Source organism: Pseudomonas cremoris, from assembly GCF_014230465.1.
Window position 1 is genome coordinate 56,280 of the sequence record NZ_JAAXCY010000014.1, and the last position, 54,837, is coordinate 111,116.

Here is a 54,837-nt window from a genome sequence, read left to right on the forward strand (position 1 = left end):
CAGCCAAGTGGGGAGGTGGGCGATGCCCAGCCCGGCGAGGGCTCCAGACAGCAAGGCTTCGGCATTGTTGGCGCTCATGCGGATGCGTTGCGGACGGTAGGTGGCGCGGCGCCCGTCCAACTCGAAGCGCCAGGCGAACATCGGGGCCAGGCCGTCCCAGTCGAGGCCGTCATGCTCACTGAGTTCGCGCGGGTGAGTCGGAGTACCCCGGCTTTTCAGGTAGGCCGGGCTGGCACACGCGATGCGTACGATGCTGGCCAGAGGGGTGGCGATCAGCCGAGTGTCGACGATATGCCCGGCGCGCAGTACCAAGTCGACTTTGCCCAGATGCGCGCCCTGCATGTCCACAAAGCTGTCGATCAAGTGCAGGTGCACATCCAGGCCCGGATACACGTTGAGGAAATCCGCAATCACCGGCGCCAAGTGGCGCCGACCAAATGCTGCCGGCGCGTCCACCCGAATCAAGCCTTCCGGCGCATGGCTCAAGGACACGGCTTCTGCACGTGCCAGTTGCAGCTCGCTGACAATCCGTCGTGCGCGCTCGGCAAACGCTAGGCCGGCCGGGGTTGGTACCACTGCGTGGGTACTGCGTTGGAACAGCCGGCTGCCCACCGAACTTTCCAGGCTGTCGATCCGCCGTGCTACCGCCGAAGGGGTCAACGGATGGCGGCGCGCGGCGGCGGAAAAGCTGCCCGTTTCGAGTACATCAAGAAACAGGCTCAGTTGATCGGTCAGGGTATTGGGGTTCATGGCGCACGCTTATGCGAGGTTGGCACAGCCATTGTGCGTTGCTGTGCGTTTCCACGCTATAGCCGACTGCGTAGCATGCAGGTCTTGGGTGAGTGGAGCAGTGAAAAGTGTTGGATTTAGCGTTGTACCTGGTATTGGGTGTGGCCTTGGGCACCGTGGGTGGCCTATTCGGGATTGGCGGCGGGCTGATAGCGATCCCGGTGCTGGGGGTATTTTTCGGCCTGGACCAGCAGATCGCCCAGGGCACCGCGTTGGTGATGGTGGTGCCCAACGTGATGCTGGCGCTGTGGCGTTATCATCAGCGTAATCACATTTACCTGCGTCACGCGCTGCCGTTGGGCGTCATGGGTTTCAGCTTCGCGTGGTTGGGCTCGATCTGGGCGGTAGGCCTGGATGCGGGCTTGATGCGCATCGGTTTTATCGCCTTCTTGATGGCGCTGTCGGCCTACAACCTGTTGCGCATGTTCACGCGTAACGCGCCGCCCACCGCCGAGATGCGCTACTCCTGGCCGTGGCTCGGTGTGCTCGGCGCGGCGTCCGGGTCCATGGGCGGCTTGTTTGGCGTGGGCGGCGCGGTGATCGCCACGCCAGTGCTGACCAGTCTGTTCGGAACCACCCAGGTGGTGGCCCAAGGCTTGTCCCTGGCGCTGGCGCTGCCAAGTACTGGCGTGACGCTGGTGACCTATGCCTGGCACCACGAGGTGGACTGGTTGATCGGCGCGCCCCTGGCGGTAGGCGGCCTGCTCAGTATCAGTTGGGGCGTGAAGGTTGCTCACGCTTTGCCGGAGCGGACCTTGCGCGGCCTGTTCTGCGGGTTCCTGATGGTGTGTGCGGTGATGCTGACGTTTAAAGTTTGAAGCCTTCGACGATGTACTCCGCCAGGCAATCGGTGATGGGCGAAGCAATCCCAAGGTTGCGCAGCAAGCGCAGATTCATCGACGGCAGTGGCGGGAAGCCCTCATCGCGACCGAGTACCCGCAGGTCTGGGGTCACCAGGCTTTCCATGCTGACCATCACTGCCAGGCCCGCGCTCACTACCGCCTGGATCGCCGCCCCGTTGGAGCTGTGATAGGCCAGGCGATAATCCCGCCCAGCCATCTCCAGTGCGGTACGTGCCCACTGGGTGTAGAGGCAGTCGGCGCCGGAAATCGCCAGGGGCAGTGCATCGTGTTCGTCCACGCAGAAGCTCGGCGCGGCGGCCCACACCATGCGCTCGGTGCGCAATAGTTCGCCGATATCATTGCCGGGCTCGCGGCTGATTACCGTCAACGCCAGGTCGCGTCGCTGCATCAACACGGTGGAGGCCTCGCAGTGCATTTCGATCTGGATCAGCGGATACGCCTTGGAAAACTGCTTGAGAATCCCCGGCAGGAAACGCATCACGTAGTCGTCCGGCGTGCCGATGCGCACCAGGCCCACCATATGCGGCTCGCGCAGGGTGTTAAACACTTCGCTGTGCAATTTCAGGATGCGTCGCGCATAGCCCAACAACACTTGGCCTTCGGGTGTCAGTCGCACCTGGCGGCCATCACGTTCGAACAGTTTGCGCTGCAGTACGTCTTCCTCCAGGCGTTTCATCTGCATGCTCACCGCCGATTGGGTGCGGTTCACCAGTTCGCCAGCGCGGGTGAAACCGCCCTGATCGGCGATGGCGACGAAGGTACGCAGCACTTCAGTGTCGATGCTCGGGAAGCTGGTCAATTGATCAATCTCTGAGATGTATTGCATAAGAAACATTCGTTGGATTGATCTTAAGCGCCGGCACACACTTGCGCCATCCCCACGGGAGGGCGAGAAGATGAAAGGTCAACGCGGTTTTGTATTAGTGGCCAAGCGGCCGTTTTCCAGGGTGCTCAATGCACTGTGCCGCTGGCATGAGCGCCAATTGCTGGCGAATTTGAGCGACGACGCGCTCAAGGATATTGGGCTCAATCGAGTCGATGTGGAGCACGAGCGTCGCCTGCCTGTGTGGCAAGACCCCCTGCGAAAGTGACTCGGATGCAGTAGGGTAGACGGCGAGCCCACCCGGAGAATTCCATGCCCGCCGATCTGTCTTTCTCACTCAAACAAGCTCGACGCATGGCGCTGGCGGCCCAGGGATTTTCCGGGCGCCAGGCGCCGGCACAGATAAAAGCCGCGCACCTTAACCGCTTGATCGAACGCCTCGGTGTGTTGCAGATCGACTCAGTCAATGCGGTGGTGCGCTCCCACTATTTGCCACTGTTTTCCCGCTTGGGCAATTACTCTCCCTTGATGCTTGAACAGGCCGCCTGGAGCCAGGGCCGACGGCGCTCGTTGTTCGAATACTGGGGGCATGAGGCCTCGCTGTTGCCGATGGCGCTGTACCCGCTGATGCGCTGGCGCATGGAGCGAGCCAAGCAAGGGCAGGGGATTTATTCGCAGATGGCGCGCTTTGGGCGTGAGCAGCAGGCCGTGATCGGGCGCGTATTGAAGACGGTCGAGCAGCAAGGCGCTTTGGGGGCGGGAAGCTTGTCTACCCGCGAAGAACGCGCCGGTCCGTGGTGGGACTGGAGCGATGAAAAGCACGCGTTGGAATGGTTGTTTGCCGCAGGCCTGGTGACCGTGGCCGGTCGGCGTGGGTTTGAGCGCCTATATGATTTGCCGGAGCGAGTAATCCCCGGCGAGTTCCTGCAGGCCTCTCTAGGTGAGGCGCAGGCACAGCGCGGTTTATTGCTGCACAGTGCCACTGCATTGGGTGTGGCCGTTGAAAAAGACTTGCGTGATTACTTCCGCCTGGACCCCGCGGACAGCCGCAATCGCTTGGCTGAGCTGGTGGAAGACGGTGAGCTGCTGACCTGTCAGGTCCAGGGCTGGAAGCAACTGGCGTATTGCCTGCCTGAGCCGAAAGTGCCACGCAAGGTGCCGGCCAGCGCGTTGCTGTCGCCGTTCGATTCGCTGGTCTGGGAGCGCAGCCGCACCGAGCGTCTGTTCGATTTTCGGTACCGGTTGGAGATCTACACCCCGCAAGACAAGCGGGTCTATGGCTACTACGTGCTGCCGTTTTTGCACAACGAACGAATCGCCGCCCGCGTCGACTTGCGCGCCGAACGTGCCAATGGGTGTTTGGCGGTGCATGCGGTGCATGAAGAAGAGCCGGGACTGGATGAGGAGGGGATGGTGGCGTTGGCGTTGAATTTGCGGCAGATGGCGGCTTGGCTGGGGTTGGAGCGGGTGCAGCTTAATTGCCAGAGGGTGAGTGCAGATCGGTTGAGAGGGGCAATGCTTAATTTGGATGTTGATCTCTAGGGCCTCTTCGCGAGCAAGTCGAATCGTCGCACCGCCGCTCCCACCTTTGAACGTATTCACAAATCAAAATGTGGGAGCGGCGGTGCGACGATTCGACTTGCTCGCGAAGGCGTCAGTACAGGCGACTCAAATGTCAGCGTTTAACCTGCTTCAACGTCTCGGCAATCAAAAACGCCAACTCCAGCGACTGGTCAGCATTCATCCGCGGGTCACAGTGCGTGTGATACCGGTCCGACAAGCCATCTTCAGTGATCGGTCGCGCGCCACCGATGCATTCGGTGACATTCTGCCCGGTCATCTCGATATGAATCCCGCCGGCATAGCTGCCCTCGGCGTGGTGCACCTGGAAGAACTCCTTCACTTCGCCAAGAATCTGCGCAAAGTCGCGGGTCTTGTAGCCGCTGCTGGCCTTGATGGTGTTGCCGTGCATCGGGTCGGAGCTCCATAGCACCTGCTTGCCCTCGCGCTGAACAGCACGAATCAGGCCCGGCAGGTGGTCGCCAACCTTGCCTGCGCCCATGCGCGCGATCAGGTTGAGGCGGCCGGGATCGTTGTCCGGGTTGAGGATGTCGATCAGGCGGATCAGGTCCTCGGGGTTCATGCTTGGGCCAACCTTGACGCCGATCGGGTTGTTCACCCCGCGCAGGAACTCGACGTGAGCACCGTCCAACTGGCGGGTACGGTCGCCTATCCACAGCATGTGGGCGGAGCAGTCGTAGTAGTCGTTGGTCAGGCTGTCACGGCGTACAAACGCTTGCTCATAGTTGAGCAGCAGCGCTTCGTGGGCCGTGAAGAAACTGGTTTCGCGCAATTGCGGCGAGCTGTCCATGCCACAGGCGCGCATGAACGCCAGGGTTTCGTCGATACGGTCGGCCAGTTGGGCGTATTTCTCGGCCAGGGCGGAGTTGGCGATGAAGTCCAGGTTCCATTTGTGCACCTGGTGCAGGTCGGCGAAACCGCCTTGGGCAAAGGCGCGCAACAGGTTCAGGGTAGCGGTGGACTGGTGGTAGGACTGCAGCAGGCGGTCCGGGTCCGGCACACGGCTTTTTTCATCGAAGCCAATGCCATTGACGATATCGCCACGGTAGGCGGGCAGGGTGATGCCGTCGATGGTTTCGTCGTTGGCCGAGCGCGGCTTGGCGAACTGACCGGCCATGCGCCCGACTTTCACCACCGGACAGCCGGCGGCAAACGTCATCACGATGGCCATCTGCAGCAGCACCTTGAAGGTGTCGCGGATTTTGGCGGCGGAGAACTCGGCAAAACTCTCGGCGCAGTCACCGCCCTGCAACAGGAAGGCGCGACCCTGGGTCACTTCAGCGAACTGACGGCGCAACTCACGCGCTTCCCCGGCAAACACCAGCGGCGGGTAGCTGGCGAGGCTTTGCTCCACGTGCAGCAAATGCGCAGCGTCCGGGTACTGGGGTTGTTGCTGGATCGGCAGGGCGCGCCAGCTGTCGGGGCTCCAGGGTTGGCTCATCATGAACTCGATAGGGTAATGGACGGTAGGAGGCCAATGTTATCAGCAATTAGTGCGTGACCTGTTGCTGCCGGTTGGCCGACAATCGCGGCTTTGCCATACAGCAACCCCGTTAGGAGCAGTGATGACAGAGGAGCGTGTCGAGCGCCTGCTGGCCGAGGTCCATGACGACTTCGGCATGATCCGTGTGCTCGAAGTGGCCGATTACCGGTTTCTCGAATTCGGCGACGCCATTGAGCAAAGCTGTGTGTTTACCGCGGACCCGAGCTGGTTGGAATACGACTACACCCGCGCCATGTTGATTGGTGCGCTGTGCCACGATCAGCCGGAAAGTGCGCTGTTTCTCGGCCTGGGTGCGGGTACGTTGACCCAGGCGTGCCTCAAGTTTCTGCCGCTGGACGATGTGGAAGCCATTGAGCTGCGCCCGGATGTGCCGCGCCTGGCCATCGAATACCTGGGGTTGGATGACGATCCTCGGCTGTACATCCGCATTGGCGACGCCCTCCAGTTGCTGGACACCGCTGAGTCGGCCGACCTGATTTTCGTCGACCTGTATACGGACGTCGGCCCGGGCGTCGGGCACTTGGCCTGGACCTTCCTGGAAAACTGCCAGAAGAAACTCAACCCCGGTGGCTGGCTGGTGATCAACCAGTGGGCTACGGATGACGGCAAGCCGCTGGGGGCAGCACTGTTGCGCGGTTTGTACCACCGGCATTACTGGGAGTTGCCGGTGAAGGAGGGCAATGTGATTTTGTTGGTGCCTTCGGAGCTGGATCAGGGACTGGACTTGAAGGGGCTTTCGGAGCGTGCCGAGGCCTTGGCGCCGCGGTTGGGGTATTCGTTGCAGTCGTTGATCAAGGCGATTCGGCCGGCGACCTAGGCTGTCTGTGCCGACGCTTTCGCGAGCAAGTCGAAGAGGCCCTGACAGCCAACTCATATACCCTTGAACACCCCCGGCCGCTTCTCAATCATCGCCCGCACCCCTTCCTTGGCATCCTCGCTGTTCAGCAGTTTATCCACCATCGGCGGCAATGCCGCAGCCGCCACAGTTTCGCCCTCCATCCGCGCCAGCCGTGCCGACATCAATGTGGCCTGCACTCCCAGCGGTGCCTGACGCGCCATACGGTTGGCCAACTCTACAGCGCGGGGCAGCAGGTCTTCGCTGGCCATCACTTCCTGCACCAGGCCCAGGCGCAACGCCTCGTGTGCATCGAACTCGTCACCGGTCAGCAACCAGCGCATCGCATTGCCCCAGCCGGCGATCTGATGAAAGCGCAATGTCGCACCGCCAAACGGAAAGATCCCACGCTGTACTTCCATCTGTGCGAAACGCGTGTTGCTCGCGCAGAGGTTGATGTCCGCTGCCAGCATCAGCCCGATACCAATGGTCAGGCAGTAACCCTGGGCGGCGATGATCACCGGCTTGCTCACCCGAGGGCCGGCAAACACGCCCCATGGATCGCACCCGCCCAAGGGAGGTTGCCAGCCGCTGGCCATCAAGGCGCTGACGTTGGCCAGGTCCAAGCCGGCGGTAAAGTGCTCTCCGTGGGCAAATACCACGGCAACACGCGCCTCGTCAGTTCGATCAAATTCGCCATAGGCCAGGCTTAGCTCGTTGAGCAAATCCAGGTCGAAAGCATTGCGCTTGGCCACCCGATCCAAGCCCAACAGCAGGACATGGCCCTGTAACTCACGGCTGACGCGACTGCTGGTGGCTTCATTCATCGGGTGTGCCCTCGGGCGCGGGGAAGGATTTCGGACCAAAGGTCTCAAGGGTTAGGTGAATCGTTTAAGCGTTATGACCAACAGGGCCGGGCCTTTGAAAAATAGACCTTGCCACTGTTATCTGCAAAGACTGTGATGCAGCGCGGTTTATCGGTGCTTTCCGATAAAAAAAGCTCCCTTTTTCAGGTATTTCCGGTATAGTGCGCGCCGGCCTTTAACCGGGCCGCGTTTAGGTAGCGCAATTCCCCGAAGTCAGCTTCGGCTGCACGTCCGCACAGCGGACTCTCCCTTGACGAATCTTTTTCATTCATTCGTTTTCGCAAATCCCCGCCGACAAAGCAGCCAGGGCGACTCTTGAGTCTCAACACGGCATGCGCAGCTTTGGAGCATGGGTCTTTGCGGATGCACTTAGAGGCAGACCCATGACCCAGGAAACCGGCGGCTTCGCCGCTTTTAATCTTAACCCGAACATTCTTGCAGCCGTCGCAGCGACTGGCTACGAAGAACCTTCGGCGATTCAGCAGCAATCGATCCCGATCATCATGGCCGGCAAGGACATGATTGGCCAGGCGCAAACCGGTACCGGTAAAACCGCCGCGTTCGCCCTGCCTATCCTGCACTGCATCGATCCTGCCAAGCGCGAACCGCAAGCCCTGATCCTGGCGCCAACCCGTGAGTTGGCGCTGCAAGTAGCAACCGCTTTCGAAACCTACGCCAAGCAAATGCCGGGCGTAACCGTTGTGGCCGTTTACGGCGGCGCGCCTATGGGCCCACAACTGAAAGCAATCCGTAATGGCGCACAAATTGTTGTCGCCACTCCGGGTCGTCTGTGCGACCACCTGCGCCGTGACGAAAAAGTCCTGTCGACCGTGAACCACCTGGTTCTGGACGAAGCTGACGAAATGTTGAAGCTGGGCTTCATGGATGACCTGGAAGTCATCTTCAAGGCACTGCCTCCAACCCGTCAGACCGTACTGTTCTCGGCCACCCTGCCACAGTCGATCCGTGCCATTGCCGAACGCCACCTGCGTGACCCAGAGCACGTCAAGATCCAGACCAAGACTCAGACCGTTACCGCGATCGAACAGGCTCACCTGTTGGTTCACGCTGACCAGAAGACCTCGGCTGTATTGAGCCTGCTGGAAGTCGAAGACTTCGACGCCCTGATCATGTTCGTGCGCACCAAGCAAGCGACCCTGGACCTGGCCAGTGCCCTGGAAGCCAAAGGCTACAAAGCCGCTGCGCTGAACGGTGACATCGCCCAGAACCAACGTGAGCGCGTGATCGACTCCCTCAAGGATGGCCGTCTGGACATCGTTGTAGCGACCGACGTTGCTGCTCGTGGCCTTGACGTTCCACGTATCACCCACGTGTTCAACGTTGACATGCCTTACGATCCAGAGTCCTACGTTCACCGTATCGGCCGTACCGGCCGTGCCGGTCGCGAAGGTCGTGCACTGCTGCTGGTGACTCCACGTGAGCGCCGCATGCTGCAAGTGATCGAGCGTGTGACCGGTCAGAAAGTTGCTGAAGTCCGCCTGCCGGATGCCCAGGCTGTTCTGGATGCTCGCATCAAGAAACTGACCAACAGCCTGTCGCCACTGGTGGCTGACGCTGAATCGACCCACGGCGACCTGCTGGACCGCCTGACCGCCGATATCGGCTGCACCCCACGTGCCCTGGCTGCCGCCCTGCTGCGCAAGGCAACCAACGGTCAGGCCCTGACCCTGGCAGCCATCGAGAAAGAACGTCCACTGGTTCCGAACAGCGCGCCACGCGGTGATCGTCCAGAGCGTTCCGGTGACCGTCCAGACCGTGGTGATCGTGAGCGTCGTGCTCCGGTTCCATTGGCTGAAGGCCGTGCTCGTTGCCGTACCGCGCTGGGCGCGCGTGATGGTATCGCTGCCAAGAACCTGCTGGGCGCTATCCTCAATGAGGGTGGCCTGGCACGTGAAGCCATCGGTCGCATCCAGGTTCGTGACAGCTTCTCCCTGGTGGAGCTGCCGGAAGACGGTCTGGAAAAACTGCTGGCCAAGCTGAAAGACACTCGCGTTGCCGGTAAGCAGTTGAAGCTGCGTCGCTACCGCGAGGATTGATCCGCCCTTGGGCTGATTGATCGCACATAAAAAATCCCCGACTGGTTCGGGGATTTTTTTTGCCTGGGTTTCAGGGGGAATGTGTGTCAGCCGAAGCGGTAGATGTCCATCCCAAGGGCGCCCATTGTGAAACCTTGGTGCGCCACGCTGAACGCGCCGCCGGCACCCCGTGCAAAGTACAACGGCAACAAGTGTTCATCACTAGGATGACTACGCACGGCATGGGGCGCCTGGCGACGATAGTCATGCAAGGCTGCTTCATCATCAGTCGCCAGTTTATCCACCACCCAATCGCGAAAATCCCGGGCCCAAGGCTCGATGCTCTCGGGGCCTGCGTGCCAGTCCAGCTCACCCAGGTTATGAGTAATGCTGCCGGAACCGATCAGCAACACGCCTTGTTCACGCAAGCTGGCAAGCGCATGCCCGACGCGCGTCTGCAGGGCAGGGCCCATGCGGCTGGGCAACGACACCTGCACCACTGGAATATCCGCCGCCGGGTACATCAGCGACAGCGGCACCCAGGTGCCGTGGTCGAAGGGGCGACGTTCGTCGATGCGGGCATCAAGACCGTCTGCGTGCAGCAACTCGACAATGTCGGCGGCCAGTTGCGGATCGCCAGGTGCCGGGTATTGCACTGCAAACAATTCGCGGGGGAAGCCGCCGAAGTCATGCCAGGTTTCCGGGGCGGCGTTGCCACTGACCAGCAATTCATGGCTTTCCCAGTGCGCCGACACCACCACGATCGCTTTGGGTCTTGGCATTTCGGCCGCCAGGCGTAGCAGCGCCGGGCCGCTGGCGCCGGGTTGCAGGGCAAGCATGGGCGAGCCGTGGGAGATAAACAGGCTAGGGAGCATAAGTAGGGTCCTGAGCGTTAACATGGACCCATCTTCAATCAGATCATTGATCTAAATCTAATATAAGTTTTAGCACCATTTGATCGAATTTCCGGGGGTGTTTCATGGAACCCAAGTTTTGGCAGGAGCGCTGGGCGCGTAATCAGATTGGCTTTCACTTGCCTGAGGTCAACCCATATCTGCAGCGGCACTGGCCGCGGTTGACGCTGGCTGAAGGCGCAAAGGTATTGGTGCCGTTGTGTGGCAAGAGCCTGGACCTGATGTGGCTGGCCAGCCAGGGGTACCGGGTGATGGGCGTGGAGCTGTCGGAGCATGCTGTCGAGTCGTTTTTCAGTGAGCAGAACCTGACGCCGCGTAGGAGCCAGCATGGCGTGTTCAAGGTGTACCGGTCGGACTTGATTGAAGTGTGGTGCGGCGATTTCTTCGCCTTGGACGCCGAAGCACTGGCCGATTGCACGGCACTTTATGACCGTGCTGCATTGATAGCGTTACCGCCGTTGATGCGTGCACAGTACGCCGAGCATTTGAACCGCTTCCTGCGTCCAGGCTGCCAGGGGCTCTTGATCGCCCTTGACTACGACCAGACGCAGAAAGCCGGCCCGCCGTTTGCGGTGACCGATGAGGAAGTTCGCGTGCTGCTGGGTGAGCAGTGGGCCCTGGAGGCGCTGGAAGAGCAGGATATCCTGGGCGAGAGCTGGAAGTTTGTGCAGGACGGCGTCACGCGGCTTGAGGAGCGTGTGTATCGGTTGATCAAGCGCTGACAAGGCCATCGCCATCGCGGGCAAGCCCACAGTCATTGGTGGTGTATTCGATTCCTCGGGCTAGCACAGTTCAACATGTGGTGGCTTGCCTGCGATGACGACCGAAGCCTTTACACAAAAACCACGGGCACCAAAAAGGGCGACCGAAGTCGCCCTTTTTTTGCTTCTGGCGGGCTATCAGCCCCGACGACGCAGTGCGTCAATACGCTCTTCCAGCGGCGGGTGGCTCATGAACAGGCGAGCCAAGCCCTGTTTGATCCCGCCGTTGATCCCGAAGGCGGTCAGGCTGTCCGGCATGTGCACCGGCAGGCCTTGCTCCGAGCGCAGGCGTTGCAGTGCGCCGATCATTGCGCTGGTACCCGCCAGGCGTGCGCCGGCTTCGTCTGCACGGAACTCGCGTTTGCGCGAGAACCACATCACGATCGCGCTGGCCAGGAAGCCCAGGATCACTTCGGCAAAAATGGTCGCCACGAAGTAGGCGATGCCACGGCCTTCTTCGTTCTTGAAGATCACCTTGTCGACAAAGTTGCCGATGATCCGGGCGAAGAACATCACGAAGGTGTTCACCACGCCCTGTACCAGTGCCAGGGTGACCATGTCGCCATTGGCCACGTGGCCGATCTCGTGCGCCAGTACTGCCTTGACTTCATCGGGCGAAAAACGCTCCAGGAGACCCTGGCTGACGGCAACGAGTGCGTCGTTCTTGTTCCAGCCCGTGGCGAAGGCGTTAGCCTCGTAGGCAGGGAAAATCCCCACTTCGGGCATCTTGATACCGGCTTCCCGAGACAATTGCTCCACGGTTTGCATCAGCCATTGTTCGTGGCGGGTGCGTGGTTGGGTAATGATCTGGGTGCTGGTACTCATCTTCGCCATCCACTTGGAGATGAACAGCGAAAACAGCGAGCCGGCAAAACCAAAGACCGCACAGAAAATCAGCAGCTGATTGAGGTTGAGATCAACCCCGTTGGCCGCCATGAACCCGTTGAAGCCGAAAAGGCTCAGGGTGATGCTGGCAATCAGCACGACCGCCAGGTTAGTGGCCAAGAACAGCAGGATGCGCATCATGGTTGTAGAGTTCTCCTCATGCTTAATATGTCGCGTACTGCGGGGTATATAAGGTGCGGCATGGGGTGATTCAACCGAGCGACTATTTCAAACTGTGTCCTACAGCGAGAATGTAGAGCCTTGAAAGGTTTTTCCGACACGCAAAGGACTGGTTGATCAGCACGCGGTTGCGTCGTAGCCCTGTAATTATAGGGGGTAGGTGGGTACGCGGGAGCCAGCAAGGTGAAAGAGTTGGGGGAGGGCAGAGAAGTGTTGCCAGATACTCGCTGTACGACCGATTGTCGGTCGTACAGCGGCACATCCGTTACTGGCGATAGGACTTGAGGAAATTGCCGATGCGACCAATGGCCATGTCCAAGTCATCCACACGCGGCAAAGTCACCACGCGGAAGTGATCCGGCCACGGCCAGTTGAACGCAGTGCCCTGGACCACCAGCAGCTTTTCCGACAGCAGTAGGTCGAGCACAAATTTTTCGTCGTTGAAGATCGGGCAGACTTTTGGGTCGATACGTGGGAAGGCGTACAGCGCGCCCATGGGTTTCACGCAGCTGACGCCCGGAATGGCGTTAAGCAGCTCCCATGTACGGTTGCGTTGTTCCAGCAGGCGGCCCTGGGGCAAGACCAGGTCGTTGATGCTCTGGTAGCCGCCGAGGGCGGTCTGGATCGCGTGTTGGCTCGGCACGTTGGCGCACAGGCGCATGTTGGCCAGCATGTCGATGCCTTCGATGTAGCTCTGGGCGTTGTGCTTGGGGCCGGAAATGGCGATCCAGCCGGAGCGGAAGCCCGCCACGCGGTAGGACTTGGACAGGCCGTTGAACGTCAGGCACAGCAGGTCCGGTGCGAGGGATGCGGTGCACACATGCACGGCGTCATCGTAGAGGATCTTGTCGTAGATCTCGTCGGAGAACACCACCAGGTTGTGCTGGCGCGCCAGTTCGAGCATGCCCAGCAGCACTTCCTTGGAATAGACCGCGCCAGTGGGGTTGTTCGGGTTGATGATCACCAGCGCCTTTGTGTTCGGGGTGATCTTGGCCTTGATGTCGGCCAGGTCCGGGAACCAGTCGGCGCCTTCGTCACACAGGTAATGCACCGGGTGGCCTCCGGCCAGGGTCACGGCGGCAGTCCACAGCGGGTAGTCCGGTGCCGGTACCAGTACTTCGTCACCGTTGTTGAGCAGGGCTTGCATCGACATCACGATCAGTTCGGAGACGCCGTTGCCCAGGTAGATGTCTTCGATGCCGACACCTTCGACCTGCTTCTGCTGGTAGTACTGCATCACCGCCTTGCGGGCGCTGAACAAACCCTTGGAGTCACTGTAGCCTTGTGCGGTCGGCAGGTTGCGGATCACGTCCTGGAGAATTTCGTCCGGCGCTTCGAAACCAAAGGGCGCCGGATTGCCGATGTTCAGCTTGAGGATGCGATGGCCTTCCTCTTCCAGGCGCTTGGCGTGCTTGAGCACTGGGCCGCGAATGTCATAGCAGACGTTGGCGAGCTTGTTCGATTTGCTGACCTGCATGGCGATGTGATCCTGAAAATGAACGATCCAGACGGTAGGGACACTACCGTACTGTGAATCCTGCGCGGCCCGCACCCATAAATACGTTTGAATGCCGGTAGCGCGGGTGCCAGACTGGCGTTTTGAAGAGGCGCAATCATACGTGCCACCTGATCTACGGAAAAGATACAGATCAGGGTTTTTCAGTTGCCGAGGTGTACCGATGGAAAAGTTGCAGAAAACCCTTCAGGAATGGCAGGACATGCTCGACCCGGCGCAGTACCAGGTGTGCCGTCTCAAAGGCACCGAGCGCCCGTTCTCCGGCAAGTACAACGCCACCACTGCCGACGGCGTCTACCACTGTATTTGCTGCAACGAGCCGCTGTTCGACTCCAAGACCAAATTCGATGCTGGCTGCGGCTGGCCCAGCTTCTACGAACCCATTGCCGACAGTGCGATGATCGAAATCCGTGACGTCAGCCACGGCATGATCCGAACCGAAGTCACTTGCGCCAAGTGCGACGCGCACTTGGGCCATGTGTTCCCGGACGGCCCGCCGCCGACCGGCTTGCGGTACTGCATCAACTCGGTATGCCTGGACTTCGTACCACGCTAGTTGTAGTGAGCGGGCTTGTCCCGCGCTGGGGGGCGAAGCCGCCCCAACAAGGCCACCGCAGTGTTTCATAAAATACCGAGGTGCCTGGATTTAGGGCGGCTTCGCCCCCCAGCGCGGGACAAGCCCGCTCACTACAAGAACGCATTATTAAATTGCGTACAATTGAATTGATCGCTATGTTTATCCTCTTTCCCCCTTGTTACCGAGGCACTGCCATGAGCGACAACCTGCTGAGCATCCCTTGTACCACCATCAAAGGTGAGCAAAAGACCTTGGCCGACTTTTCCGGCAAAGCCATTCTGGTGGTCAACACGGCCAGCAAATGCGGCTTCACCCCGCAGTACAAGGGGCTGGAAGAGCTCTGGCAGCAGTACAAGGACCAAGGCCTGGTGGTGCTGGGTTTTCCCTGCAACCAGTTCGGCAAGCAGGAGCCGGGTAACGAAGGCGCGATTTCCGAATTCTGCGAGCTGAACTTCGGCGTCAGCTTCCCGCTGTTCAAGAAGATCGACGTAAATGGCAGCGATGCCCACCCACTGTTTGTGCAGTTGAAAAAACAGGCGCCGGGCCTGCTGGGCTCCAAGGGCATCAAGTGGAATTTCACCAAGTTCCTGATCGGTCGCGACGGCCAAGTGGTCAAGCGCTTCGCCCCGACCACCAAGCCCCAGGACCTGACCCAAGAGATCGAAGCCCTGCTCAAATGACCAACCAGCCCAACATCTCCCTGGCCCTCGACGACCAGCTGTGTTTCAAGCTCTACGCCGCGTCCCGGGCGGTGACCCGTGCCTACAAGCCGATGCTGGACCAATTGGGCCTGACCTACCCGCAATACGTGGTGATGCTGGTGCTCTGGGAGTGGCATGACACGCGCCCGTCGCAACCCACCGTCAAGGCGTTGGGCGAACGCCTGATGCTCGACTCGGGCACATTGACGCCATTGCTTAAACGCCTGGAGCAGCTCGAATGGGTGCGCCGCCGCCGCAGTGCCAAGGATGAGCGGGAAGTGCACCTGAGCCTGAGTGAAACCGGTGTGCAACTGCGCGACGAGACCCACCGCCTCAAGACCCGTTTGTTGTGCGACAGCGGTATCGACCTGAACCAGGCCGATGCCTTGCGCGCGGGCCTGGATCAGTTGCTCCGGCAGATCAAAGATTTGTCGCCTTCGGTACCCACAGATCCAGCAGCCCGTTAAGTTCTTCGCGACGGAACGGTTTGGCCAGATAGTCATTCATTCCCGCCGCCCGGCAACGCTCGCGTTCTTCGGACAGAGCGTTGGCGGTCAGGGCGACGATCGGCAGGTCCGGCCAGCGTCCACTGCGGCGAATCTGCCGACTGGCTTCGTAGCCATCCATCACGGGCATGTTGCAGTCCATCAACACCATATCGAAAGGTTGTTCCTCAAGTCGTTTGAGCGCTTCGCCACCATGCGCCGCCACAATCACTTCACACCCCAGCTTGCTGAGCATGCCCTTGGCCACCAGTTGGTTGACTGGATTGTCTTCCACCAACAGGATCCGCGCGCGGTGTGCCAGCGGGGCGGCTTCCATTTGGATCGGGTCGAGGATCAATTGGGCTTCGCTACGCAAATTGCGTTGCAGGATCTGGTACAGCGCATTGCGGCTCAACGGTCGTGCCTGTTGCTGCAACGGGGCCAGTGCCGCCACTTCTTCGCTGGGCATAAAGTTGCCATACGCCGTCACCAGCAGGATCGGTGCGGTGATGCTGGGGCGCAGGCTAAACAGGCATTGCGGGCAGTCAGTGATCAATAAGTCTGGCGTTTGCCCACTGACATCTTCGTCGCGCGGGAAACAGCGGGGCGTCAGTCCCCAATGGGGGAGCAGGGTGGTGAGCAGCTCCGTCAGGCCGCTGTCTGCACTGGTAATGGCGATCACTTCGCCCTGAAGTGGCGTAACCCGCACGGCGGGCAAGTGAGTCGGTAGCGGCAGTTCGGCGCAGAACTGGCTGCCAAAGCCCACCTCAGAACTGATGCTCAAGCGGCCGTTCATTGCCTCGCACAGGTTATGCGTCAGCGCCAGGCCCAGTCCTGTGCCACCGAACTGGCGGGTGATACCGGCACCGGCCTGTGTGAACGGCTGGAAGATTTTCACCTGGGCTTCCTGCGCGATGCCGATGCCGGTATCGCACACTTCAATGCGGACCCGGCCGTCCGCGCTGCTGAGGCGAACATCCACCCGACCGAAACGCGTGAACTTCAGGGCGTTGGACAGCAGGTTGCTGACGATCTGCCGCACCCGGGTCGGGTCACCCAGCACCTGGGCTGGAAATTGCGGATCGATCAGGCAGGTCAGCTCGACACTCGGCGCGGCGTTCTGCGATAGCAGGTTGGCGGTGTCTTCCACTTGTGCGCCCAAGTCGAACGGGATGCGCTCCAGCTCCAGTTGACCAGCATCGAACTTGGACAGATCGAGGATATCGTTGAGCAACTCCACCAGCACCTTGCCCGAATCATGGGCAATGGACAGTTGCTGGCGTTGCTCGGCGTTGAGCGGGCTGTCCAGCGACAGGGCGATCATGCCCAACAGGCCGTTGAGCGGCGTGCGGATTTCATGGCTCATGTTCGCCAGGAACGCCGCCCGCGCCTGAGCCATGCCCAATGCATTTATCTTCGCCGCTTCCAGCTCATCGTTGGACTGGCTCAGGCGCTGGTTACTGGCTTTAAGTTCGAGCGTACGGGCAGAGACGATGTCTTCCAACTGTCCCAGGTACTCGGTCAGCCGGTCTTCGGCGTGACGCCGTTGCTGGATTTCTGTCTCCATGTTTTCGAACTGCTGGTTAGCGACGTTGACCAGTACGCCGATTTCGTCATGCTCGTGCCCTGGTGGGCAGTCCAGGCGCGCCTGTTTACGATTGCTCAGTTCACGGATCACGCGCACCAAAGGTTGGGTGAGCATGACGTAGAACAGCGCTAGCAGGATGCCCGTCAGCAGCAGGCTGCGGGCGAATCCGTTGAGCAAGGTTATTTCGGCGCGGTGCAGGAAGCGGCTGCCAAAGGCGTAGGTGTCCACGTCGAGGCGCAGTACGCCCAGGGATTCATTGGGCATATGGCTCAGGAACAGACGGTCTTCGAACTGCCGGTTGGCACCAAACAGGAAATCACTGATGGGGCGGTAGGCACTTTCCTTGCGAGGCCGGTCGACATCCGCCAGTACCACGCCATTGTTGTCGATCAACCGTGCGTGAATGATCGCAGGGGAGCGCAACAGGCCAAGGGTCAACTCCTGGGCTAGTTCGGCATCGATGTTGTAGGCGATGCGTGACGCCGGGTTGTGGCTGATTTCCAGCAGCGAAGCAATTTCACGGTTGATGGATGCGTCTTCGCTGGCATAATCAATGCCGATTTGGATCAGGCTGAGCAAGGTTCCCAAGACGAAACCGACCAGCACAGTCAATCTGGCTTGTTTATAAGACAAGCGGTGGGCGAACTTGATATCCATCGAGTGTTGAGCCACTTCACGTTTCCCTTCGCCCGGCAAGCATAGCTGAACATCCACAGGCTCTGGCTTACCCGGCATGAATCGTTTTTTTTATGCAGCCTTGTGCGGTCTGCCGCAGGGCTGCCAATACGCCATCTTTTGCAAAAACTTGCCAGAGGAATCATCGTGGATAGTCGATTGAATGCCTTTCTTGAACGGGCCGACGCCGTACTCGCACGCCTGGAACCCTTGTTGCCCGCGCCTCGTCAAACCATCGACTGGGACCACTGCCTGGCTGCCCGTTGGCAGCGAGAAGGCCGTGCAGGCTTCCTGTTGCCGCTTGAAGTGAGCCTGGACATGCGCCTGTCCGACCTGATCGGCGTGGACAAGCAACGTGAGCAACTGGCTCGTAACACGCAGCAATTCCTTGATGGCCTGCCCGCCAACCATGCGTTGCTGTGGGGGTCGCGTGGCACCGGTAAGTCGTCGATGGTACGTGCCCTGCTGGCCCAGCACGCCAAGGCCGGTTTGCGCCTGATCGAAATCGAGCGTGATCACCTGGCCGACCTGCCGCGTGTGGTCGAGCAACTGCTCAAGCTGCCGCAACGTTTTATCTTGTTCTGCGATGACTTGTCGTTTGAAGCGGGCGAAGGCGACTACCGCGTGCTCAAAAGTGTGCTGGATGGCTCGCTGGAGCAGGCCCCGGAAAACGTCTTGCTGTATGCCACCTCCAACCGCCGCCACCTGGTGCCGGAAAACCAAAGCGACAACGACAACTGGAAACGCGTGGATGGTGAGTTGCACCCCAGCGAAGCGGTGGAAGACAAGATTGCCTTGTCCGACCGCTTTGGCCTGTGGCTGTCGTTCTATCCGTTCACCCAGGAGCACTTCCTGGACGTGGTGGAACACTGGATCGGTGAACTGGCGAACAAGGCCGGTTTGCAATGGCAGCGCGATGAAACCCTCGACATTCTTGCCGTGCGCTGGGCGACCGGGCGTGGCAACCGCAACGGTCGTTGCGCGTATCAATTCGCCCGTTACTGGGTGGGCCTCAAATTGCTGGAGCGTCAACCATGATCGACCTACAACACGCCGGCACCGGCCTGGATGGCTATGCCATGCTCTGCGCGCAGCTGGAATCGCTGCTGGCCGACGAGCGCGACTTTATCGCCAACAGCGCGCAGTTCTCTGCGTTTCTGTTCAATCAGTTGGACGATCTGAACTGGGCCGGTTTCTATCTCAATCGCAATGAAGAACTGGTACTGGGGCCATTTCAGGGTCAGATTGCCTGCGTGCGTATTCCGTTCGGGCGTGGTGTGTGCGGCGCGGCCGCTGCGTCCCGACAGACCCAGCGGGTGGAAGATGTGCATGCGTTTGCCGGGCATATTGCCTGTGACAGCGCATCGAACAGCGAGCTGGTGGTGCCGCTGGTCAAGGACGGTAAGTTGGTTGGCGTCCTTGACCTCGATAGCCCATCGCTGGCCCGCTTTACCGCACAGGATCAGGCGGGTATCGAACAGCTGGCGGCGATTTTCCTGCGCTTGACCGACTGCTGATCCCATTAAGGGGGGCCAGGCGCCCCTTTTTCGTTATCCAGGTCCTGGAGCTGTGCCTGCAGTACCCTTTCCAGCTCGAGCATGTATTTTTCCAGGGCCTTCACACCGGACTCGATCAGAGACCGGTCTTCGCCACGGGCACAGTTCTGTTCGAGGGTCTCGCACTGCCCGGCCAATAAGGTCGCCTGAACGATACGGGCGGCGCCTTTGATCTTGTGGGCCTGTTCGATGATGTCCTGGGGCGATGCCTGCCTGGCCATTAGTCCGAGCAGTTCCAGTCGATCATGACGACTGCTGCTCAAGAGTTCCTCCAGCAGGCGTCGGCTCATCTGTGGATCGCCGCCGGTAAGGGCCTCGAAATCGCTGAGGTCTAGAGCCAGGCTGGTAGGTTGCGGGGCTATTTGTCCCAGGTGCCGTTCCAGTGCAGTGAGGCTGATGGGCTTGAACAGGCAATCGTTCATGCCGGCTTGTGCGCAGCGGAGTTTTTCTTCGGGCTGAGCGTTGGCGGTAAAGCCCAGCACTACGCACGGCGTAAGTTGTTCACGCTGTTCATACTCGCGAATCGAGCGGCTCAGTTCGTAGCCATTCATGATGGGCATGTTGCAGTCGGCTATGACCAGGTCGAAGTGCTCGTGACGCCAGGCCAAAAAACCAGCCGCACCGTGGTTGGCGGCGGTGAACTGGTGTCCCAGGTAAGCCAGTTGCTGGCACATCAACAGGCGGTTCGCCGGATGATCGTCTACGACCAGCACATTCAGCACTGGCGCGGTAACTTGTGTCACGGGCATGATTTCCTCTACCACGTGCATGGGCTGCAGCTGGGTCATTTTCAGGCTGATATGCACCTGTGTGCCTACCATTGGCACGCTGCTCAAGCTCAATTGCCCGCCCATCATTGCGCACAGGCTGCGGCAGATCACCAATCCCAGTCCTGCACCGCTCCTGGCCAAATGCCCTGAGTTGTCAGCTTGGGCGAAGGGTTCGAACAGGCGCAACTGGTCATCCCGGCTGATGCCGATGCCGGTGTCTTCCACTACCAGTTTCATTTCGATTTGCTGCGCCAGATCGGTGGGCAATACCTCCACTTTGATTTTTACTTGGCCGCGCTCGGTGAACTTGATCGCGTTGCTGATCAGGTTGGACAACACCTGCTTGAAACGCAGCGGGTCGATCAGCACATCGGTATTGTCCAGCTCGGGATTGAACTCCAGCAACAAACTGAGGGTTTTCTGGCGGGCCAGGCCGTCGAACACGCGTACCACCGACTCGATCACCTCCCGCAGGTTGACGCGCTCAGGCGCCAGGCTCAGGCGGCCGGACTCGATGCGTGCGATGTCGAGAATATCGCCGATCAGTTCCAGCAGATCTTTAGCCGAGTTGTACGCAACCTCGATGGCCGGGCGATCGAGATGACCTTGGTCGGCCCGCTTGAGAGTCAGCTCCAACATGCCGATCACCGCGTTCATCGGGGTGCGGATTTCATGGCTCATGGTGGCAAGGAACGTGCTCTTGGCCCGGTTGGCTTCGTCGGCGCGCTCCTTGGCGGCGCGAATTTCGTCGAACAACTGGCGTCGTTCACTGATGTCGATCCAGCCACCGATGATGCCTTGGACATCGCCGATGGAGTCACGGTACGGCAGGATCCAGTGGTAAATCGTGAGTTTTTTTCCGGCAATATTCAGGGTCCGATCCAGGATCATCGGATTGCCTTCGGCCATCACTCGCTGGTAATCGGCATGATATTGCACCGCATCCGTTTCCAGGGCCGCGCTCATCTGGATCGCGCTTTTACCGATTACCTCTTCGCGCTTAACGTTGAATACTTGCAGGTAGCTGTCGTTGCAGGTCTGCAGCAAGCCTTTGCGATCGCGTACGTAGATAGGGTGTGGCGTTTCATTGACCAGCGCACGCATGAATTCGAACTGATCATTGAGGGCGCGCTCGGCCATCTTGCGGTGTTTGATCTGGCGGCGCATATAGGCGTTCCAGGTCAGGGAAATCAGCAACAGCAGCCCGGTGCCAATAATGATTTGGGTAATCAGTTGGTGGTAGTTGCGCCAATAACTGTCGGAGGCCGCGGTGTAGCCGCGCCAGCGGCTGTTGATCACGCCCAGCTCATCGGGGGCGATGCTCAGTAACGCCTTGTCCAGAATCGAGCTGAGTTCGGTGGCTCGACGTGAAGTGGCTAATGAAAATATGGCAGGCATCGTGCCGACGCTGAAGCTGATTTGAATCTTGTCCAGGAACGTGGGGGAGGAGAGGAAATAGTTGGCGATTACCAATGTATTTACAGCGCCGTCGACATGCCCTTGTACAAGCAGTTCAGCGGATTTGAAATTGTCGCCTGTTTCTACCAGTTGAATGTTCGGAAAGTTTTCGCGTAGAAACGTTGCCATTGGACTGCCTTGCGTGACGGCCAGGCGCTTGCCTTGCATTTCCTCCAGGCTGGTCGGCGCGTGGTTATCCTTGCGCGTCAACATCACATAGGAGTTTTCCAGGTAGGGGCGACTGAAATTCAATCGAGCCTCCCGCTCTGTACTGGGTACGATCGCGCCGATGATGTCGGCCTTTCCGCCGTCGACTTGTTCAATCATCGCTTGAACAACTCGTTCGCACTGTATCTCGAAGCGCAAGCCCGTACGCAGGCGAACCAGTTCCAGCAGGTCGGCGGTGATGCCGCGAAAGTTGCCGTCCGTGTCGAAGAAGGTCAGGGGGGCGAAGGTTTCATTCACGATCACTTTGACCACCGGATGGTCTTTCAGCCAGCGCTCCTCGCGCGGGCTCAGTTGCAGCTTCTTGTCGGTCAGCAAGATATCGCTGCCGGCACTCCAGCGTTTGGCGATCGTTTCTCGTTCATTGGTGGGTACGGCTGTCAGAACGGCGTCGACGATGCCAGCGAGGGTTGTTTGATACCGGAGCATGGCAAAGCTGAACCCGTACGCCTCGTGTTTGCCGAAGTTGGCCATTCGAATGTTTTTCAGGTAGCCCTTGTTGATCATGTAGTGAGTGGAAATGGTATCGCCGAGGAACACATCTGCCTGGTCGAATGCCACGGCATTTAGCGCGTTTTGATAAGAGGGGTAGGCGCGGATGATCGCTTTGGGGTAGAGCTTTTCCACTTCACCCATGGGCAGGTAGTGATAGACCAGGGCCAGGCGCATACCGGCCAGGCCGTCGCTGAGGCTGCGGGTTTCACCTTCACGAGTGACCAGCACCGGCTGGTCTACGGCATACGGCTTGGACAGGGTGAGGTTCTGGTTTTCTGCTTCAAAGCCGTTGGAGGAGCCGAGTAAATCAATTTCCCCGGCTTCAAGTGCGTGGATGGCGGCCTCCCGTGAGGGGTAGCGCAGTACTTTCACCGGCAAAGCCAGCACTTTTGCCAGCAGGCCGGCGTAGTCGGCGGTAAGGCCCTCATAGTCACGCCCGCTGGAGGTGAGGTCAAAGGGAGGGTAGTCAGGTGAGGAAGTGCCCAGCACCAATTCGCGCTTGTTCTGCAGCCATTGGCGTTGGGTCTTGTCCAAATGGGTTTCCAATTGAACGGAGCCTGCGCGGCTCAATAAGGTGAAATGTTCCGGGCCCGTTTGATGGTTCGCGAGCACGGCGGTGCTAAAGCACAAGCCGGCACTCAATGTAAATAGATAGTCCTTTATACGCCTGGGCATCCGCATTCTCACACTAGCGCGTTTCGTTTTGCCATCTCGATAAGTTCTACCAAGGATTTGGCTTGAAGTTTTTGCATGAGCCTCTTTTTATAAGTGCTGACGGTTTTATTACTTAGGAACATGCCTTTGGCAATTTCCTTATTGGTGCGGCCTTGTGCAAAAAGTTGCAAGACCATTAGTTCCCTGTCGTTGACGCCCTTGAACAGTTCAAGTTCCTGGGCTTCGATGCCGTCGACACCGCCGGCGCTCAAGGCCTGACTGGGGAAGTAGTTATAGCCGGACAGCACCGCCCGAATGGCGCTGAGCAACTCGCTCAGGTCACCTTCCTTGCACACGTAGCCGTCGGCACCCGAGCGCATGCAGCGCGTAGCGAACAGGGTTGGGGACTGGGCCGTCAGTATCAGTGTCTTCATCGGCGTATTCATCGCGTTGAATCGGCATAGCACTTCAAGCCCATCCAGTTTCGGAATACTGATATCCAGAATGATGAGATCGGGCAGACATTCGCGGACCATTTGTATGGCGTCGCATCCATTATCCGTTTCACCCACCACTTTGTAGCCTTCGTGTTCTAGCAACATTCGAATGGCAAGCCGTATAACCGGGTGGTCATCAATAATAAAAACTGTGTTCATGATCATATTCCATGCAAGTGCAAATAAAGCGGGCACATTAGCTCAGAAGAAGAGGGGGAAGCATGAAGTGGAGGGGGAGCAGATATAAAACAGGAAATATCCTACATAAAAAAAGGTATATGCCTACTGGTTGGTAAGGCTTTGGGAAGCTGCATATAAACAATTCGAAGCTGCGCAGGCTCAGGAATGAGTAAAGGGATTTAACTGTATTCCTTAAGGTGATTTTCCTGGTGTGTTACGTTTAAAGTCCTACATTTACGATCTAAGTAAAGGTTTGATCAGCGCTATAAGTGCATCTTTATTCAAAGGCTTCGATAAATAGCCTAGCAGGGGTAGTTCGCGTTTAAACGCCTGAATTTTCAGGGCCACCAGCTCTTCGGTGGGCAGTCCGCTTAGAAGAATGGCGCAATTGATAAAGCGCCGGCGGCTGGCAATCTCAATCAATTCGAGGCCGGGAAGATCAGGCAGGCATTGATCGCATAGGATGATGTCGAAAGGGGTTTCGGCCTGCGTCATCGAGCGGATCGCCTGTTCCGCATTTTCCGCAGGGGTCAGTTGGTCGAAACCAAAGCTTCTGAGCAGGCATTGGGTGGCCAGCAATTGAAAGGGATGGTCCTCCACTAACAGGATGCTAACGGGGTATCTGGGCATAGAGGGCACACAGTGAGTCAAACATCAATGAGGGGCGTGTAGGAGGCATACGCCCGGAGCGTGCGTGATTATTCTTCGGCTAGGTGTGCGAATTCGATCAGGCCGCTCTGTTCCCACCGTAGGGAGATTCTTTTCAGGGAACAGGCAGCGTGACAGAGCAGGTAGTTATTGTGGGCTGGAGCGTCCGGTCATTTCTCGCGCCATCTCGGTGGCATAGCTGTCGGTCATCCCGGCGATAAAGTCGATCATGCGCAGGAACGAGGCGTGCAACGGCCATGCGGGGTTCGGTGCGTTATTGCCCAGCAAGTCGAGAATGCGCCGGTTCTTGAATGATGGTGTACGTCCGCCATGCTGCTCCAGAGCAGCTCCGCAGAAGGCGTTCAAGAGGATTTCCAGGGTGGTGTAGGCGCCGATTTCATGCAGCGTCTTGCGCTTGTCCTGGAAGATTTTCTTGCGGGCCATGTCCTTGGCATCCAGCACACAGCGTTTGGCAGGGCCATGCATGTGCTCCACCAGATCGCCAGGCAGTGAGCCGGCCAGCAGGGCATCCTGCTGCTCGACAAAGGCCCGGGCTGCGGCGTTGGTCAAATGCTCGATGGCCTTGCCACGCAGGATCGCCAGCTTGCGACGCCGAGAGTCTTGGGAACCGAGCTGTCGATAGGTCTGTGGCAGGTCGTCGCCAACCAGGTCAAGCAGCAACGACTCGACTTCGGCGTATTCGAGCAGCTCCATTTCCAGGCCGTCTTCCAGATCGATCAAGGCGTAGCAGATGTCATCCGCGGCTTCCATCAGATACACCAACGGGTGGCGGGCCCAACGCTGCTCCTCCAGTTGCGGCAGGCCAAGCTTGTGTGCGATCTGCTCAAGAATCGGCAATTCACTCTGGTAGCAACCGAACTTGTGTTTCTTGTAGCCCAGCGAATCAGCGTGGCGCGCTGTCCAGGGGTACTTCAGGTAAGTGCCCAGGGTCGCGTAGGTCAACCGCGTGCCGCCGTCGAACTGGTGGTATTCCAGTTGGGTCAGCACGCGGAAACCTTGGGCATTGCCTTCGAAGTTGAGGAAGTCATTGCGTTCAGCGGTGCTCATGTCGTCCAGCCAGCCGCGTCCTGCCGCCTGTTGGAACCAGTGGCGAATCGCATCTTCGCCGGAGTGCCCGAACGGTGGGTTGCCGATGTCATGGGCCAGGCAGGCCGATTGCACCACCATGCCCAGGTCGCTCGGGTCGCACCAGTCGGGCAGGGCGTCGCGCAGGGTTTCACCCACGCGCATGCCGAGGGAGCGGCCCACGCAGCTGACTTCCAGGGAGTGGGTCAGGCGCGTATGGATATGGTCGTTGCTGGACACCGGGTGCACTTGGGTCTTGCGGCCCAGGCGGCGAAACGCGCCGGAGAAGATGATGCGATCATGGTCTTTGTGAAAGGGGCTGCGGCCCAGTTCCTCCGGGCTGTGCAGGGGCTTTCCAAGGCGTTCGCGGGTAAGCAGGGTGGGCCAATCCAAGGCGAGTACTCTCCGTGCGGTGAATGACCCCCCCAGCTTCCCGGTTCAGCGCGGCCTGGGCAAGCGAAAATCTACAGCCCGGCTGCGTCGATATCGATTAACAGCAAGCGCTGACCGTTATCGAAGAATTGTCCGGCGGTGAGGCAGTACTGATTGCTCGTTGCATCACGGTAGGTCGACGACAGGGTCAGGCGTCGCTCCTCCCATCCTTCGGCGAGCAGGTGATAGAAATACGGGCGCCATGACCAGTTGTGCCCCAGGTAGCGGCTGTCGGCCTGCCAGGCATCCTGGCGCCACTCGAAGTTGGGGGTCAGTTGGGTGCCATGGGGGTCGCACTGGTAAAACCGCAGCAGCCAGGGAAAGGCCGGCAGTTGGGGTAACTGGCTCAGTGGAGCCTGAGCCTGGGCCCAGGCTTGCAGGATCTTCATCAGCTCGGCCAATTGTTCCCGCAAGTGCATGACTCGCTCTCGCTCCGCCAGTTTTTGCTGGACGTATTCGCCGCGCAGTTCGGCAAAGCGTGGCACGAAAGCGTCGGCGGCGAACCAATCCAGCTGCGCCTGTGCAAACAGATAACCCTGTACATAACGCGAGCCACACTCCAGGGCAAAGCTCAACTGCGCTTCGGTTTCCACGCCTTCGGCGATGATCCAGCAGCCGGTCTTCTCGGCCATCTGTGCCAGCGCTCGTACCACCTCACTGCTCGGCCCGCCCCGCGCAGCTTCCTGGAACAGGCGCATGTCCAGCTTGAGAATGTCCGGCTGCAAGGCCAGCACCCGGTCCAACTGTGAATAACCAGCGCCGAAGTCATCGATGGCGATGCGTGCACCGGCCTCACGGTAACGCGCTACCACATCCGCCAGGCGCCGGATATCGCCGTCCAGTTCGGTGATCTCGAACACGATGCGCCGCGGGTCCACTCCGTGGTTGTGAATCTGCTTGAGGCTCGGCAGTGCCTGGCCCGGGCGCAGGCGGTTGATCCAGCGCGGTGAGATGTTCAGGCTCAGGAACCAGTCTTCGGGAGCTTCATGCAAGCGGCTCAAGGCGTTGTCGCGAATCTGTCGGTCGAGGCGGCGCAAGGTCACGCTCGGGGTCCGTGGGTCGGCGAACAACGGGCCTACAGACTGCAAGCGGCCGTCAGCCTGGCGCAGGCGGCCGAGCGCCTCGACGCCGGCGATACGGCCAGTGGCCGTGTCGATAAACGGCTGGAAGCAGGCGAGCGGTTGCCCGTCGATCACAGGGCCTCCTTAAGAGAGGTGGCGAAAAAAAGGCCCGGCCTCAAAACAAGGGCCGGGCCGATTCTGTTAGCAAGAATGCAGCCAGTCAGGCTCAACTTTTGCGCGACGTACCCTGCATGGCCAATTTAATCAGCGGGATCAGGCCGGCACCGAGCCGTACCAGGCGAGTCAGGCTGCCGATACTGCCGCCCTTGGCACCCTTGCCGGTAAAAAAGCCCATCAGGGTGACCGCGGCCACACCCCACAGCGGCGCGTGCTTGATGCCCAGGCTGTCCTGCCAGTTTTGGCCCAGGTTGCGCACCTTGGTCAGCGGCACCAGCAGTTGCTGAGATTCGTGGCGGATCTCCTGACGGTGCATTTCCATGCGCAGGCGGATGAGCGCCTTGCGCATTTCCCGCCGTGAAGTGTTTTTCGGTATCTCAGTCAGGCTCATGGCAGCAGGCGCTCCCGGTCATTGGCCAGCTCTTCGAGAGTGGCGTGGAACGGCGTGGATTCATCGAATACCGCCGCTTTCAAACGCACTCCGCAAAAGGCTGCGGCCAGGGTGTAGAACACGCAGAGGCAAATGATCCCCGTAAGACGGTAGCCGGTGTCCCACACCAGGATCATTACCAGGGTCGACAACCCCACCAGCAGCAATAGCGCAAACACCAGCGCCAGGCCGGCGAACAGCAGCAGGCTGACCGTGCGTGCCTTCTGTTCCTGCAGTTCGATGCCAAACAGTTCGACGTGGCTGTGCAGCAGGCCAAGCACGGCTGCGCCCAGACGCCTTGAGGTTGTGCCCGTAGACGAGCCGGTTTCGCCGATAGACATAGGGTTAGCGCCTTGTAGCCAGCAGGCCGATCAAAAAGCCCACGCCGGCGGCAATGCCCACCGACTGCCAGGGGTTGGCCTGCACGTAGTCTTCGGTGGCGGTGACAGCGGCCTGGCCGCGTTCGCGCAGGGAGTCTTCGGTCAGTTGAAGGGTTTCACGGGCCTTGAGCAGGCTGTCATGGATCTTGGTCCGCAGCTCGTCGGCCTGGTCCCCGGCCAACACCTTGGTGTCATCCAGCAGTTTTTCGGTGTCACTGACCAGGGTTTGAAAATCCGCCAGCAGTATTTCTTGAGCAGTCTTTGCAGTTCTTCTGGCCATGGTTATCTCCGTGATTGGCTGATCTTTACATTTGTTTTCGAGTCACCGGCATCGGTGAAGGTTCAGTGCAATTGTCTGGTACATCTTTTGCTTTTACTTGGTGCGCGCGCCCTAAGGCCTGCGCTGAATCCGGGCGGTCGGGCAGGAAGCCTTTAAAAACCTTACCCCAAATAACTGAAATTCGCGGAAAAACCCTATCGGCAACAGCCTTTTGTGTTGAACGCTGCGCTAAAGCGGTTCACGCCCTCTGCAGAGGGGTGGGACCGGCGGTGCCAAATTAGTGCGCGAAACCCTGGCTTGAACCGCTTTGGTGCTTTTTGCCTTTATTGCAGGCCTGCCAACCTCCATGGAAAATTTGCAAAGTGCAGTGGACACCCTCGTCCATAGCTCCAACACCCTGTTTATCTTGATCGGTGCGGTCATGGTCCTGGCCATGCACGCCGGTTTCGCGTTCCTGGAAGTCGGCACCGTGCGCCAGAAGAACCAGGTCAACGCACTGTCGAAGATCCTCAGCGACTTCGCCATCTCCACCTTGGCCTATTTCTTTATAGGCTATTGGATTTCTTACGGCGTCAGCTTCATGCAACCGGCGGCAGTGATCAGTGCCGATCATGGCTATGGCCTGGTGAAGTTTTTCTTCCTGCTGACCTTCGCGGCGGCGATCCCGGCGATCATCTCCGGCGGTATCGCCGAGCGTGCACGTTTTGCTCCGCAGTTGTGCGCTACCGCGTTGATCGTAGCGTTTATCTACCCGTTTTTCGAAGGCATGGTGTGGAACGGCAATTTCGGCCTGCAAGCCTGGCTGCTGGCGACGTTCGGCGCCAGCTTCCATGACTTCGCCGGTTCCGTGGTGGTGCATGCCATGGGCGGTTGGCTGGCGCTGGCGGCGGTGCTGTTGCTGGGCCCGCGCAACGGGCGCTACCGCGAAGGGCGGCTGGTGGCGTTTGCGCCGTCGAGCATCCCGTTCCTGGCCTTGGGGTCGTGGATTCTGATTGTCGGCTGGTTCGGTTTTAACGTAATGAGCGCGCAAACCCTGAACGGCGTCAGCGGTCTGGTGGCGGTCAATTCGCTGATGGCGATGGTCGGCGGCACGGTTGCGGCGCTGATCATCGGTCGCAATGACCCTGGCTTCCTGCACAACGGCCCATTGGCCGGGCTGGTTGCGATTTGCGCCGGCTCCGACTTGATGCACCCAGTGGGCGCGCTGGTCACTGGCGCCGTTGCCGGTGCTTTGTTTGTATGGTGCTTTATCGCAGCCCAGGACCGCTGGAAGATCGATGATGTGCTCGGCGTGTGGCCATTGCACGGCCTGTGCGGCGTGTGGGGCGGCATTGCCTGCGGGATCTTCGGCCAGACCGCGTTGGGCGGCCTGGGCGGCGTCAGCTTGATCAGCCAGTTGATCGGCACCGGCCTGGGTGTGGTGGTGGCGCTGGGCGGCGGCCTGTTGGTGTACGGCGTGATCAAGCGCGTGCACGGGCTGCGCCTCAGCCAGGAGGAGGAATATTACGGCGCCGACCTGTCGATCCATAAGATCGGTGCGGTCAGTCAGGATTGACCGGCGGCTCTGCCGGTGGGTAAAAACCGTGCAGCAGGCGATAGCGGTTGTGCCGAACTTCGTCGACGCGCGCCTGCACCTGTTGCTCCGGCAGGCCCAGCAGGACTAGCGCGTGGGAGGCGAGCATCAGGCTCGACTCCAACAGCTCGGGCACCACTTCGCTGGCGCCCGCCGCTTTCAACTCCGTCAACTGGCTGTCGTCGCGGGTACGCACCAGGATCGGCACCTCGGGGTTGATCCGTCGCGCCTCCTTCAACACCACCAGCGCCACATCGGTGTTGTCCACGGCGATCACCACCAACCGCGCGCGCTCCAGGCCCACCGCACTGAGCAGCGCACCGCGACGGCAGTCACCGTAATGCACGCTGCTCTCCTCGGTGGCAGCTTCCTGCACCCGTTCCGGGTCGTCATCCAGCGCGATAAACGCCTGTTGCTCGCGGCGCAGAAAACGCCCGATGGATTGCCCGACACGGCCGTAGCCACAGATCACTGCGTGCCCGTGCAGTTCGGCGTTGAGTGCGGTGATTTCATCCAGTTGCACCTGCTGATTGGGCTTGCGGTGCAGGCGCAGGGAGATGCTCGGTGCGGCGCGCAGCAGCAACGGTGTGAGCAACATCGAGCAAAAGGTAGCGGCGAGCAGCAAGCCGTTGAACTCGTCCGGGATCAGCCGGCTCTGTTGCATCTGCGCCATCAGCGCAAAGCAGAACTCGCCGCCCTGGGCCAGGGCCAGGCCGCTGCGCCAGGCGGTTTCGCTGTCGCTGCCGCGCCACTTGACCAGCGCGGCCACCACGCAGCCTTTGACCAGCATCAAGGTGAGGGTCAGGCCGAGAATCAACAGGCTGTGGCTGACGAACAATTGCAGGTCGATGAGCATGCCGATGCTGACGAAAAACAGCCCCAGCAGAATGTCGCGAAACGGGCGAATGTCCGCCTCGATCTGATGCCGGTAATGACTTTCCCCCAGCAGCATGCCGGCCAGGAAGGCGCCGAGGGCAGGGGACAGCCCCAGCAAATGTGTGAGCCACGCGGTCAGCAAGACAATCACCAGCGCCAGCAGCACAAACAGCTCAGCCGAATGGGATGCCGCCACTTCATGAAACAAGCGCGGCAACAACCAGCGGCTGGCAAACAACAAGCCGACAAACAGCACCACGGTTTTGCCCAGGGTCAGCGGCAGCGCCCAATACCAGGCCTGATCGCCCGTGCCGGCAAATACCGGTACCAGCGTCAGCAGCAACACGGCCACCACATCCTGGAACAGCAAGACGCCAATCGCATTCTGGCCATGACTGCTGAAAATCTCGCCGAGGCTGGTCAGCTCCTTGCTGACGATGGCGGTGGAGGACAACGCCAGCCCCGCGCCCAGCAGCAAGGCGATGCCTGGCGCCACCCCCAGGATCATCAACAGCACGCCAAGCAGCACCCCGCAGCCCAGCACCTGCAGACTGCCCAGGCCAAACACCACGCGGCGCAGGGCGAGCATCTTGGTCAGGGAAAACTCCAGGCCCAGGGAGAACAGCAGGAACACCACGCCCAGTTCGGCGAGGTCGGGCAATTCTTCGCTGTCATTTACCCAATCGAGGGCAGTGGGTCCCACGGCTAGGCCGACGCACAGGTAGCCCAGCACGGGCGGCAATTGCAGCCGGCGAAACAGCGCAATCACCACCAAGGATGAGGCCAGAATGATCAGCAGGTTGGCAAACACACGCATCTCCATTGCAGGGGGGCAGAAAAAAAGCCGCGAGAATCGCTGAATCAGTTATAGGCCATGGTGATCTGGGTCAGGATTATTGTGGGGCCTGCACGGGGCGAGACTGTTCCTCGCTACAGCCAGCTCCCTCGCCACGGGTTTTCGTTGGGCTTAGAATAATGGCCTACTTTCCATCAGGTCACTTTGTCATGCCTCCTGAATGCCAGTTGTTTACCACTTTGGGCTGCCATTTATGTGAACTCGCCGAGGAAGAAATCATGCCGTTGGTCGAACACGGCTTGTTGGTTGAGTTGGTAGATATCGCCGATTCGCAGGCCCTGTTCGAGGCCTACGGCCTGCGGATCCCGGTGCTTCGCCGGGTCGATACCGGCGCCGAGTTGGGCTGGCCGTTCGACACCGAACAAGTGGTGTCCTTCCTGCTCTGACGTTTGCGTGATGGCGGGTTTCCAAATATTACGTTACTGTATGTTTGTACAGCGATTGAATAGAGGGAACGCCCGTGGTGAATGTTGAACAACTGAAAAGCAGCGTCAATCGCATGTCCGCCGATGTCGTGCGCGACGCGGTGAACGAGCTGCGCCTCGATGGCCTGGTCACGGAAGGCAAGACGCCCTTTAACAAAGTGCACTTCAATACCTGCTTTGCCGAGATCGAGGCGCTGTTCCAGCGCGCCGGTTACCACAAGCAGTTGGATGTGGTGGGTTATCAGGGCTTGTTGTACGCGTTGTACGACCCTGGCCGCTGGGAAGCGGTGGACGTGCTGCGCTGGCTCAAGGAATTCACCGAGGCCGCCAGTGCTTCGCCGGTATTGCGGGCGCAATTGGCCAAGGCCTGAACCATGCGGGATAATGCCCGCCGGTTTTCTCCAGGCTTTACGCATGTCCACTTCCGTTTTTATCGCCTCCGAGCATCAAGCCAGCACCTTGTACCTGCCACCAGGCCCGTGGGCGACGGTGCTCGATTGCCTGTGCGATCACTTTCCGGCGATCAGTCGTGAGCATTGGCTGGACCGCGTTGCCCGTGGCCGGGTACTGGACATCAACGGTAGCCCCATCAGCCTCGGCCTGGCCTACAAGGAAGGCCTGTGCATCTATTACTTTCGCGAAGTGCCGAACGAAAAAGTGATTCCGGTGCAGGAAACCATCCTGTATGCCGATGAACACCTGGTAGTCGCGGACAAGCCACACTTTCTGCCCGTGACGCCTGCCGGTGAATACGTGGAGCAAACCTTGTTGCGCCGCCTGATCCGCCGCCTGGACAACCCTGCGCTGGTGCCGTTGCACCGCATCGACCGGCATACGGCGGGGCTGGTGTTGTTCTCGGCCAATCCGGCAAGTCGTTCGGCGTATCAGCAGTTGTTTCCTACGCGCAACATCGACAAATTCTACGAAGCCATCGCTCCGGCCCTACCGGGCCTGACGTTCCCATTGGTGCACAAAAGCCGCCTGGTGGATGGCGAGCCGTTCTTTCGCATGCAGGAAGGCGCTGGCGCCAGCAACACCGAAACGGCGGTAGAGGTGCGCGAGAAAAAGGGCGAGCTGTGGCGCTATGGCCTGTTCCCTGTGACTGGCAAAAAACACCAGTTGCGGGTGCATATGACGGCGTTGGGGGCAAGTATCTGCAACGACCCGTTTTACCCGGACGTGATCAAGGATGCCGTGGACGACTATGCCAACCCGCTCAAATTGCTGGCCCAGGGCGTGCGCTTCGTCGATCCGGTCAGCGGTGAGGCACGCAGTTTCCGCAGCGCAATCACGCTCGACTGGTAAACCCCGCAAACGACAAGGCCCGCGCGAGGCGGGCCTTGGTGGCAAACGCTAAGACTTACAGGTCTTTAACGGTGCGGACCTGATCCTTGTTGATACGGGTCTGCTTGCCGTCCAGTTGTTCGAACTCGTAGAAGCCCGAATCCTTGTCGAATTTAGGGGTGTCGACGGCCTGGATTTCGCGACCGTCATTCAGGGTGATCACTGTAGGCGAGGCGCAACCGGCGAGGGTAGCGAGGCCCAGTGCAAGCATGAGAGCGGCGATGGTCCGTTGAGTCATGGTGTTGTCTCCGAAAGAATTCTTTTGAAATGCTGACCTTGTGACGCGCGAGGCGCCGACAAAGTTCCGGGTGCGAGGTTCATTCTGACACGCCCGGCCTGGGGAGTAACAGCTCGGGTGTGTTCAGGTTGGCCAGGCGCGGGTCATCCGCTGAACACGTCAGGCCTACGCCGCCCAGTTGCAGGAAGATCTTGCGCGGGCTGCGCTCACCAGCATGCCAGGCCTGTTCCACTGCGTCTCGCAGGGCGGTGGGGAGGATGCAAATCAGCGGCTCCCAGTACTCGCCATGGCGCACCATCACCGGTAACTGCGGGTTGCGCTGCGCGGTCTTGCGCAGCTCGGCCAGCAGTCCGGCATCGATGTTGGGTACATCGCACGGCAGGATCAGCAGGTGCCCATGGCGTGCAGCGGCAAGTCCCGCACGGATACCGGCGAGCGGGCCTGGAAAGTCCGGGCTGTCGTCGCTCACCAGTTGGTCGGCATAGGCGGCGTAGCGCTCATGATTGCGGTTGCACGAAATGATCAGGTCATCCGTGAGTGGCCGGGCCAGACGCTGCAAGTGGGCGATCAGGGGCTCGCCCTGCCAGTGCAGCAGGCCTTTGTCCTGGCCGTCCATGCGTTGGCCGCGACCACCGGCCAGCAGCAGGATTGAACAGGGCAGGGGCGAAGAATCGAAGGGCATGGCGGTTCCGCTGCGGCAGGCAAATAGGGCCCTGTGATATAACACCGGCCTGTTTCTTCGACAACCGGACCGTGCCATGAAAGCCAAGGCTGATGCGCCCTTCGTACCCCTGAATATCGCTGTATTGACCGTCAGCGACACCCGCACCCTGGACACCGACACCTCGGGCCAGGTCTTCGTCGACCGCCTCACCGCTGCCGGCCACAACTTGGCCGAGCGCGTGTTGCTCAAGGACGACCTCTACAAGATCCGCGCCCAAGTCGCCCACTGGATCGCCGAAGACGTGGTGCAGGTGGTGCTGATCACCGGCGGCACCGGCTTCACCGGTCGTGACAGCACTCCCGAAGCCGTGAGCTGCCTGTTGGATAAACACGTCGACGGTTTCGGCGAACTGTTCCGTCAGATCTCCGTGGCCGATATCGGCACGTCCACCGTGCAATCCCGCGCCCTGGCTGGCTTGGCGAATGGCACCCTGGTGTGCTGCCTGCCGGGTTCCACCAACGCGGTACGCACCGGTTGGGACGGCATCCTCGCCGAGCAGTTGGACAACCGCCACCGCCCGTGCAACTTCGTGCCGCACTTGAAGCAGGCTGAACCCTGTGAATCCCGTGGGTAAGCCCGGCAAGACCGGTGCGTTGATCCCGGTAGAGCAGGCGTTGCAACAGTTGCTGGACATGGCCGCCGCCGCGCCGATCCGCGAGCAGCACTCCTTGCCCCTGGCTGATTGCGATGGCCGCGTGTTGGCGCAAGATTTGGTGTCCACCCTCGACCTGCCGCCCTGGCCTAACAGCGCCATGGACGGCTACGCCCTGCGCGTGGCGGACTGGAGTGGCAAGCCGCTAGTGGTCAGCCAACGCATCTTCGCCGGGCAGGCGCCGCAGCCCTTGGCCGCCGGTACCTGTGCACGCATCTTCACTGGTGCGCCGGTCCCCGAAGGCGCCGACTGTGTGGAAATGCAGGAAAACGCCGTGGTCCACGCCGACGAGCGCGTGAGTTTCACCGAGCCATTGCACGTCGACCAGAACATCCGCCCTCAAGGCCAGGAAACCACCGTCGGCGAGTTGGTGCTCACGGCCGGTACGCGCCTGGGCCCGATTGAACTAGGCCTTGCCGCCTCCCTCGGCCACGACCGCCTGGATGTCATACGCCGCCCGCGTGTGGCGGTGCTGTCCACCGGTGACGAACTGATCGAACCGGGCCTGCCGCTGGGCCCCGGCCAGATCTACAACAGCAACCGTCGCGTGTTGTGCTCCTGGCTTGAGCGCATGGGCTGCGAAGTGATCGACGCCGGCATCCTGCCCGATGACTTGGAACAGACCCGCACCCGCTTGGGGGACCTGGGCAGTGTCGACCTGATCCTGTCCACGGGCGGTGTGTCGGTGGGCGAGGCGGACTTCCTCGGTATTGCCCTGCGCGAAGAAGGCGAGCTGGCGCTGTGGAAACTCGCGATCAAACCCGGCAAGCCGCTGACCTTTGGGCATTTTCGCGGCGTGCCGGTGATCGGCCTGCCGGGCAACCCGGCTTCGACGCTGGTGACCTTTGCGCTGCTGGCGCGGCCCTATCTGCTGCGTCGCCAGGGTGTGACGGACGTCGAGCCGTTGCGTTTCGAAGTGCCGGTGGGGTTCGAATGGCCCAAGCCGGGCAACCGCCGCGAATACCTGCGTGGGCGTATCGAGCAGGGCAAGGCGATCATCTACCGCAACCAAAGCTCCGGCGTGCTGCGCAGTGCAGCGTGGGCGGAGGGGTTTGTGGAGGTGTTGGAAGGCACGACATTAACAATGGGGGATACCGTCAATTTCATCCCGCTGAGTGAAGTCCTGAACTGAATACAAATCCCCTGTGGGAGCGGGCTTGCTCGCGAATGCGGTGTGTCAGTCAGCACATGTGTGAACTGACCCACCGCATTCGCGAGCAAGCCCGCTCCCACATTTGGATCTCTGTATGCCTGAGACTATTCAGTAATCGTCCCCACGCGCCGTCACATCCCGCTCCACCGGCCCCGCATCCGGGTCATACCCCACCGGAAACTTGCCTTTCAACGTCCACGCAAACGCAATGATCTCCGCCACCGTGCGGTACAGCTCTTCGGGAATGCTGTCCCCCAACTCCATACGCGCCAGCAGCTTGACCAGCTCGGCATTCTCATAGATCGGCACCTCATTTTCCCGCGCCAGTTTCAGGATCGCCTCGGCCAGCGCGTCGTCGCCCTTGGCCGTTAGCGTGGGCGCTTGCTGGCCGTCGTACTTGAGGGCAATCGCCTGGCGTGGCGGGGTCGGGTTCTTCATGCGGTTTCATCCACCCAGCGTTGTTCCAGTCCGGTTTTTGGCCCGCGTGGCGGAGTGCCAAGGTGGCAGTCGAGGTCGCCGACGTTGATACCCGAGGTCACCAGGCGTTCGCGCAGGTTGCCCAAGTGGCTTTCGATCAGGCTCGCCGTGAATGCGCGCGTCGCCCACAACTGGCTCGACAACTTGCCCTGGCTCAACTGTGCCTGGACCTGCAACGGTCCCAGCGGCTCCATGTCGAAGGCCAGTTCGACGCGCCAGAGCATCTGCTTGGGGTCTTTACGGTCCTTGCGTTCGGGCTGGTCTTTGTCCGGCGCCGGTTCCTCGCGTTGGAACTTGACCTGCAGCGGCACGATGTCTTGCAACGTACGCATGGGGATTTCCAGCTGCCAGGTGGTTTGCAGGCGGCCGTCGGCGGTGGTGCCAGTTTGTTCCAGGCTCGACAGCTGGTGACTTTGCAAGCGCGAGATGGCACCGGCGGCCAGGCGCAGCAGGTTTTCCAGGTCGCCTTCGCCTTCGAGTTTGGCCATCAGCCGTTCAGGCAGCGGGAAGCCAGCCGGTGCCTGGCGGGCGCTGACCTGGCCGAGGGTGTTCAACGGGCTGCGCACAAAGTTGGGCAGCACCTGGGCCAGGGTATTGGCGGCCAGGATCGCATTCAGGTTGGTACTGGTGGGTAGGGCGGGCAGCAAGTCGGCGACCAGGCGCAGCAGCGCGCCTTTCATATCCAGCGGCGGGACCCCCGGGTTTTGCCCGGCGAGCAGTTTGGCCTCTAGAAACGCGCCGCTGTTCTGTACCACCTGCGCCAATACCTTGGGGTTGCTGACTTGCGCCAGGTCGGGCAGGGCGGCGAGCAAGCGGTCGGCAGCTGCGCGCAGGTCGGCCGACGTGCTGTCGCCACGTGGCAGGTTTTGCAAGGCGGTGAACACCGCGTCCAGGGAGCCTTGGCGGCTTTGCTGGGTGGCGAGTTGCTGGGTGACGGCCAGTTGATCCTTGAGCCCGCTCAGCGGCACAAAATTCAGGGTTTGCGCGTTTTGCACCACGGCGCTGAGCAAACTGCCCACCCGCAAGGGTTGTGGGCTTTCCACGGTCAAGGTTGCGCCCGCCAAGGCGTTGTTGAGCACCGTCACCAACGAGCGGTAGATCGCCGGTTGCGCCGTGCCCTGGGGCAGCATCTGGGTGGTCAGTACCTTGGCCTGCAGCAACGTGCCCACCGGCATTTGGGTGGTGTCGATACGGGTGAGGGCGGCCACATTGGCGCTCAAGGCTTGCTGCAGGGTGAGTGTGAGGTTGCCCGCAGGCGTTTGGCTCACTGCCACATTGCTGCCCAGTGGCAAGGGTTGCGCGCTGCTGGCCTGCACCAACGTCTGACGGCCGCCGTCCAGGGTCAACTTGAGCAACAGCTGAAAGGCTTCACCGCCTTGTTTCAGGGCGATTACTTCGGCGTTCGCGGTTTTCCCCGGCTCGATCAGGCCGATTTGCGGCTCCAGCAGTTTCAGCAATTCACCGGTCGGGGGCAGCGGGGCAGGCCCGGCCGCCGGAGCGGGTGGAAGCGTAGGAAGGTTGATCTCACCGGTCATCGCGCGCGTCGTCTCGAAGGAAATTGCCCTCTTTAGAGTAGGGCATCGCATGTATAATGCCGCCCGTCTGCAAAGAGAGCGCTAAAAACAACACAACTATTTGATCCAGCTCTCTAAAATCGGTCGCCAAAGCCGTTATTGTGCATTTCTCTTTAACGGCCGCTGCACCGCCGACTTGAACCGTAAAGGCCCGCGATCTTTTGACCAGCCCTCTTCTTGAAGCCGTAGCGCTCTCCTGTGAACGCGACCTGCGCCTGCTGTTCGAACACCTCGAACTGCGGCTGGCGGGCGGCGACATGGTGCAGGTCAGCGGCCCCAACGGCAGCGGCAAGACCAGTTTGCTGCGCCTGCTGGCCGGGTTGATGCAGCCGACGGCCGGTGAGGTTCGACTCAACGGCAAGCCGCTGAACGAACAACGTACCGAACTGGCGCGCAACCTGGTCTGGATCGGCCACGCCGCCGGCATCAAGGACGTGCTCACCGCCGAAGAAAACCTCAGCTGGCTCAGCGCCCTGCATCATCCGGCTTCCCGTGACGCCATCTGGCAGGCCCTGGCGGCCGTGGGCCTCAAGGGTTTCGAGGACGTTCCCTGTCACACCCTGTCCGCCGGCCAGCAGCGCCGTGTGGCCCTGGCGCGTTTGTATTTGCCGGGCCCGCCGTTGTGGATACTTGATGAGCCGTTCACTGCCCTCGATAAACAAGGCGTCGCCCAGTTGGAAGAACACCTGGCCCAGCACTGCGAGAGGGGCGGCCTTGTGGTCCTCACCACCCATCACACCCTCAATCGCATGCCCGTCGGCTACCGCGACCTTGATTTGGGCCGGTGGTCGGCATGAGCGTGTTCGCCCTGCTGGTCGCCCGCGAAGCGCGGCTGTTGTGCCGTCGCCCGGCGGAATTGGCAAACCCGCTGGTGTTCTTCGCCATCGTCATCGCGTTGTTCCCGTTGGCGGTCGGTCCCGAGACTAAACTGTTGCAAACCTTGTCTCCGGGACTGGTGTGGGTCGCCGCACTTTTATCGGTTCTGCTCTCGCTGGACGGGCTGTTTCGCAGTGATTTCGAAGACGGTTCCCTGGAACAGTGGGTCCTTTCGTCGCACCCTCTGCCACTACTGGTACTGGCCAAGGTACTGGCACACTGGGCTTTTTCCGGCTTGGCGCTAGTCTTGCTCTCGCCGCTGCTGGCGATGATGCTGGGCTTGCCCACCGAATGCCTGCCGATCCTGCTGCTGAGCCTGTTGCTCGGTACGCCAGTCCTCAGTTTGTTGGGCGCAGTGGGGGCGGCGTTGACGGTAGGCTTGAAGCGTGGCGGCCTGTTACTGGCCCTGTTGATTCTGCCTTTGTATATCCCGGTGTTGATCCTGGGCAGCGGTGCATTGCAAGCCGCGCTCATGGGCATGCCGGCGACCGGTTACCTCTTGTGGCTTGGTAGCCTGACCGCCCTGGCGGTAACCCTGACACCCTTTGCTATAGCGGCCGGCCTGAAGATCAGCGTCGGCGAATAATGAGGTCTGGCCACGCACTGTTGGCCAGTAAAGACCCTAAGCTGCTTGCACTGACAAGCAGCACCCGTGATGGAAACAGCAATGAACTGGACCTGGTTTCACAAGCTCGGCTCGCCCAAATGGTTCTACGGCATCAGCGGCAAGCTGCTGCCGTGGTTGAGCATCACAGCCGTGCTGTTGATCGGCATTGGCCTGGTCTGGGGTCTGGCCTTCGCGCCGCCGGACTACCAGCAGGGCAACAGCTTTCGCATCATCTATATCCACGTTCCCGCCGCGATGCTGGCCCAGTCCTGCTACGTGATGTTGGCCGTGTGCGGCATTGTCGGCCTGGTGTGGAAGATGAAGCTGGCCGACGTGGCCCTGCAATGCGCCGCGCCCATCGGGGCGTGGATGACCGCCGTGGCGCTGGTCACGGGTGCCATCTGGGGCAAACCGACCTGGGGTTCGTGGTGGGTGTGGGATGCGCGACTAACGTCCATGTTGATCCTGCTGTTCCTGTACTTCGGTCTGATTGCGCTGGGCAATGCGATCAGTAATCGTGACAGCGCCGCCAAGGCGTGCGCGGTGCTGGCGATTGTTGGCGTGATCAACATCCCGATCATCAAATACTCCGTGGAGTGGTGGAACACCTTGCACCAGGGCGCCACCTTCACCCTGACCGAAAAACCGGCGATGCCCGTGGAAATGTGGGCACCGTTGCTGTTGATGGTGCTGGGGTTCTACTGCTTCTTCGGTGCTGTGCTCTTGATGCGCATGCGCCTTGAAGTGCTCAAGCGTGAAGCCCGCGCCAGTTGGGTCAAGGCCGAAGTGCAAAGCAGCCTGGGAGCGCGCGGATGAGTTTTGCTTCTTTCAGTGATTTTCTCGCCATGGGCCACCATGGCCTGTACGTCTGGACGGCCTATGGCATCTGCCTGGCGGTGCTGGCCCTCAACGTCGCCGCGCCGATCCTGGCCCGCAAGCGTTACCTGCAACAAGAGGCGCGTCGTCTGCGCCGGGAGACCGAAAAGTGAATCCGCTGCGTAGAAAGCGTCTGTTGATCATCCTTGCCATCCTGGCCGGCGTCGGCATTGCCGTGGCCCTGGCCTTGAGCGCCCTGCAGCAGAACATCAACCTGTTCTACACCCCGACCCAGATCGCCAATGGCGAAGCGCCGCTGGACACGCGTATCCGCGCCGGCGGCATGGTGGAGAAGGGCTCGCTCAAACGTTCTTCCGATTCTCTCGACGTGACCTTCGTGGTCACCGACTTCAACAAGGCCGTGACCATCACCTACCGCGGCATCCTCCCGGACCTGTTTCGCGAAGGCCAGGGCATCGTCGCCCTGGGCAAACTCAACGCCGAGGGCGTGGTGGTGGCGGATGAAGTGCTGGCCAAGCACGATGAAAAATACATGCCGCCGGAAGTCACCAAGGCGCTCAAGGACAGCGGCCAGTCCGCGCCAACGCCTGCCAAGGAGGGTTAAGTGATGACGTCCGCACTGTTTATTCCGGAACTGGGTCACTTGGCGATGATCCTCGCCCTGTGTTTTGCCGTTGTACAAGCCGTGGTGCCGCTGCTCGGTGCCTGGCGCGGTGACCGCCTATGGATGAGCCTGGCGCAGCCAGCCGCCTGGGGGCAGTTTGCGTTTTTGCTGTTCGCCTTCGGCTGTCTGACCTACGCCTTCATGACCGACGATTTTTCCGTCGCCTATGTGGCCAACAACTCCAACACCGCCTTGCCCTGGTACTACAAGTTCAGCGCCGTGTGGGGCGCTCACGAAGGCTCGCTGCTGCTGTGGGCGTTGATCCTCGGCGGCTGGACCTTCGCGGTGTCGGTGTTCTCGCGCCAATTGCCGCAAGTGATGCTGGCACGGGTGCTGGCGGTGATGGGCATGATCAGCATCGGTTTCCTGCTGTTCCTGATCATGACCTCCAACCCGTTCAACCGCATCCTGCCGCAGATCCCGGCGAACGGGCATGACCTCAACCCGCTGCTGCAAGACATCGGCCTGATCGTGCACCCGCCGATGCTGTACATGGGCTACGTCGGTTTCTCCGTGGCCTTCGCCTTCGCCATCGCCGCACTGCTCGGCGGGCGTCTCGATGCCGCCTGGGCGCGCTGGTCGCGGCCGTGGACCATCGTTGCCTGGGCCTTCCTCGGTATCGGCATCACCCTCGGTTCGTGGTGGGCGTACTACGAACTCGGCTGGGGCGGCTGGTGGTTCTGGGACCCGGTGGAAAACGCCTCCTTCATGCCTTGGCTGGTGGGCACGGCGCTGATTCACTCGCTGGCCGTCACTGAAAAACGCGGCGTGTTCAAGAGCTGGACCGTATTGCTGGCCATCGCGGCGTTTTCCCTCAGCCTGCTCGGCACCTTCCTCGTGCGTTCGGGCGTATTGACCTCAGTACATGCGTTCGCGTCCGACCCGGAGCGCGGCGTGTTCATCTTGATCTTCCTGCTGTTTGTGGTCGGCGGTTCCTTGACCCTGTTCGCCTTGCGCGCGCCGGTGGTCAAGAGCCAGGTCGGCTTCAACCTGTGGTCGCGGGAAACCCTGCTGCTGGGCAATAACCTGGTACTGGTGGTGGCCGCTTCGATGATTCTGCTCGGCACCCTTTACCCGTTGGTGCTGGACGCCCTGAGCGGCGCCAAGCTGTCGGTAGGCCCGCCGTACTTCAACGCGCTGTTCATCCCGCTGATGGGCCTTTTGATGGTGGTGATGGCAGTCGGTGTTTTGGTGCGCTGGAAAGACACCCCGGTGAAATGGCTGGTGGGCATGCTCATGCCGGTACTGCTGGGCAGTGTGGCGCTGGCGGTGATCGCCGGTATTGCCTACGGCGATTTCAACTGGGCGGTGCTGGCCACCTTCCTGTTGGCGGCCTGGGTGCTGTTGGCCGGTGCGCGCGATATCGTCGACAAGACACGCCACAAAGGTTTGATCAAAGGCCTGCCAAGCCTGACCCGCAGCTACTGGGGCATGCAGATCGCCCACATCGGTATCGCCGTGTGTGCGCTGGGCGTGGTGTTGTCCAGCCAAAACAGTGCCGAGCGCGACCTGCGCCTGGCACCGGGCGAGTCCATGGACCTGGCCGGTTACCACTTCATCTTTGAAGGTGCCAAGCACTTCGAAGGGCCGAACTTTACCTCCGACAAAGGCACCGTACGCGTGGTGCGCAACGGCAAGGAAGTGGCCGTGCTGCACCCGGAAAAACGCCTGTACACCGTGCAAAGCTCGATGATGACCGAAGCCGGCATCGACGCCGGTTTCACCCGCGACCTCTATGTGGCGCTGGGTGAACCGTTGGGCGATGGCGCCTGGGCGGTGCGCGTGCATGTGAAGCCGTTTGTGCGCTGGATCTGGTTCGGCGGCTTGCTCACCGGCTTTGGTGGGTTGCTGGCCGCGCTGGATCGGCGGTATCGGGTCAAGGTCAAGAGTCGGGTGCGTGAAGCCCTCGGTCTGCAGGGAGCGGCGGTATGAAGCGTTGGTTGATGGTTGTGCCGCTGGCGTTGTTCCTGGTGGTGGCAGTGTTCCTGTATCGCGGCTTGTATCTGGACCCTGCCGAGTTGCCCTCGGCGATGATCGGCAAGCCGTTCCCCGCCTTTAGCCTGCCGACGGTGCAGGGTGACAAGACCCTGACCCAGGCCGACTTGCTAGGCAAACCGGCGTTGGTCAACGTGTGGGGCACGTGGTGCATCTCCTGCCGCGTCGAGCACCCGGTGCTCAACAAACTCGCCGAGAAGGGCGTGGTGATCTACGGCATCAACTACAAGGACGACAACGCTGCCGCCTTGAAGTGGCTGGCAGAGTTCCATAACCCCTACCAGCTGGATATCCGTGATGAAGACGGCAACCTGGGCTTGAACCTTGGTGTCTACGGCGCGCCGGAAACCTTCTTCATCGACGCCAAGGGCGTGATCCGTGACAAGTACGTCGGCGTGATCGACGAAGTGGTGTGGCGCGAGCAACTGGCGGCCAAGTATCAGGCGCTGGTCGACGAGGCCAAGCCATGAAGCGTCTGTTAGCCGCCGCGGTATTGGCCCTGGGCTTGGCCGGTGTGGCCCACGCCGCCATCGACACCTACGAATTTGCCAACGATGCCGAACGTGAACGTTTCCGCGACTTGACCAAGGAACTGCGCTGCCCCAAGTGCCAGAACCAGGACATCGCCGATTCCAACGCGCCGATTGCCGCCGACCTGCGCAAGGAAATCTTCCGCATGCTGGGGGAGGGCAAGGACAACCAGCAGATCATCGACTTCATGGTCGACCGCTACGGTGATTTCGTGCGCTACAAACCCGCGCTTACCGGCAAGACCGCGCTGCTCTGGTTCGGCCCCGCCGGGCTGCTGCTGGCGGGCGTGGTGGTGATGGCCGTGATCGTGCGCCGTCGCCGCGCCACACCGACCGATGGTTCCGACGCGCTATCCCCTGAAGAGCGCAAACGCCTCGACCAATTGCTGGACACCAAGACTGATGATTGATTTTTGGCTGGCAGCCGGGTTGCTGCTACTGATTGCCCTGAGTTTCCTGTTGATCCCTGTACTGCGCGTGCGTCGTGCCCAGCGTGAAGAGGACCGCACAGCACTGAACGTGGCGCTCTACCAAGAACGTGTCGCCGAGCTGCAAGTGCAGCAAGACGAAGGCGTGCTCAATGCCACCCAGCTCGACACCGGTCGCGCCGAAGCCGCCCGCGAATTGCTGGCCGACACCGAAGGCGTGGAAAAACCCCGCGAATCGCGTTTGGGCAAGCCGCTGCCGTTGTTCGCCGCGATCCTCGTGCCCGTGCTGGGCGTTGCCCTGTACCTGCATTTCGGGGCCAGTGACAAGGTCGAACTGACTCGCGAATTTTCCCAGCCGCCGGTGTCCATGGAAGACATGACCCACCGCCTGGAACGCGCCGCCGCCGCGCAGCCGGACTCCGCCGAAGGCCTGTACTTCCTCGGTCGCGCCTACATGGCCCAGGACCGTTCTGCCGATGCAGCCAAGGTGTTTGAACGCACCGTGGCCTTGGCGGGCCGTCAGCCGGAGCTGCTCGGCCAATGGGCTCAGGCGCAGTACTTTGCCGACAACAAACAGTGGTCGCCCAAGGTCCAGGCCCTGACGGACGAAGCGCTGAAGCTCGACCCGAAGGAAGTCACCAGCTTGGGCCTGTTGGGTATCGCTGCGTTCGAAGGCCAGCGCTACCAGGAGGCCATCGACTACTGGAATCGCCTGTTGGCCCAGCTACCACCGGAAGACGGCTCCCGCGCCGCGCTGCAAGGCGGTATCGACCGCGCTGCCGAAAAGCTCAAGGAGAGCGGTGGCACGGTCGCCCAGGCACCCAAGGCTGTTCTGAAAGTCCGCGTGGATTTGTCGGCCGCCGTGAAGGCCAAATCCTTGCCGGGTGACAGCGTATTCATCTTTGCCCGCGCCGTCGCAGGCCCGCCGGCCCCTCTGGCGGCCAAGCGCGTGACCGTTGCCGATTTGCCGATAACCGTCGAACTGGGCGATGCCGACGCGATGATGCCGCAGTTGAAACTGTCGAACTTCCCCGAAGTCCAACTGGTTGCGCGCATATCCCGGGCCGGCCTTCCGACCGCTGGCGAGTGGATCGGCCGCAGCCAACCCTTGGCCAGCACCACCCCTGCATTGCAGCAGCTGACCATCGACAGTCCGGACCAGTAATTTCGAGGAAACGCCCATGACCGCATTCGCACGCATCACCCTGCTCAGCCTGGTAGTGGGCTTGAGCGCTTGTGCGGTCCATCGGCCCCCCCCTTCGCCAACCGGCCCGACCATTCCGCCGTCGGGGCCGTCGACCCAGCCCACCACCAAACCTTCCGGCCCGGTGACCCCGCCGCCTAAACCAGTCCCGACCTCGTCGCCGACCTTCGCCCCGCCACCGGGCGCGGCGAGCCACTGGGACGGCACCATGAAGGTCTACGTGCTGGACGACCAGCCCGACACCTTCTACCGCCAGCGCACCTACTACCGCTGGAGCAATGGCTGGAGCCGCTCCATCAGCCCGAACGGCCCGTGGGAAGAAACCAACGTGCAGGGCGTGCCGCCGGGGTTGAGCAAAAAGTACGCGCAATGAAAAAAGGCGACCTAAGGGTCGCCTTTTTTTTCAAATGTTCATCAGCTTGGCCGCAATCGCATTCCAACCCGCTGGCTCGTCGATCATCGCCAGGTAGTCATGCCCCGCCACAAACTGCCCTTGGAGCGTGTGCTTGGCCATGATTTCCTTGATGATTCGCGTGGCCGGCCCCAATCCTTTGTGGCCTGTTTGAGCGTCGAGCCCGCGTCTGCGCGTTTGTTGGGTAATAGCCGCGCCGAGCAAAGTCGTGCGTTGTTCCAGCGCCTTGATATCCGCGCCTTGGTGGAGCAGCGGATTATTAATGGTTGGCATCGTTGCGCTGTCGCCATTCACTTCAAGAAACGCCGCCCATTGCAACTCCATCGCGGCGATCTTGCACAGCACGCCGTATTTATTGCTGATACCCAGTCGGGCAAGTTCAAGTTGGACGCTGACCATGATGATCGGTAGGGTCCCAATGAGGCCGACACCCGTAAACGACAGAATCGTCGACGTAGTCGCCAGTGCCGCTTCGGTGCCTCGAAACGCCAGTTTGCGCAGCTTCACTTCGATGGCCAGTTGCAGCCACTTGACCGCCATTGCCATTTGCTCGTCACCGGTTGCAAAGGGTGTGTAGGCGCCAAGCAGTTTGGAAAGCTTACGCAGATGCACACCCGTCGACGCAGTTGCCGACGTGTGCAGCACGGTACCCAGGGGCGTTGGGATCGGCGCGATAGCCGGCCTTACTGCCGCAAGCCCAACCCGGGCTCCAGCGACCCCCAGCCCCTTCAGCTTGCGGTTGGCAAGCATCCTGTCGGTTTTCGGCGAAGGGCCGCATTTGCCGGTCTGGACAAAGTATGGGTTCATCTTTAACCCGCTTTTATCGCAGACTTTCATATAGCTGCGGGCAAGACCTATGGCCGACATGCTGGCGTGAAATCCAGCCAGCCCGGCCAAGGTGGCGAAGAGCATATCCTCCTTGGTTGCCTCGGTTTGGGCGGTATCCCTTATCTGTTCTTGTATTGGATTCGGCATGTGCTTGCCTGCATGGGTGAGGGGGTGAACGGACACGAAGGTTGAGTTGCACACAGGCGGGGCGACCGGGGGATGGAAACCCGGTAGGGGTATGCCTGCCTGCGGGCAACTCGTTCGGGATAATGCTTAACGGACCAAGGAGGGTCAGTAGGAAAAAGTTCTGACGTGTTCCGCAAAATCGCAAGTGCAGCTTGCCCAATCAATGCGATGCGCTTTGTCCAACCTTTCATAAAACCTTCATCCAACCGCCCTCCTGTAGTCATGTGCAAGTCATAGGGCTGACACAGCCCGCGCCTACTGTCGTTTGAACTCAACCGCAGCCGTCCCCGGCTGTTCAAACAAGACAGAGAAGCCCATGACTCACGCTATCCATGTCGATCACTTGAACAAGACCTTTGCGAAGAAATCCGCGTTGGTCGACCTCGAACTCACCATTGCCGCCGGCGAGATGGTCGCGCTGATCGGCGCTTCCGGTTCCGGCAAGTCCACGCTGCTGCGCCACTTGGCGGGCTTGGCGTGTTGCGACAAGGGCAACGGTGGCAGCGTCAAGGTGCTGGGCCGGGAGGTGCAGGCCAGTGGCCGCTTAAATGGCAAGGTACGGCGGCTGCGCGCAGACATTGGCTACATCTTCCAGCAATTCAACCTGGTCAACCGCCTGAGCGTGCTCGACAACGTGCTGCTCGGTTGCCTGGGCCGCATGCCGCGCTGGCGCGGCAACCTGGGCTTGTTCAATGCCGAAGAGAAGGCGTTCGCGTTGGAGTCGCTGGCCCGCGTGGGCCTGGCCGACCTGGCCGCGCAACGTGCATCCACCTTGTCCGGCGGCCAGCAACAGCGCGTTGCGATAGCCCGGGCGTTGACCCAGCGTGCTGAAGTGATCCTCGCCGACGAACCCATCGCCTCCCTGGACCCGGAGTCGGCGCGCAAGGTCATGGAGATCCTCGCCGACATCAATCGCCGCGACGGCAAGACCGTGGTGGTGACCCTGCATCAAGTCGATTACGCCATGCGCTATTGCCCCCGAGCCGTGGCGCTCAAGGGCGGTCGCATTCATTTCGACGGGCAGGGCAGCGCCATGAGCAGTCACTTCCTCAATGATTTGTACGGTGCCGATGTGGACACCAGCCTGATGTTTTCCGACCAGACCCGTCGTACCGAAGTCACCCCTCGGCTGGCCCTGGCGCGCGCTTGAAACCCTACCCACGACCCACAGGAATCCATTCCATGTTGAACCGTATCGGTCACGTTTTTCTGTCTGCGGTGTTGCTGGCCAGTGTCGCGATGGGCAATGCCCAGGCGGCTGACAAGGCGATCAACTTCGGCATCATGTCCACCGAGTCTTCGCAGAACCTCAAGAGCATCTGGCAGCCGTTTCTGGATGACATGCACAAGAAGACCGGCCTGACCATCAACGCTACGTTTGCCTCCGACTACGCCGGCCTGATCCAGGGCATGCGCTTTAACAAGGTCGATGTGGCCTGGCTCGGCAACAAGGCGGCGATGGAAGCAGTGGACCGCTCCAACGGCGAGATCTTTGCCCAGACCGCTGCCGCCAACGGCGCCGCCGGTTACTGGAGCGTGTTGATCGTGCGTAAGGACAGCCCGATCAACAACGTCGACGACATGCTTAAGAACGCCAAGAACCTGACTTTTGGCAACGGTGACCCGAACTCCACCTCGGGCTACCTGGTGCCCGGTTACTACGTGTTCGCCAAGAACAATGTCGATGCCGCCACCGCGTTCAAACGCACCCTCAACTCCAGCCATGAAGTGAACGCCTTGAGCGTGGCCAAGGGGCAGTTGGATGTCGCCACATTCAACACCGAAAGCTGGGACCGCCTGGAAGTCACCCAGCCAGACAAGGCCGCCATGCTCAAGGTGATCTGGAAGTCGCCGCTGATCCCCGCCGACCCGATGGTGTGGAGCAAGGCGCTGAGTGACAGCGAGAAAACCAAGATCCGCGATTTCTTCGCCCACTACGGCGACACCGATGAAGAGAAGGCGGTGTTGAAGAACATGCAACTGGGCAAATTCCTCGCCTCCAACGACGACCAGTTGTTGCCGATCCGCCAGTTGGAGCTGTTCAAGCAGCGCACCACCATCAGTGCCGACGACAAGCTGGAAGCGGCGGACAAGGCCAAGAAGCTCGCCGATATCGATGCCGACCTGGCGAAGCTGCAGCAACGCATCTCTGAGCTCGACAAGAAAACGGCAGCAAACGGCTAACCCCTGTGGGAACCGGGCTTTGTGTGGGAGCGAGCAAGCCCGCTCCCACAAAAGCCAGCTCCCACATTCAGATCGAGGACCACCATGACAACTCTGCACGCTGAAGCCGTGGGCAAACGCACCTGGCCGCAATACCTCGGCTGGGGCCTGTTCCTGGTCCTGCTGGCCTGGGCCTGGCACGGCGCGGAAATGAACCCGCTGGCGCTGTACCGCGACTCGGGAAACATGGCGACCTTCGCCGCCGACTTCTTCCCGCCGGACTTCCACGAATGGCGCTCCTACCTCAAGGAGATGATCGTCACCGTGCAGATCGCCTTGTGGGGCACGGTATTGGCGATTGTCTGCTCGGTGCCGCTGGGCATCTTGTGCGCCGACAACATCACCCCGTGGTGGGTGCACCAGCCCTTGCGCCGCGTGATGGACGCGTTCCGCTCGATCAATGAAATGGTGTTCGCCATGTTGTTTGTGGTCGCTGTCGGCCTCGGTCCCTTCGCCGGTGTCCTGGCGTTGTGGATCAGCACCACGGGCGTGCTCGCCAAGCTGTTTGCCGAAGCCGTCGAAGCCATCGACCCTGGCCCCGTCGAAGGCGTGCGCGCCACCGGTGCCAGCGCCTTGCAAGAAGTGATCTACGGCGTGATCCCTCAAGTCATGCCGCTGTGGGTGAGCTACGCGCTGTACCGCTTCGAAGCCAATGTGCGCTCGGCCACGGTGGTGGGCATGGTCGGTGCCGGCGGGATCGGCGTGATCCTGTGGGAAAACATCCGCGCGTTCCAATTCGTCCAGACCTGCGCGGTGCTGCTGGTGATCATCGTGGTGGTGAGTTGTATCGACGTGCTGTCCCAACGCCTGCGCAAGCAGTTCATCTGACGACGGAGGGGTGCCCGCGAGGCGCTTTTTTTAAGTATGCAGTTGTCTAGACAAGAAGAGCCGGTGTACCGCGAGCTCGCGGATATCCTGCGCCGTGAACTGGCCAGCTACAGCGCCGGCGAGTTCCTGCCCGGCGAGGTGCACATGGCCGAACGCTTTGGCGTCAACCGTCATACCTTGCGCCGCGCCATCGATGAGTTGGTATTCGAAGGCAGCCTGTTGCGCCGCCAGGGCAAGGGCACCCAAGTGCTTGACCGCCCGCTGATTTACCCAATGGGCGCCGAGACGTCCTACAGCCAGTCATTGTCGGCCCAGGGCGTCGGCGTCGAGGCGGTGTTACTCAAGCGTCGTTACTGCTACGCCAGCCGCGACGAGGCGCTGCAACTGGGCATCGCGGAGATGGCGCCGATGATCGAGCTGCAAACCCTGCGCAAGCTCGATCACCAGCCCGTCAGCCTGATCCGCCATCGCTACTGCGCCAGCCGTGCGCCGTTGCTGGCCGACTACACCGGTGGTTCCTTGCGCCAGTACCTGCGTGAACGTGACCTGCCGCTGACCCGCACCCACAGCCTGATCGGTGCGCGCCTGCCCAACCGTGATGAAGCCGCGCTGCTGATGATGCCTCGGCACTTGCCGGCCCTCACCGTATTCACTCTTTCCCGCGATCGCGATGGCCACCCAGTGGAGCTGGCGCAGTCCACCAGCCGTTCGGATCGCTTCCAGTACCAAGTGGTGACTTGAATGGAGACCCCGATGAATCTGTCCCCGCGTCAGCATTGGATTGGCGTGCTTGCCCGCGCCCAGCTCAGTGAATTGCTACCCCATGAAGCCGCCTTGAAAGACGCCGAGTACCACGTGATCCGCGCCCCGGAAATTGGCATGACCCTGGTGCGCGGCCGCATGGGCGGCGAGGGTGCGGCGTTCAACGTCGGCGAAATGAGCGTGACCCGCTGCGTAGTGCGCCTGGCCGACGGTCGCACCGGCTACAGCTACCTGGCCGGGCGCGACAAGGTCCACGCCGAACTGGCCGCGTTGGCCGATGCGCATCTGCAGGGCAGCCAGCCGAGTCTCTGGCTCAGCGAATTGATCACCACGCTGGCCAATACCCAGGCCACACGTCGCGCGCAAAAAGAAGCCGAAACCGCCGCCACCAAAGTCGAGTTTTTCACGCTTGTGCGAGGAGAAAACTGATGAACGCACACCTGCTGCAACCGGCTTTCGTCGACCCAGTACTGGACGCCCAGCGAGGTTTTCGCGCGGCCCTCAAGGCCTTGGCCGAACCCGGATTGATCCAGCACCTGCCGTCTGCGCCGCGCCTCGACGGACTGGCGCCTGCCACCTATGCCCTGTGCCTCGCGTTGCTGGATGTGGACACGCCGCTGTGGCTGGCACCGAGTTTCGACACACCGCTGATTCGCGCCAACCTGGCCTTCCATTGCGGCTGCCCACTGACCCTCACGCGTGAGGACGCGGTATTCGCGTTGCTGGGGGAGGCGGACCTGCTCGACCTCAGCGGCTTCGACCATGGCAATGACCGTTACCCCGACCAGTCCTGCACCTTGCTCGTCCAGCTCACCGACCTGGAAGCCGGCCGCAACCTTTCCTGGTCCGGCCCCGGCATCAAGGCCCAGCGCCGGGTGAACCTGCCGGTGCCACAAGCCTTCTGGCAAGAGCGCCAGCGCCGTGAAGCCTTCCCCCGTGGCCTGGATGTGTTGTTCAGCGCCGGCCATCACCTGATCGGCTTGCCCCGTAGCAGCCGTGTCGCAGAGGAGCGCACCTGATGTACGTAGCCGTCAAAGGTGGCGAGCAAGCCATCGACAATGCCCACCGCCTGCTGGCGAAAAAACGCCGGGGTGATACCGCCGTTCCTGAACTGAGCGTGACGCAAATCCGCCAGCAGCTGCCGTTGGCCGTGGCGCGGGTGATGACCGAAGGCTCGCTGTTCGACGAGGAACTCGCCGCGCTGGCAATCAAGCAAGCGGCGGGGGATTTGGTGGAAGCGATCTTCCTGTTGCGCGCCTACCGCACCACGCTGCCGCGCTTCAGCCCGAGCCTGCCGATTGATACTTCGCAAATGCTGCTGAGCCGGCGCTTGTCGGCCACCTTCAAGGACGTGCCCGGCGGCCAATTGCTCGGCCCGACGTTCGACTACACCCACCGCTTGCTGGATTTCGCGTTGCTCGCCGACGGTGACTACCCCGGTCCGCAGACCACGCCGGATGCGCACATCGACGCCTGCCCGCGGGTGCTCGGTTTGCTCGCCAAAGAAGGCCTGATCAAGACCGAAACCTGCGACAACGCCAACGTCGCCGACATCACCCGCGACCCGCTGGAATACCCCGCCAGCCGTGCCGAGCGCCTGCAAGCCCTGGCCCGTGGCGATGAAGGCTTCCTGTTGGCGCTGGGCTATTCGACCCAACGTGGCTACGGGCGCAACCACCCGTTTGCCGGTGAGATCCGCATTGGCGACGTAGAGGTGTGGATCGATCCCGAAGAGCTGGGCTTCCCCATCTGCCTGGGCAGTATCGAGGTGACCGAGTGCGAGATGGTCAACCAGTTCGTCGGCTCGGCCACCGAGCTTGCGCAGTTCACTCGGGGCTACGGCTTGGCGTTCGGGCATGCCGAGCGCAAGGCCATGGGCATGGCGTTGGTAGACCGCTCGCTGCGCGCCGGGGAATACAACGAAGACATCGTCTCACCGGCCCAGCGCGAGGAATTCGTGCTGGCCCACTGCGACAACGTCGAGGCGGCGGGCTTTGTCTCGCACCTCAAGTTACCGCACTACGTGGACTTCCAGTCCGAGCTGGAGCTGATCCGCAAACTGCGCCAACCGGCCGAGGGCCCGAGCCATGAATGACGCCGCCTACAACTTCGCCTACCTCGACGAACAGACCAAACGCATGATCCGCCGTGCCCTGCTCAAGGCGGTGGCAATCCCCGGTTACCAGGTGCCGTTTGGTGGCCGCGAGATGCCCTTGCCCTACGGCTGGGGCACCGGCGGCATGCAATTGACTGCCGCGATCCTCGGCGCGGATGACGTGCTTAAAGTCATTGACCAGGGCGCCGATGACACCACCAACGCGGTGTCGATCCGCCGCTTTTTCGCGCGCACCGCGGGCATTGCCACCACCGAGGCAACGCCGGAGGCCACAGTCATTCAGACCCGTCACCGCATCCCGGAAACGCCGCTGCAGGCCGACCAGATCATGGTTTACCAGGTGCCGATTCCCGAGCCGCTGCGCTTTATCGAACCCTCGGAAACCGAGACCCGCACCATGCACGCCCTCAACGATTACGGGGTGATGCACGTGAAACTCTACGAAGACATCGCCACCTTCGGCCACATCGCCACCAGCTACGCCTATCCGGTGATGGTGGACGAGCGCTACGTGATGGACCCGTCGCCGATCCCCAAATTCGACAACCCCAAACTCGACATGAGCCCGGCGCTGATGCTGTTCGGCGCCGGTCGCGAAAAGCGCCTGTACGCAGTGCCGCCGTATACCCAGGTCACCAGCCTCGACTTTGAGGACCACCCCTTCGAAGTGCAGCAGTGGGCACACAACTGCGCCATCTGCGGCAGCCATGAATCGTTCCTCGATGAGCTGATTCTGGACGATGCCGGGACCCAGAGTTTTGTGTGTTCCGACACGTGGTATTGCGCCCAGCGGGTCAAGGAGAACAACCAGTGAGCCAGCCTTTGCTTCAAGTGCGTGACCTGTCGCTGTTGTACGGCCCGGAGACGGGCTGCCAGGGCGTGAACTTTGATCTGTACCCCGGTGAAGTGCTGGGGATTGTCGGCGAGTCCGGCTCGGGCAAGTCCACCTTGCTTTCGTTGCTGAGCGGGCGTTTGCCACCCCAGGCGGGCAGCATCGGCTACCGCAGCCAGGACGGCGAATGGCTGGACCTGTACAGCGCCAGTGAAGCCGAACGCCGCACCTTGCTGCGCACCGAATGGGGGTTTGTCGAGCAGAACCCACGGGACGGTTTGCGCATGGGCGTGTCGGCCGGGGCCAACATCGGCGAGCGGTTGATGGCACAAGGCGTGCGCAATTACGCGCAACTGCGCGGTGCCGGCCTGGAGTGGCTGGCCCAGGTGGAAATCGACCCGCAACGCATCGATGACTTGCCGCGCACGTTCTCTGGCGGCATGCAGCAGCGCCTGCAAATCGCCCGCAACCTGGTCTCCAGCCCACGCCTGGTGTTCATGGACGAACCCACCGGCGGCCTGGATGTGTCGGTGCAAGCGCGTCTGCTGGACCTGCTGCGTGGCTTGGTGCGTGAGCTTGACCTGGCGGTGGTGATCGTCACCCACGACCTCGCCGTGGCGCGCCTGTTGGCAGATCGCCTGATGGTGATGCGTCGCTCGCGGGTGGTGGAAACCGGGCTTACGGATCAGATCCTCGACGATCCACAGCACTCTTACTCTCAACTGCTGGTGTCTTCGGTATTGCAGCCATGACAGACGTCTTGATCGAGGTCCGTGACCTCTCGAAAACCTTCACCCTGCACCAGCAAAACGGCGTGGTGCTCAACGTGTTGCGCGGCGTCGAATTCAGTGTGAAGGGCGGTGAATGCCTGGTGCTGCACGGCCAGTCCGGCGCGGGTAAGAGCACCTTGCTGCGCACGCTGTACGGTAACTATCTACCGGCCGGTGGCAGTATCCGGGTGCGGCATGCCGGTGAGTGGCTGGAACTGGTGGGCGCCGAGCCACGGGATATTTTGCAGGTGCGCCAGCAGACCCTCGGTTACGTCAGCCAATTCCTGCGGGTGATCCCCCGCGTGGCCTGCCTGGACGTGGTGATGGAGCCGGCCTTGGCCCGTGGCTGGTCGAAGGCCGAAGCCCAGGCGCGTGCCGAACAGTTGCTGGCGCGCCTGAATATCCCCCAACGCTTGTGGCAACTGGCGCCCGGCACCTTTTCCGGTGGTGAGCAGCAGCGCGTGAATATCGCCCGGGGGTTCATGGTGGCCTGGCCAGTGATGTTGCTGGACGAACCCACCGCGTCCCTGGACGACAACAACCGCCAGGTGGTGCTGGAGCTGATGAATGAAGCCAAGGCGGCTGGCGCTGCGCTGATCGGCATCTTCCACGACCGCGCCGCCCGCGAGGCGGTCGCCGACCGCCATTTCGACATGACCCCGACGCCCGTTGCCCAAGAGGAATATGCCCATGCCCGCTGAACAGATCCTCAGCAATGCCCAACTGGTGACCGCTGATCGCATGTTCCTCGGCACCGTGGTGCTGCGCGACGGCAAGATCGTCGGCATCGCCGAAGGCCGCAGCCAGTTGCCCCAGGCTCAGGACCTGGGCGGTGATTATCTGCTGCCGGGCCTGGTGGAATTGCACACCGACAACCTGGAAAAACACATGACTCCACGCCCCGGCGTGGACTGGCCCTCGACCTCGGCGGTGCTCAGC

At 60.9% G+C, this 54,837-nt stretch carries 60 protein-coding genes (2 of these 60 running past the window's edge); 38 read left to right on the plus strand and 22 right to left on the minus strand.

The window, feature by feature from the left end; translation table 11 throughout:
* Positions 1–750 carry the 5' portion of a LysR family transcriptional regulator gene (locus HF257_RS28685; protein ID WP_185708798.1) on the minus strand. Its footprint begins 201 nt before the window's first position, so only the first 750 of its 951 coding nucleotides appear in the window; it begins with the start codon at positions 748–750; its stop codon lies off the left edge, out of view.
* 107 nt (positions 751–857) lie between these two features.
* On the opposite strand from HF257_RS28685, the gene HF257_RS28690 reads away from it, so the two are divergent.
* Positions 858–1,607, plus strand: a complete 750-nt coding sequence (locus tag HF257_RS28690; protein ID WP_185708799.1) for a sulfite exporter TauE/SafE family protein — start codon at positions 858–860, stop codon at positions 1,605–1,607.
* On the opposite strand, the gene HF257_RS28695 is transcribed toward HF257_RS28690, so the two are convergent.
* Entirely contained in the window at positions 1,597–2,478 is an 882-nt protein-coding gene (locus tag HF257_RS28695) for a LysR family transcriptional regulator (protein WP_185708800.1), read from the minus strand. The two genes, HF257_RS28690 and HF257_RS28695, sit on opposite strands and share 11 nt — an antisense overlap.
* 70 nt (positions 2,479–2,548) lie before the next feature.
* Between HF257_RS28695 and HF257_RS28700 the strand changes: the two genes are divergently transcribed.
* A complete protein-coding gene (locus tag HF257_RS28700) occupies positions 2,549–2,743 on the plus strand; it encodes a DUF1127 domain-containing protein (protein WP_233081480.1) in 195 nt (64 codons plus the stop codon).
* Between the two features lie 44 nt (positions 2,744–2,787).
* On the plus strand, positions 2,788–4,017 hold the full coding sequence (locus HF257_RS28705; RefSeq protein WP_185708802.1) for a winged helix-turn-helix domain-containing protein: 1,230 nt from the start codon (positions 2,788–2,790) through the stop codon (positions 4,015–4,017).
* A gap of 133 nt (positions 4,018–4,150) precedes the next feature.
* Here the strand turns inward: HF257_RS28705 and HF257_RS28710 are convergent, their stop codons facing one another.
* The gene (locus HF257_RS28710) at positions 4,151–5,497 is read right to left on the minus strand and encodes a class II 3-deoxy-7-phosphoheptulonate synthase (RefSeq protein ID WP_185708803.1); all 1,347 of its coding nucleotides are present in this window, start codon (positions 5,495–5,497) and stop codon (positions 4,151–4,153) included.
* A gap of 124 nt (positions 5,498–5,621) precedes the next feature.
* On the opposite strand from HF257_RS28710, the gene HF257_RS28715 reads away from it, so the two are divergent.
* Complete coding sequence (locus tag HF257_RS28715) at positions 5,622–6,377, plus strand: spermidine synthase (protein WP_185708804.1); 756 nt, start codon at positions 5,622–5,624, stop codon at positions 6,375–6,377.
* Between the two features lie 53 nt (positions 6,378–6,430).
* Here HF257_RS28715 and HF257_RS28720 read toward each other — a convergent pair whose 3' ends face one another.
* Positions 6,431–7,222, minus strand: a complete 792-nt coding sequence (locus HF257_RS28720; protein ID WP_185708805.1) for a crotonase/enoyl-CoA hydratase family protein — start codon at positions 7,220–7,222, stop codon at positions 6,431–6,433.
* 422 nt (positions 7,223–7,644) lie between these two features.
* Between HF257_RS28720 and HF257_RS28725 the strand changes: the two genes are divergently transcribed.
* Positions 7,645–9,318 (plus strand): DEAD/DEAH box helicase, encoded by a 1,674-nt coding sequence (locus HF257_RS28725; RefSeq protein ID WP_010211841.1) that lies wholly within the window; start codon positions 7,645–7,647, stop codon positions 9,316–9,318.
* Positions 9,319–9,404: 86 nt separating this feature from the next.
* On the opposite strand, the gene HF257_RS28730 is transcribed toward HF257_RS28725, so the two are convergent.
* Positions 9,405–10,172 (minus strand): DODA-type extradiol aromatic ring-opening family dioxygenase, encoded by a 768-nt coding sequence (locus HF257_RS28730; protein ID WP_185708806.1) that lies wholly within the window; start codon positions 10,170–10,172, stop codon positions 9,405–9,407.
* Positions 10,173–10,276: 104 nt separating this feature from the next.
* Between HF257_RS28730 and HF257_RS28735 the strand changes: the two genes are divergently transcribed.
* Complete coding sequence (locus HF257_RS28735) at positions 10,277–10,933, plus strand: thiopurine S-methyltransferase (RefSeq protein ID WP_185708807.1); 657 nt, start codon at positions 10,277–10,279, stop codon at positions 10,931–10,933.
* 177 nt (positions 10,934–11,110) lie between these two features.
* On the opposite strand, the gene htpX is transcribed toward HF257_RS28735, so the two are convergent.
* A complete protein-coding gene (gene htpX, locus HF257_RS28740; RefSeq protein ID WP_185708808.1) occupies positions 11,111–11,998 on the minus strand; it encodes a protease HtpX in 888 nt (295 codons plus the stop codon).
* 304 nt (positions 11,999–12,302) lie between these two features.
* Entirely contained in the window at positions 12,303–13,514 is a 1,212-nt protein-coding gene (locus HF257_RS28745) for a pyridoxal phosphate-dependent aminotransferase (protein WP_017734399.1), read from the minus strand.
* Between the two features lie 202 nt (positions 13,515–13,716).
* Here HF257_RS28745 and msrB point away from each other — a divergent pair, with 202 nt between their 5' ends.
* From msrB to HF257_RS28760, 3 genes are all read left to right on the plus strand, one after another.
* Positions 13,717–14,109 (plus strand): peptide-methionine (R)-S-oxide reductase MsrB, encoded by a 393-nt coding sequence (msrB, locus tag HF257_RS28750; protein WP_185708809.1) that lies wholly within the window; start codon positions 13,717–13,719, stop codon positions 14,107–14,109.
* 215 nt (positions 14,110–14,324) lie between these two features.
* Positions 14,325–14,810, plus strand: coding sequence for a glutathione peroxidase (locus HF257_RS28755; RefSeq protein ID WP_185708810.1), 486 nt, complete (start codon positions 14,325–14,327; stop codon positions 14,808–14,810).
* Positions 14,807–15,298 (plus strand): MarR family winged helix-turn-helix transcriptional regulator, encoded by a 492-nt coding sequence (locus HF257_RS28760; protein WP_185708811.1) that lies wholly within the window; start codon positions 14,807–14,809, stop codon positions 15,296–15,298. The genes HF257_RS28755 and HF257_RS28760 overlap by 4 nt, the downstream gene beginning before the upstream one ends.
* Here HF257_RS28760 and HF257_RS28765 read toward each other — a convergent pair.
* Entirely contained in the window at positions 15,252–17,561 is a 2,310-nt protein-coding gene (locus tag HF257_RS28765) for a hybrid sensor histidine kinase/response regulator (protein WP_185712133.1), read from the minus strand. The genes HF257_RS28760 and HF257_RS28765 overlap by 47 nt on opposite strands.
* A gap of 165 nt (positions 17,562–17,726) precedes the next feature.
* Here HF257_RS28765 and HF257_RS28770 point away from each other — a divergent pair, with 165 nt between their 5' ends.
* Both HF257_RS28770 and HF257_RS28775 read left to right on the plus strand, forming a co-directional pair.
* Positions 17,727–18,617, plus strand: coding sequence for an ATP-binding protein (locus HF257_RS28770; protein ID WP_185708812.1), 891 nt, complete (start codon positions 17,727–17,729; stop codon positions 18,615–18,617).
* On the plus strand, positions 18,614–19,096 hold the full coding sequence (locus tag HF257_RS28775; RefSeq protein WP_185708813.1) for a GAF domain-containing protein: 483 nt from the start codon (positions 18,614–18,616) through the stop codon (positions 19,094–19,096). The genes HF257_RS28770 and HF257_RS28775 overlap by 4 nt, the downstream gene beginning before the upstream one ends.
* A 5-nt stretch (positions 19,097–19,101) precedes the next feature.
* On the opposite strand, the gene HF257_RS28780 is transcribed toward HF257_RS28775, so the two are convergent.
* The 8 genes from HF257_RS28780 to HF257_RS28815 form a co-directional block, all read right to left on the minus strand.
* Positions 19,102–22,758, minus strand: a complete 3,657-nt coding sequence (locus HF257_RS28780) for a transporter substrate-binding domain-containing protein (protein ID WP_185708814.1) — start codon at positions 22,756–22,758, stop codon at positions 19,102–19,104.
* A gap of 8 nt (positions 22,759–22,766) precedes the next feature.
* Entirely contained in the window at positions 22,767–23,393 is a 627-nt protein-coding gene (locus HF257_RS28785; RefSeq protein WP_185708815.1) for a response regulator transcription factor, read from the minus strand.
* A gap of 255 nt (positions 23,394–23,648) precedes the next feature.
* Positions 23,649–24,044: a response regulator gene (locus HF257_RS28790; RefSeq protein WP_185708816.1), complete on the minus strand. Its 396-nt coding sequence runs from the start codon at positions 24,042–24,044 to the stop codon at positions 23,649–23,651.
* Positions 24,045–24,209: 165 nt separating this feature from the next.
* Positions 24,210–25,541 (minus strand): deoxyguanosinetriphosphate triphosphohydrolase, encoded by a 1,332-nt coding sequence (locus HF257_RS28795; RefSeq protein WP_185708817.1) that lies wholly within the window; start codon positions 25,539–25,541, stop codon positions 24,210–24,212.
* A 71-nt stretch (positions 25,542–25,612) separates the two neighbouring features.
* Entirely contained in the window at positions 25,613–26,776 is a 1,164-nt protein-coding gene (locus HF257_RS28800) for an EAL domain-containing protein (RefSeq protein ID WP_185708818.1), read from the minus strand.
* 91 nt (positions 26,777–26,867) lie between these two features.
* Positions 26,868–27,209 carry a hypothetical protein gene (locus HF257_RS28805; RefSeq protein ID WP_185708819.1) on the minus strand — a complete coding sequence of 114 codons (342 nt, stop codon included), beginning with the start codon at positions 27,207–27,209 and terminating at the stop codon, positions 26,868–26,870.
* Positions 27,206–27,589, minus strand: a complete 384-nt coding sequence (locus HF257_RS28810) for a phage holin family protein (protein WP_033901397.1) — start codon at positions 27,587–27,589, stop codon at positions 27,206–27,208. The genes HF257_RS28805 and HF257_RS28810 overlap by 4 nt, the downstream gene beginning before the upstream one ends.
* 4 nt (positions 27,590–27,593) lie before the next feature.
* Positions 27,594–27,908, minus strand: coding sequence for a DUF883 family protein (locus tag HF257_RS28815; protein WP_185708820.1), 315 nt, complete (start codon positions 27,906–27,908; stop codon positions 27,594–27,596).
* A 346-nt stretch (positions 27,909–28,254) separates the two neighbouring features.
* Between HF257_RS28815 and HF257_RS28820 the strand changes: the two genes are divergently transcribed.
* Positions 28,255–29,463, plus strand: coding sequence for an ammonium transporter (locus HF257_RS28820; protein ID WP_185708821.1), 1,209 nt, complete (start codon positions 28,255–28,257; stop codon positions 29,461–29,463).
* On the opposite strand, the gene HF257_RS28825 is transcribed toward HF257_RS28820, so the two are convergent.
* Positions 29,450–31,174 (minus strand): cation:proton antiporter, encoded by a 1,725-nt coding sequence (locus tag HF257_RS28825; RefSeq protein ID WP_185708822.1) that lies wholly within the window; start codon positions 31,172–31,174, stop codon positions 29,450–29,452. The two genes, HF257_RS28820 and HF257_RS28825, sit on opposite strands and share 14 nt — an antisense overlap.
* A gap of 188 nt (positions 31,175–31,362) precedes the next feature.
* Here HF257_RS28825 and HF257_RS28830 point away from each other — a divergent pair, with 188 nt between their 5' ends.
* The 3 genes from HF257_RS28830 (at position 31,363) to HF257_RS28840 (ending at position 32,943) form a co-directional block, all read left to right on the plus strand.
* A complete protein-coding gene (locus HF257_RS28830; RefSeq protein WP_185708823.1) occupies positions 31,363–31,599 on the plus strand; it encodes a glutaredoxin family protein in 237 nt (78 codons plus the stop codon).
* 74 nt (positions 31,600–31,673) lie between these two features.
* Positions 31,674–32,009, plus strand: a complete 336-nt coding sequence (locus HF257_RS28835; RefSeq protein WP_003189932.1) for a hypothetical protein — start codon at positions 31,674–31,676, stop codon at positions 32,007–32,009.
* Positions 32,010–32,052: 43 nt separating this feature from the next.
* Positions 32,053–32,943 carry a pseudouridine synthase gene (locus tag HF257_RS28840; RefSeq protein WP_185708824.1) on the plus strand — a complete coding sequence of 297 codons (891 nt, stop codon included), beginning with the start codon at positions 32,053–32,055 and terminating at the stop codon, positions 32,941–32,943.
* Positions 32,944–32,998: 55 nt separating this feature from the next.
* On the opposite strand, the gene HF257_RS28845 is transcribed toward HF257_RS28840, so the two are convergent.
* Positions 32,999–33,220, minus strand: coding sequence for a YgdI/YgdR family lipoprotein (locus HF257_RS28845; protein WP_016978480.1), 222 nt, complete (start codon positions 33,218–33,220; stop codon positions 32,999–33,001).
* A gap of 79 nt (positions 33,221–33,299) precedes the next feature.
* On the minus strand, positions 33,300–33,902 hold the full coding sequence (mobA, locus tag HF257_RS28850) for a molybdenum cofactor guanylyltransferase MobA (protein ID WP_185708825.1): 603 nt from the start codon (positions 33,900–33,902) through the stop codon (positions 33,300–33,302).
* A gap of 76 nt (positions 33,903–33,978) precedes the next feature.
* Between mobA and moaB the strand changes: the two genes are divergently transcribed.
* Both moaB and HF257_RS28860 read left to right on the plus strand, forming a co-directional pair.
* Positions 33,979–34,518 carry a molybdenum cofactor biosynthesis protein B gene (moaB, locus tag HF257_RS28855; RefSeq protein ID WP_185708826.1) on the plus strand — a complete coding sequence of 180 codons (540 nt, stop codon included), beginning with the start codon at positions 33,979–33,981 and terminating at the stop codon, positions 34,516–34,518.
* On the plus strand, positions 34,502–35,728 hold the full coding sequence (locus tag HF257_RS28860; protein ID WP_185708827.1) for a molybdopterin molybdotransferase MoeA: 1,227 nt from the start codon (positions 34,502–34,504) through the stop codon (positions 35,726–35,728). Before moaB ends, HF257_RS28860 begins: the two co-directional genes overlap by 17 nt.
* Before the next feature lie 129 nt (positions 35,729–35,857).
* On the opposite strand, the gene HF257_RS28865 is transcribed toward HF257_RS28860, so the two are convergent.
* Both HF257_RS28865 and fliK read right to left on the minus strand, forming a co-directional pair.
* Positions 35,858–36,187: an EscU/YscU/HrcU family type III secretion system export apparatus switch protein gene (locus HF257_RS28865; RefSeq protein WP_185708828.1), complete on the minus strand. Its 330-nt coding sequence runs from the start codon at positions 36,185–36,187 to the stop codon at positions 35,858–35,860.
* Positions 36,184–37,761, minus strand: coding sequence for a flagellar hook-length control protein FliK (gene fliK, locus HF257_RS28870; RefSeq protein ID WP_185708829.1), 1,578 nt, complete (start codon positions 37,759–37,761; stop codon positions 36,184–36,186). Before fliK ends, HF257_RS28865 begins: the two co-directional genes overlap by 4 nt.
* A 200-nt stretch (positions 37,762–37,961) precedes the next feature.
* Between fliK and ccmA the strand changes: the two genes are divergently transcribed.
* The 10 genes from ccmA (at position 37,962) to HF257_RS28920 (ending at position 45,314) form a co-directional block, all read left to right on the plus strand.
* Positions 37,962–38,597 (plus strand): cytochrome c biogenesis heme-transporting ATPase CcmA, encoded by a 636-nt coding sequence (ccmA, locus tag HF257_RS28875; protein ID WP_185708830.1) that lies wholly within the window; start codon positions 37,962–37,964, stop codon positions 38,595–38,597.
* Positions 38,594–39,262, plus strand: a complete 669-nt coding sequence (gene ccmB, locus HF257_RS28880) for a heme exporter protein CcmB (RefSeq protein ID WP_017734375.1) — start codon at positions 38,594–38,596, stop codon at positions 39,260–39,262. The genes ccmA and ccmB overlap by 4 nt, the downstream gene beginning before the upstream one ends.
* Positions 39,263–39,343: 81 nt before the next feature.
* Complete coding sequence (locus HF257_RS28885; RefSeq protein ID WP_185708831.1) at positions 39,344–40,099, plus strand: heme ABC transporter permease; 756 nt, start codon at positions 39,344–39,346, stop codon at positions 40,097–40,099.
* The gene (gene ccmD, locus HF257_RS28890; protein WP_003172771.1) at positions 40,096–40,272 is read left to right on the plus strand and encodes a heme exporter protein CcmD; all 177 of its coding nucleotides are present in this window, start codon (positions 40,096–40,098) and stop codon (positions 40,270–40,272) included. The genes HF257_RS28885 and ccmD overlap by 4 nt, the downstream gene beginning before the upstream one ends.
* Positions 40,269–40,724: a cytochrome c maturation protein CcmE gene (gene ccmE, locus HF257_RS28895; protein WP_105698539.1), complete on the plus strand. Its 456-nt coding sequence runs from the start codon at positions 40,269–40,271 to the stop codon at positions 40,722–40,724. The genes ccmD and ccmE overlap by 4 nt, the downstream gene beginning before the upstream one ends.
* A 3-nt stretch (positions 40,725–40,727) precedes the next feature.
* Positions 40,728–42,716, plus strand: coding sequence for a heme lyase CcmF/NrfE family subunit (locus tag HF257_RS28900; RefSeq protein ID WP_185708832.1), 1,989 nt, complete (start codon positions 40,728–40,730; stop codon positions 42,714–42,716).
* Entirely contained in the window at positions 42,713–43,249 is a 537-nt protein-coding gene (locus tag HF257_RS28905) for a DsbE family thiol:disulfide interchange protein (protein ID WP_010211784.1), read from the plus strand. The genes HF257_RS28900 and HF257_RS28905 overlap by 4 nt, the downstream gene beginning before the upstream one ends.
* The gene (locus HF257_RS28910; RefSeq protein WP_185708833.1) at positions 43,246–43,719 is read left to right on the plus strand and encodes a cytochrome c-type biogenesis protein; all 474 of its coding nucleotides are present in this window, start codon (positions 43,246–43,248) and stop codon (positions 43,717–43,719) included. Before HF257_RS28905 ends, HF257_RS28910 begins: the two co-directional genes overlap by 4 nt.
* Positions 43,712–44,902 carry a c-type cytochrome biogenesis protein CcmI gene (gene ccmI, locus HF257_RS28915; protein ID WP_185708834.1) on the plus strand — a complete coding sequence of 397 codons (1,191 nt, stop codon included), beginning with the start codon at positions 43,712–43,714 and terminating at the stop codon, positions 44,900–44,902. Before HF257_RS28910 ends, ccmI begins: the two co-directional genes overlap by 8 nt.
* A gap of 16 nt (positions 44,903–44,918) precedes the next feature.
* Positions 44,919–45,314 (plus strand): hypothetical protein, encoded by a 396-nt coding sequence (locus HF257_RS28920; RefSeq protein ID WP_185708835.1) that lies wholly within the window; start codon positions 44,919–44,921, stop codon positions 45,312–45,314.
* 30 nt (positions 45,315–45,344) lie between these two features.
* Here the strand turns inward: HF257_RS28920 and HF257_RS28925 are convergent, their stop codons facing one another.
* Positions 45,345–46,265, minus strand: coding sequence for a hypothetical protein (locus tag HF257_RS28925; RefSeq protein ID WP_185708836.1), 921 nt, complete (start codon positions 46,263–46,265; stop codon positions 45,345–45,347).
* Between the two features lie 418 nt (positions 46,266–46,683).
* On the opposite strand from HF257_RS28925, the gene phnC reads away from it, so the two are divergent.
* The 11 genes from phnC to HF257_RS28980 all read left to right on the plus strand — a co-directional run.
* A complete protein-coding gene (gene phnC, locus HF257_RS28930; RefSeq protein WP_185708837.1) occupies positions 46,684–47,517 on the plus strand; it encodes a phosphonate ABC transporter ATP-binding protein in 834 nt (277 codons plus the stop codon).
* A gap of 32 nt (positions 47,518–47,549) precedes the next feature.
* Positions 47,550–48,551, plus strand: coding sequence for a phosphonate ABC transporter substrate-binding protein (phnD, locus tag HF257_RS28935; RefSeq protein WP_185708838.1), 1,002 nt, complete (start codon positions 47,550–47,552; stop codon positions 48,549–48,551).
* A gap of 84 nt (positions 48,552–48,635) precedes the next feature.
* Positions 48,636–49,418 (plus strand): phosphonate ABC transporter, permease protein PhnE, encoded by a 783-nt coding sequence (gene phnE / locus HF257_RS28940; protein WP_017136208.1) that lies wholly within the window; start codon positions 48,636–48,638, stop codon positions 49,416–49,418.
* A gap of 36 nt (positions 49,419–49,454) precedes the next feature.
* Positions 49,455–50,159 (plus strand): phosphonate metabolism transcriptional regulator PhnF, encoded by a 705-nt coding sequence (gene phnF / locus HF257_RS28945; protein WP_185708839.1) that lies wholly within the window; start codon positions 49,455–49,457, stop codon positions 50,157–50,159.
* A gap of 12 nt (positions 50,160–50,171) precedes the next feature.
* Positions 50,172–50,609 carry a phosphonate C-P lyase system protein PhnG gene (gene phnG / locus HF257_RS28950; RefSeq protein ID WP_185708840.1) on the plus strand — a complete coding sequence of 146 codons (438 nt, stop codon included), beginning with the start codon at positions 50,172–50,174 and terminating at the stop codon, positions 50,607–50,609.
* Entirely contained in the window at positions 50,609–51,199 is a 591-nt protein-coding gene (gene phnH / locus HF257_RS28955) for a phosphonate C-P lyase system protein PhnH (protein WP_185708841.1), read from the plus strand. Before phnG ends, phnH begins: the two co-directional genes overlap by 1 nt.
* On the plus strand, positions 51,199–52,275 hold the full coding sequence (locus tag HF257_RS28960; protein ID WP_185708842.1) for a carbon-phosphorus lyase complex subunit PhnI: 1,077 nt from the start codon (positions 51,199–51,201) through the stop codon (positions 52,273–52,275). Before phnH ends, HF257_RS28960 begins: the two co-directional genes overlap by 1 nt.
* Positions 52,268–53,110 (plus strand): alpha-D-ribose 1-methylphosphonate 5-phosphate C-P-lyase PhnJ, encoded by an 843-nt coding sequence (locus HF257_RS28965; RefSeq protein ID WP_185708843.1) that lies wholly within the window; start codon positions 52,268–52,270, stop codon positions 53,108–53,110. Before HF257_RS28960 ends, HF257_RS28965 begins: the two co-directional genes overlap by 8 nt.
* Complete coding sequence (phnK, locus tag HF257_RS28970) at positions 53,071–53,880, plus strand: phosphonate C-P lyase system protein PhnK (RefSeq protein ID WP_185708908.1); 810 nt, start codon at positions 53,071–53,073, stop codon at positions 53,878–53,880. Before HF257_RS28965 ends, phnK begins: the two co-directional genes overlap by 40 nt.
* Positions 53,877–54,599, plus strand: a complete 723-nt coding sequence (gene phnL / locus HF257_RS28975) for a phosphonate C-P lyase system protein PhnL (RefSeq protein WP_185708844.1) — start codon at positions 53,877–53,879, stop codon at positions 54,597–54,599. Before phnK ends, phnL begins: the two co-directional genes overlap by 4 nt.
* Positions 54,589–54,837: the beginning of an alpha-D-ribose 1-methylphosphonate 5-triphosphate diphosphatase gene (locus HF257_RS28980; RefSeq protein ID WP_185708845.1), read on the plus strand. 897 nt of this gene lie beyond the right edge of the window; the window shows 249 of its 1,146 coding nt (coding positions 1–249); its start codon is at positions 54,589–54,591; its stop codon lies off the right edge, out of view. The genes phnL and HF257_RS28980 overlap by 11 nt, the downstream gene beginning before the upstream one ends.

Coding starts and splice junctions, on each gene's coding strand:
- HF257_RS28885 (WP_185708831.1), top strand. CDS start 39,344: ATGAACTGGACCTGGTTTCACAAGCTCGGCTCGCCCAAATGGTTCTAC.
- phnH (WP_185708841.1), top strand. CDS start 50,609: ATGAACGCACACCTGCTGCAACCGGCTTTCGTCGACCCAGTACTGGAC.
- moaB (WP_185708826.1), top strand. CDS start 33,979: ATGAAAGCCAAGGCTGATGCGCCCTTCGTACCCCTGAATATCGCTGTA.
- ccmB (WP_017734375.1), top strand. CDS start 38,594: ATGAGCGTGTTCGCCCTGCTGGTCGCCCGCGAAGCGCGGCTGTTGTGC.
- HF257_RS28780 (WP_185708814.1), bottom strand. CDS start 22,758: ATGCCCAGGCGTATAAAGGACTATCTATTTACATTGAGTGCCGGCTTG.
- HF257_RS28825 (WP_185708822.1), bottom strand. CDS start 31,174: ATGCGTGTGTTTGCCAACCTGCTGATCATTCTGGCCTCATCCTTGGTG.
- HF257_RS28805 (WP_185708819.1), bottom strand. CDS start 27,209: ATGAGCCTGACTGAGATACCGAAAAACACTTCACGGCGGGAAATGCGC.
- HF257_RS28840 (WP_185708824.1), top strand. CDS start 32,053: ATGTCCACTTCCGTTTTTATCGCCTCCGAGCATCAAGCCAGCACCTTG.
- HF257_RS28845 (WP_016978480.1), bottom strand. CDS start 33,220: ATGACTCAACGGACCATCGCCGCTCTCATGCTTGCACTGGGCCTCGCT.
- HF257_RS28965 (WP_185708843.1), top strand. CDS start 52,268: ATGAATGACGCCGCCTACAACTTCGCCTACCTCGACGAACAGACCAAA.
- HF257_RS28760 (WP_185708811.1), top strand. CDS start 14,807: ATGACCAACCAGCCCAACATCTCCCTGGCCCTCGACGACCAGCTGTGT.
- ccmI (WP_185708834.1), top strand. CDS start 43,712: ATGATTGATTTTTGGCTGGCAGCCGGGTTGCTGCTACTGATTGCCCTG.
- phnE (WP_017136208.1), top strand. CDS start 48,636: ATGACAACTCTGCACGCTGAAGCCGTGGGCAAACGCACCTGGCCGCAA.
- HF257_RS28730 (WP_185708806.1), bottom strand. CDS start 10,172: ATGCTCCCTAGCCTGTTTATCTCCCACGGCTCGCCCATGCTTGCCCTG.
- HF257_RS28765 (WP_185712133.1), bottom strand. CDS start 17,561: ATGGATATCAAGTTCGCCCACCGCTTGTCTTATAAACAAGCCAGATTG.
- HF257_RS28900 (WP_185708832.1), top strand. CDS start 40,728: ATGACGTCCGCACTGTTTATTCCGGAACTGGGTCACTTGGCGATGATC.
- HF257_RS28910 (WP_185708833.1), top strand. CDS start 43,246: ATGAAGCGTCTGTTAGCCGCCGCGGTATTGGCCCTGGGCTTGGCCGGT.
- HF257_RS28865 (WP_185708828.1), bottom strand. CDS start 36,187: ATGAAGAACCCGACCCCGCCACGCCAGGCGATTGCCCTCAAGTACGAC.
- fliK (WP_185708829.1), bottom strand. CDS start 37,761: ATGACCGGTGAGATCAACCTTCCTACGCTTCCACCCGCTCCGGCGGCC.
- phnG (WP_185708840.1), top strand. CDS start 50,172: ATGAATCTGTCCCCGCGTCAGCATTGGATTGGCGTGCTTGCCCGCGCC.
- HF257_RS28755 (WP_185708810.1), top strand. CDS start 14,325: ATGAGCGACAACCTGCTGAGCATCCCTTGTACCACCATCAAAGGTGAG.
- HF257_RS28725 (WP_010211841.1), top strand. CDS start 7,645: ATGACCCAGGAAACCGGCGGCTTCGCCGCTTTTAATCTTAACCCGAAC.
- HF257_RS28920 (WP_185708835.1), top strand. CDS start 44,919: ATGACCGCATTCGCACGCATCACCCTGCTCAGCCTGGTAGTGGGCTTG.
- HF257_RS28775 (WP_185708813.1), top strand. CDS start 18,614: ATGATCGACCTACAACACGCCGGCACCGGCCTGGATGGCTATGCCATG.
- HF257_RS28700 (WP_233081480.1), top strand. CDS start 2,549: ATGAAAGGTCAACGCGGTTTTGTATTAGTGGCCAAGCGGCCGTTTTCC.
- HF257_RS28960 (WP_185708842.1), top strand. CDS start 51,199: ATGTACGTAGCCGTCAAAGGTGGCGAGCAAGCCATCGACAATGCCCAC.
- HF257_RS28695 (WP_185708800.1), bottom strand. CDS start 2,478: ATGCAATACATCTCAGAGATTGATCAATTGACCAGCTTCCCGAGCATC.
- HF257_RS28790 (WP_185708816.1), bottom strand. CDS start 24,044: ATGCCCAGATACCCCGTTAGCATCCTGTTAGTGGAGGACCATCCCTTT.
- HF257_RS28745 (WP_017734399.1), bottom strand. CDS start 13,514: ATGCAGGTCAGCAAATCGAACAAGCTCGCCAACGTCTGCTATGACATT.
- mobA (WP_185708825.1), bottom strand. CDS start 33,902: ATGCCCTTCGATTCTTCGCCCCTGCCCTGTTCAATCCTGCTGCTGGCC.
- phnL (WP_185708844.1), top strand. CDS start 53,877: ATGACAGACGTCTTGATCGAGGTCCGTGACCTCTCGAAAACCTTCACC.
- HF257_RS28820 (WP_185708821.1), top strand. CDS start 28,255: ATGGAAAATTTGCAAAGTGCAGTGGACACCCTCGTCCATAGCTCCAAC.
- HF257_RS28815 (WP_185708820.1), bottom strand. CDS start 27,908: ATGGCCAGAAGAACTGCAAAGACTGCTCAAGAAATACTGCTGGCGGAT.
- ccmD (WP_003172771.1), top strand. CDS start 40,096: ATGAGTTTTGCTTCTTTCAGTGATTTTCTCGCCATGGGCCACCATGGC.
- phnF (WP_185708839.1), top strand. CDS start 49,455: ATGCAGTTGTCTAGACAAGAAGAGCCGGTGTACCGCGAGCTCGCGGAT.
- HF257_RS28810 (WP_033901397.1), bottom strand. CDS start 27,589: ATGTCTATCGGCGAAACCGGCTCGTCTACGGGCACAACCTCAAGGCGT.
- HF257_RS28715 (WP_185708804.1), top strand. CDS start 5,622: ATGACAGAGGAGCGTGTCGAGCGCCTGCTGGCCGAGGTCCATGACGAC.
- htpX (WP_185708808.1), bottom strand. CDS start 11,998: ATGATGCGCATCCTGCTGTTCTTGGCCACTAACCTGGCGGTCGTGCTG.
- msrB (WP_185708809.1), top strand. CDS start 13,717: ATGGAAAAGTTGCAGAAAACCCTTCAGGAATGGCAGGACATGCTCGAC.
- HF257_RS28705 (WP_185708802.1), top strand. CDS start 2,788: ATGCCCGCCGATCTGTCTTTCTCACTCAAACAAGCTCGACGCATGGCG.
- HF257_RS28710 (WP_185708803.1), bottom strand. CDS start 5,497: ATGAGCCAACCCTGGAGCCCCGACAGCTGGCGCGCCCTGCCGATCCAG.
- HF257_RS28720 (WP_185708805.1), bottom strand. CDS start 7,222: ATGAATGAAGCCACCAGCAGTCGCGTCAGCCGTGAGTTACAGGGCCAT.
- HF257_RS28905 (WP_010211784.1), top strand. CDS start 42,713: ATGAAGCGTTGGTTGATGGTTGTGCCGCTGGCGTTGTTCCTGGTGGTG.
- HF257_RS28925 (WP_185708836.1), bottom strand. CDS start 46,265: ATGCTCTTCGCCACCTTGGCCGGGCTGGCTGGATTTCACGCCAGCATG.
- phnC (WP_185708837.1), top strand. CDS start 46,684: ATGACTCACGCTATCCATGTCGATCACTTGAACAAGACCTTTGCGAAG.
- HF257_RS28735 (WP_185708807.1), top strand. CDS start 10,277: ATGGAACCCAAGTTTTGGCAGGAGCGCTGGGCGCGTAATCAGATTGGC.
- phnD (WP_185708838.1), top strand. CDS start 47,550: ATGTTGAACCGTATCGGTCACGTTTTTCTGTCTGCGGTGTTGCTGGCC.
- HF257_RS28785 (WP_185708815.1), bottom strand. CDS start 23,393: ATGAACACAGTTTTTATTATTGATGACCACCCGGTTATACGGCTTGCC.
- HF257_RS28830 (WP_185708823.1), top strand. CDS start 31,363: ATGCCTCCTGAATGCCAGTTGTTTACCACTTTGGGCTGCCATTTATGT.